General features: G+C 46.7%; 52 protein-coding genes, 1 other RNA gene and 1 pseudogene. 34 read left to right on the top strand and 20 right to left on the bottom strand.

What is annotated here, in order from left to right; translation table 11 throughout:
• The 3 genes and pseudogenes from L976_RS22930 to L976_RS17680 all read right to left on the bottom strand — a co-directional run.
• Positions 1-108, bottom strand: a pseudogene (locus L976_RS22930) (transposase); the annotation flags it as partial.
• 171 nt (positions 109-279) lie between these two features.
• Positions 280-627 (bottom strand): thioredoxin family protein, encoded by a 348-nt coding sequence (locus tag L976_RS17685; RefSeq protein ID WP_047538868.1) that lies wholly within the window; start codon positions 625-627, stop codon positions 280-282.
• 207 nt (positions 628-834) lie between these two features.
• On the bottom strand, positions 835-1446 hold the full coding sequence (locus L976_RS17680; protein WP_047538865.1) for an excalibur calcium-binding domain-containing protein: 612 nt from the start codon (positions 1444-1446) through the stop codon (positions 835-837).
• Between the two features lie 306 nt (positions 1447-1752).
• Here L976_RS17680 and L976_RS17675 point away from each other — a divergent pair, with 306 nt between their 5' ends.
• A complete protein-coding gene (locus L976_RS17675; protein WP_039978743.1) occupies positions 1753-2109 on the top strand; it encodes a PadR family transcriptional regulator in 357 nt (118 codons plus the stop codon).
• Position 2110: 1 nt separating this feature from the next.
• Positions 2111-3061 (top strand): HAAS signaling domain-containing protein, encoded by a 951-nt coding sequence (locus L976_RS17670; protein ID WP_047538856.1) that lies wholly within the window; start codon positions 2111-2113, stop codon positions 3059-3061.
• Between the two features lie 34 nt (positions 3062-3095).
• Here L976_RS17670 and L976_RS17665 read toward each other — a convergent pair whose 3' ends face one another.
• On the bottom strand, positions 3096-3896 hold the full coding sequence (locus tag L976_RS17665; RefSeq protein ID WP_047538853.1) for a hypothetical protein: 801 nt from the start codon (positions 3894-3896) through the stop codon (positions 3096-3098).
• Positions 3897-4338: 442 nt separating this feature from the next.
• On the opposite strand from L976_RS17665, the gene L976_RS17660 reads away from it, so the two are divergent.
• The 6 genes from L976_RS17660 to L976_RS17635 all read left to right on the top strand — a co-directional run bounded on the left by L976_RS17660 (position 4339) and on the right by L976_RS17635 (position 10717).
• Positions 4339-6420 carry a TonB-dependent receptor gene (locus L976_RS17660; protein WP_052184019.1) on the top strand — a complete coding sequence of 694 codons (2082 nt, stop codon included), beginning with the start codon at positions 4339-4341 and terminating at the stop codon, positions 6418-6420.
• Between the two features lie 268 nt (positions 6421-6688).
• Complete coding sequence (locus L976_RS23375; RefSeq protein ID WP_156143201.1) at positions 6689-6841, top strand: hypothetical protein; 153 nt, start codon at positions 6689-6691, stop codon at positions 6839-6841.
• 446 nt (positions 6842-7287) lie between these two features.
• On the top strand, positions 7288-8118 hold the full coding sequence (locus tag L976_RS17650; RefSeq protein ID WP_047538846.1) for a helix-turn-helix transcriptional regulator: 831 nt from the start codon (positions 7288-7290) through the stop codon (positions 8116-8118).
• A gap of 102 nt (positions 8119-8220) precedes the next feature.
• Positions 8221-8925 (top strand): LysE family translocator, encoded by a 705-nt coding sequence (locus tag L976_RS17645; RefSeq protein ID WP_047538843.1) that lies wholly within the window; start codon positions 8221-8223, stop codon positions 8923-8925.
• Between the two features lie 150 nt (positions 8926-9075).
• Positions 9076-9885 carry a hypothetical protein gene (locus tag L976_RS17640; RefSeq protein WP_047538840.1) on the top strand — a complete coding sequence of 270 codons (810 nt, stop codon included), beginning with the start codon at positions 9076-9078 and terminating at the stop codon, positions 9883-9885.
• A 97-nt stretch (positions 9886-9982) separates the two neighbouring features.
• Positions 9983-10717: a DUF1566 domain-containing protein gene (locus L976_RS17635; protein ID WP_047538837.1), complete on the top strand. Its 735-nt coding sequence runs from the start codon at positions 9983-9985 to the stop codon at positions 10715-10717.
• Positions 10718-10754: 37 nt separating this feature from the next.
• On the opposite strand, the gene L976_RS17630 is transcribed toward L976_RS17635, so the two are convergent.
• Positions 10755-11297: a hydrolase gene (locus L976_RS17630; RefSeq protein ID WP_047538833.1), complete on the bottom strand. Its 543-nt coding sequence runs from the start codon at positions 11295-11297 to the stop codon at positions 10755-10757.
• Between the two features lie 324 nt (positions 11298-11621).
• Between L976_RS17630 and L976_RS17625 the strand changes: the two genes are divergently transcribed.
• From L976_RS17625 to aroG, 5 genes are all read left to right on the top strand, one after another.
• Positions 11622-11960, top strand: a complete 339-nt coding sequence (locus tag L976_RS17625; RefSeq protein WP_011071066.1) for a P-II family nitrogen regulator — start codon at positions 11622-11624, stop codon at positions 11958-11960.
• A 10-nt stretch (positions 11961-11970) separates the two neighbouring features.
• Entirely contained in the window at positions 11971-13221 is a 1251-nt protein-coding gene (locus L976_RS17620) for an ammonium transporter (RefSeq protein WP_037414289.1), read from the top strand.
• Between the two features lie 114 nt (positions 13222-13335).
• The gene (locus tag L976_RS17615) at positions 13336-13683 is read left to right on the top strand and encodes a hypothetical protein (RefSeq protein WP_047538829.1); all 348 of its coding nucleotides are present in this window, start codon (positions 13336-13338) and stop codon (positions 13681-13683) included.
• 118 nt (positions 13684-13801) lie between these two features.
• The gene (locus L976_RS17610) at positions 13802-14989 is read left to right on the top strand and encodes a tetratricopeptide repeat protein (protein WP_047538825.1); all 1188 of its coding nucleotides are present in this window, start codon (positions 13802-13804) and stop codon (positions 14987-14989) included.
• Positions 14990-15297: 308 nt separating this feature from the next.
• Positions 15298-16356, top strand: coding sequence for a 3-deoxy-7-phosphoheptulonate synthase AroG (aroG, locus tag L976_RS17605; protein WP_047538823.1), 1059 nt, complete (start codon positions 15298-15300; stop codon positions 16354-16356).
• A 50-nt stretch (positions 16357-16406) separates the two neighbouring features.
• Here aroG and L976_RS23370 read toward each other — a convergent pair whose 3' ends face one another.
• Positions 16407-16583: a hypothetical protein gene (locus L976_RS23370; RefSeq protein WP_011624090.1), complete on the bottom strand. Its 177-nt coding sequence runs from the start codon at positions 16581-16583 to the stop codon at positions 16407-16409.
• A gap of 503 nt (positions 16584-17086) precedes the next feature.
• Here L976_RS23370 and L976_RS17600 point away from each other — a divergent pair.
• On the top strand, positions 17087-18877 hold the full coding sequence (locus L976_RS17600; RefSeq protein WP_047538821.1) for an ABCB family ABC transporter ATP-binding protein/permease: 1791 nt from the start codon (positions 17087-17089) through the stop codon (positions 18875-18877).
• Positions 18878-18987: 110 nt separating this feature from the next.
• Positions 18988-19245, top strand: coding sequence for a hypothetical protein (locus L976_RS17595; RefSeq protein WP_037414299.1), 258 nt, complete (start codon positions 18988-18990; stop codon positions 19243-19245).
• Between the two features lie 23 nt (positions 19246-19268).
• Here the strand turns inward: L976_RS17595 and L976_RS17590 are convergent, their stop codons facing one another.
• From L976_RS17590 to L976_RS17580, 3 genes are all read right to left on the bottom strand, one after another.
• The gene (locus L976_RS17590; RefSeq protein ID WP_037414301.1) at positions 19269-19475 is read right to left on the bottom strand and encodes a hypothetical protein; all 207 of its coding nucleotides are present in this window, start codon (positions 19473-19475) and stop codon (positions 19269-19271) included.
• Positions 19476-19620: 145 nt separating this feature from the next.
• Entirely contained in the window at positions 19621-21111 is a 1491-nt protein-coding gene (locus L976_RS17585) for an FMN-binding glutamate synthase family protein (RefSeq protein WP_047538818.1), read from the bottom strand.
• 11 nt (positions 21112-21122) lie between these two features.
• Complete coding sequence (locus L976_RS17580; RefSeq protein ID WP_047538815.1) at positions 21123-21716, bottom strand: histidine phosphatase family protein; 594 nt, start codon at positions 21714-21716, stop codon at positions 21123-21125.
• Positions 21717-21899: 183 nt separating this feature from the next.
• On the opposite strand from L976_RS17580, the gene L976_RS17575 reads away from it, so the two are divergent.
• From L976_RS17575 to L976_RS17565, 3 genes are all read left to right on the top strand, one after another.
• Positions 21900-22505, top strand: a complete 606-nt coding sequence (locus tag L976_RS17575) for a DUF5610 domain-containing protein (RefSeq protein WP_037414307.1) — start codon at positions 21900-21902, stop codon at positions 22503-22505.
• Positions 22506-22614: 109 nt separating this feature from the next.
• Positions 22615-23364: a ferredoxin--NADP reductase gene (locus L976_RS17570; RefSeq protein WP_047538812.1), complete on the top strand. Its 750-nt coding sequence runs from the start codon at positions 22615-22617 to the stop codon at positions 23362-23364.
• Between the two features lie 71 nt (positions 23365-23435).
• Positions 23436-24032, top strand: a complete 597-nt coding sequence (locus L976_RS17565; RefSeq protein WP_037414311.1) for a glutathione S-transferase N-terminal domain-containing protein — start codon at positions 23436-23438, stop codon at positions 24030-24032.
• Positions 24033-24038: 6 nt separating this feature from the next.
• Here L976_RS17565 and L976_RS17560 read toward each other — a convergent pair whose 3' ends face one another.
• Positions 24039-24458 (bottom strand): hypothetical protein, encoded by a 420-nt coding sequence (locus L976_RS17560; protein ID WP_047538809.1) that lies wholly within the window; start codon positions 24456-24458, stop codon positions 24039-24041.
• A gap of 215 nt (positions 24459-24673) precedes the next feature.
• Between L976_RS17560 and L976_RS17555 the strand changes: the two genes are divergently transcribed.
• The 5 genes from L976_RS17555 to L976_RS17535 all read left to right on the top strand — a co-directional run bounded on the left by L976_RS17555 (position 24674) and on the right by L976_RS17535 (position 31420).
• Positions 24674-25681 carry a Fe(3+) ABC transporter substrate-binding protein gene (locus tag L976_RS17555; RefSeq protein ID WP_037414315.1) on the top strand — a complete coding sequence of 336 codons (1008 nt, stop codon included), beginning with the start codon at positions 24674-24676 and terminating at the stop codon, positions 25679-25681.
• Positions 25682-25739: 58 nt separating this feature from the next.
• Entirely contained in the window at positions 25740-27374 is a 1635-nt protein-coding gene (locus L976_RS17550) for an ABC transporter permease (protein ID WP_047538806.1), read from the top strand.
• Positions 27371-28420, top strand: a complete 1050-nt coding sequence (locus tag L976_RS17545; protein WP_047538803.1) for an ABC transporter ATP-binding protein — start codon at positions 27371-27373, stop codon at positions 28418-28420. The genes L976_RS17550 and L976_RS17545 overlap by 4 nt, the downstream gene beginning before the upstream one ends.
• 142 nt (positions 28421-28562) lie before the next feature.
• Positions 28563-30275: a gamma-glutamyltransferase gene (gene ggt / locus L976_RS17540; RefSeq protein ID WP_047538800.1), complete on the top strand. Its 1713-nt coding sequence runs from the start codon at positions 28563-28565 to the stop codon at positions 30273-30275.
• A gap of 203 nt (positions 30276-30478) precedes the next feature.
• The gene (locus L976_RS17535) at positions 30479-31420 is read left to right on the top strand and encodes a Dyp-type peroxidase (protein WP_037414323.1); all 942 of its coding nucleotides are present in this window, start codon (positions 30479-30481) and stop codon (positions 31418-31420) included.
• 64 nt (positions 31421-31484) lie between these two features.
• On the opposite strand, the gene L976_RS17530 is transcribed toward L976_RS17535, so the two are convergent.
• The gene (locus tag L976_RS17530) at positions 31485-32387 is read right to left on the bottom strand and encodes a LysR family transcriptional regulator (RefSeq protein ID WP_037414325.1); all 903 of its coding nucleotides are present in this window, start codon (positions 32385-32387) and stop codon (positions 31485-31487) included.
• 119 nt (positions 32388-32506) lie between these two features.
• Here L976_RS17530 and L976_RS17525 point away from each other — a divergent pair, with 119 nt between their 5' ends.
• On the top strand, positions 32507-33139 hold the full coding sequence (locus tag L976_RS17525) for an NAD(P)-dependent oxidoreductase (RefSeq protein ID WP_037428474.1): 633 nt from the start codon (positions 32507-32509) through the stop codon (positions 33137-33139).
• A 121-nt stretch (positions 33140-33260) separates the two neighbouring features.
• On the opposite strand, the gene argR is transcribed toward L976_RS17525, so the two are convergent.
• Complete coding sequence (gene argR / locus L976_RS17520; protein ID WP_011071072.1) at positions 33261-33731, bottom strand: transcriptional regulator ArgR; 471 nt, start codon at positions 33729-33731, stop codon at positions 33261-33263.
• A gap of 290 nt (positions 33732-34021) precedes the next feature.
• On the opposite strand from argR, the gene mdh reads away from it, so the two are divergent.
• On the top strand, positions 34022-34957 hold the full coding sequence (gene mdh, locus L976_RS17515; protein ID WP_037414331.1) for a malate dehydrogenase: 936 nt from the start codon (positions 34022-34024) through the stop codon (positions 34955-34957).
• 95 nt (positions 34958-35052) lie between these two features.
• Here mdh and L976_RS17510 read toward each other — a convergent pair whose 3' ends face one another.
• The gene (locus tag L976_RS17510; RefSeq protein ID WP_047538797.1) at positions 35053-35442 is read right to left on the bottom strand and encodes a thiol-disulfide oxidoreductase DCC family protein; all 390 of its coding nucleotides are present in this window, start codon (positions 35440-35442) and stop codon (positions 35053-35055) included.
• Between the two features lie 211 nt (positions 35443-35653).
• Here L976_RS17510 and folM point away from each other — a divergent pair, with 211 nt between their 5' ends.
• Positions 35654-36373, top strand: coding sequence for a dihydromonapterin reductase (folM, locus tag L976_RS17505; protein ID WP_047540670.1), 720 nt, complete (start codon positions 35654-35656; stop codon positions 36371-36373).
• 81 nt (positions 36374-36454) lie between these two features.
• On the opposite strand, the gene L976_RS17500 is transcribed toward folM, so the two are convergent.
• The 3 genes from L976_RS17500 to L976_RS17495 form a co-directional block, all read right to left on the bottom strand.
• The gene (locus L976_RS17500; RefSeq protein ID WP_047540667.1) at positions 36455-37141 is read right to left on the bottom strand and encodes a 5-formyltetrahydrofolate cyclo-ligase; all 687 of its coding nucleotides are present in this window, start codon (positions 37139-37141) and stop codon (positions 36455-36457) included.
• Positions 37142-37148: 7 nt separating this feature from the next.
• Positions 37149-37329: non-coding RNA, 6S RNA (gene ssrS, locus L976_RS22925), on the bottom strand.
• Positions 37330-37443: 114 nt separating this feature from the next.
• Positions 37444-37746: a cell division protein ZapA gene (locus tag L976_RS17495; RefSeq protein WP_037414335.1), complete on the bottom strand. Its 303-nt coding sequence runs from the start codon at positions 37744-37746 to the stop codon at positions 37444-37446.
• Positions 37747-37971: 225 nt separating this feature from the next.
• On the opposite strand from L976_RS17495, the gene L976_RS17490 reads away from it, so the two are divergent.
• From L976_RS17490 to gcvP, 6 genes are all read left to right on the top strand, one after another.
• A complete protein-coding gene (locus L976_RS17490) occupies positions 37972-38547 on the top strand; it encodes a UPF0149 family protein (RefSeq protein WP_047538794.1) in 576 nt (191 codons plus the stop codon).
• Between the two features lie 106 nt (positions 38548-38653).
• Positions 38654-39877, top strand: coding sequence for a 2-octaprenyl-6-methoxyphenyl hydroxylase (gene ubiH, locus L976_RS17485; RefSeq protein ID WP_047538790.1), 1224 nt, complete (start codon positions 38654-38656; stop codon positions 39875-39877).
• A gap of 36 nt (positions 39878-39913) precedes the next feature.
• The gene (locus L976_RS17480) at positions 39914-41131 is read left to right on the top strand and encodes an FAD-dependent monooxygenase (protein ID WP_047538787.1); all 1218 of its coding nucleotides are present in this window, start codon (positions 39914-39916) and stop codon (positions 41129-41131) included.
• Positions 41132-41529: 398 nt separating this feature from the next.
• Positions 41530-42624 carry a glycine cleavage system aminomethyltransferase GcvT gene (gene gcvT, locus L976_RS17475; RefSeq protein ID WP_047538785.1) on the top strand — a complete coding sequence of 365 codons (1095 nt, stop codon included), beginning with the start codon at positions 41530-41532 and terminating at the stop codon, positions 42622-42624.
• A 25-nt stretch (positions 42625-42649) separates the two neighbouring features.
• Positions 42650-43039: a glycine cleavage system protein GcvH gene (gene gcvH / locus L976_RS17470; RefSeq protein WP_011071083.1), complete on the top strand. Its 390-nt coding sequence runs from the start codon at positions 42650-42652 to the stop codon at positions 43037-43039.
• A gap of 122 nt (positions 43040-43161) precedes the next feature.
• Positions 43162-46050: an aminomethyl-transferring glycine dehydrogenase gene (gene gcvP / locus L976_RS17465; RefSeq protein ID WP_047538779.1), complete on the top strand. Its 2889-nt coding sequence runs from the start codon at positions 43162-43164 to the stop codon at positions 46048-46050.
• Between the two features lie 350 nt (positions 46051-46400).
• Here the strand turns inward: gcvP and L976_RS17460 are convergent, their stop codons facing one another.
• The 3 genes from L976_RS17460 to L976_RS17450 all read right to left on the bottom strand — a co-directional run bounded on the left by L976_RS17460 (position 46401) and on the right by L976_RS17450 (position 50388).
• On the bottom strand, positions 46401-48722 hold the full coding sequence (locus L976_RS17460) for an NB-ARC domain-containing protein (protein WP_047538776.1): 2322 nt from the start codon (positions 48720-48722) through the stop codon (positions 46401-46403).
• A gap of 135 nt (positions 48723-48857) precedes the next feature.
• Positions 48858-49784, bottom strand: coding sequence for a nuclease-related domain-containing protein (locus tag L976_RS23545; protein ID WP_047538774.1), 927 nt, complete (start codon positions 49782-49784; stop codon positions 48858-48860).
• 358 nt (positions 49785-50142) lie between these two features.
• Positions 50143-50388: a DUF3297 family protein gene (locus L976_RS17450; RefSeq protein WP_037414354.1), complete on the bottom strand. Its 246-nt coding sequence runs from the start codon at positions 50386-50388 to the stop codon at positions 50143-50145.
• A gap of 289 nt (positions 50389-50677) precedes the next feature.
• Between L976_RS17450 and L976_RS17445 the strand changes: the two genes are divergently transcribed.
• Complete coding sequence (locus tag L976_RS17445) at positions 50678-51067, top strand: ribosome recycling factor family protein (RefSeq protein WP_047538769.1); 390 nt, start codon at positions 50678-50680, stop codon at positions 51065-51067.
• A 158-nt stretch (positions 51068-51225) separates the two neighbouring features.
• Here L976_RS17445 and L976_RS17440 read toward each other — a convergent pair whose 3' ends face one another.
• Positions 51226-52890: a methyl-accepting chemotaxis protein gene (locus L976_RS17440; protein WP_047538765.1), complete on the bottom strand. Its 1665-nt coding sequence runs from the start codon at positions 52888-52890 to the stop codon at positions 51226-51228.
• Between the two features lie 333 nt (positions 52891-53223).
• Here L976_RS17440 and L976_RS17435 point away from each other — a divergent pair, with 333 nt between their 5' ends.
• Positions 53224-53466, top strand: coding sequence for a hypothetical protein (locus tag L976_RS17435; protein WP_047538762.1), 243 nt, complete (start codon positions 53224-53226; stop codon positions 53464-53466).
• The last annotated feature ends 256 nt before the right edge of the window (positions 53467-53722 follow it).

The raw sequence follows: 53722 nt of genomic DNA, 5'->3' as shown, positions 1-53722 counted from the left end.
CGAGTAACTATCATCGCCACATAAAAAAGCCCGCCGAACAACGCGGCTACAGCAATGGTAATAGGGAGTGTCTTCAAGGCTTATCTGGGTTCGGCGAGGGCGCGGCATACAAACCTCCTTGTTCAATGCTTAAACAAAGCATAGTCGGAGGTTAGCTACCTCGCTATTAAGGTTGGGTGTCCATGTTTTGATGTTTTGGGGGCATAAATGTTTTAGAAAAGGCTGTACACCGATGTGTTAGCTGCCTTTTAAGTATGATTCTTTATTATTTGGTGACAGTTATTCTGCATTCAGTAATTTATAGGGGCGGGCAATCGCTCCTTTGAGATCGCCGAGGGAAAACACCTTCGAAAAGCGCGCAAAGCTTTTGCCATAAAATATTGTTTCTACCACGGGCAGACTAAAGACATTGTATCTCGCGGCAAGCTCTAGGTGAGTTTCACAGTCGATATAGACTAGCTGCATTTGGGGACAATCCTTGGCTAGCATAGCGGCGATTTGCGGTTTTAGTACCTGACACACGCCACAACTTGGTGCACCAAATAGCAGTAATACCGCTGGATATTGCTTTAGTATGGCATCCAGTTGCTCAGGTGTTTCAAGGGGGTGGGTAACGGCAGTCGGCATGGACAATCCTATCGAATTTGGGGTTTTACAGGCAGAGTATCACGGAATTAATCCCCATTTTACGGCACTGCTGCTGATAAATGAGCCTACGAAAAATAGACCCACCGTCAGTATGATAATGCCGAATACTATTAGTCCTGCTATTTGTGTTCCGCTGAGCTTATCGATCCAATGTGAAAGCTTATTTATCATTTTTGTTTTACCTCGTTACAACATGGATGAGCTGCACCATTGGCTTTCACAGGGAATACCATCGCCATCACCATCCATTTGCGTGTTGGGACAATTTTGAATGTAAAAGGTCGCTTCAGCACAGGAGCGCATATGGCTGCAATGCGTTTTACCTGCTTCACAGTGAAATTGAGGTTCGACTGTTCTTGGAGATTGTACTTCGGAATAAGCGGCTGGTTTTTCCTCAATAATAGTCTCTTGCCTTTGTTGAAATGCCTTATAGCCAAATCCCGCTAGGGCAACGAACAATAATATTGAAATCAAACGGTTGAGTGATGACTGGGTTTTCTTGGTATTGGCGCTTTTGTTGCCTCGATTGACCTGCGGCGTTCGGCTTGCGGCTGTTGATGTGGGGGTTGCTGCCAGTACCGCAACGCCCTCTATTGAAGCGATTACAGCTTTAATTTTGCCGTCATTCTGGACTTCTGTTTGGTATAAAATGCTATCGCCGACTTTCGGTTTTCGCGCCATCTTCTTAAGTACTGAGATATGGATAAACACATCGCGATCACCACTTTTATCTGGCTGAATAAAACCAAATCCCTTTTGATCGTTCCAGCGTACTAGTACGCCTCTCTCCATGAGCATTGATAGTTTCCTTATGAGTTGATTCTGCGCCTAATTGGATTTACTTGCATAAAAGGCTGCCAGCTAAGTTACTCAAGTTACAGCCTTTTGGCAATTTGTATCTGGGTGGCATCGCGATTGATGCTCTTTGCTTTGTGCGCGGCGATGGCCTCAGTACCTTGTGGTTTATGTGATTTGAAAAACAAGTCACCAAACCGTCTTGACTAAATTTTGTGCTAAAAACTTGCCATGTTACTGTGTGTCACATAGTATTTGCTGTGTGCCACATAGTATGTACAGCACAGTGTTAATCAATAGGAATTGAGTATGACAAGTTCACAGCTAGTCAAAATGCGACTCGAGTTACGCCGTGGCGTATTAGTGTTGGCGGTATTGGGATTGTTAAAACAACCCCATTATGGTTATTCGCTTCGCAAACAGTTGCAGGACGGCGGTATCGATATCGACGAGGGAACGCTGTATCCCTTAGTGCGCCGTTTAGCCGAGCAGGGATTGTTAGACAGTGAGTGGCGACAGGCGGAAGGACGAGAACGCCGTTACTATCAATTGTCATCATCGGGGGCTGAGCTACTTAGCCAACTAACCGAGGAATGGCAGCAACTTAATGGTGCCTTGGCATTTTTGCTAGGGCAGGTTACCGATGAGAATACAGAGGAAAACTGATATGGAATTAGTTGACCGTTATATTGCCGCTGTGCAACGGGAATTGCCCGAAGATAAACGTCAGGAAATTAGTCGTGAACTCAAAGCCAATATCTGTGATCAATTGGATGCCCTTGCTGAACAAGGTGAGCTGTCGGAATCACAAATCGCCGCAGTGTTAAAGCAAATGGGACATCCGGCACAGGTCGCCTGGCAATTTGTGCCACCAAGCCCCATAGTGGCTAATGAAGATATCTCTTTGTTTAAGTACACCTTGTATATGGTGCTGGGCGTCTTATTTGTATTGCAGGTGATTGGTGGGGCGACCCAATGGCTTGGTGCGAGTGAAGGGAGTTTATTAGGATTTCTGCTGCATATTGTCCACGGCTTTATCGGTGATGCTTGCTTTGCATTTACCGTAATTGTGTTGTCATTTTGGAGTTTTTCAATTCAGGGAAAATCAATTTCCGCTGGCTGTAGCAAAGACTGGCAACCGCAACAACTGCCCAAAGTGGTGCCTTCTTGGCAGCAAATCCGCTTTAGTGATGTGTTTTTCGATCTAGCGACTTATCTTTTTTTACTCTTGGTAATTTGGAATAGTGTCTGGATGAGTGCCGAGCAACTAGCGGCACGTTCAGTTATCTTCAGTGTTAATGTACAGCAATTGCTGCAATGGTTTAGCCCCATTATCTTGCTGTCTATTTTCAATAGTCTTTGGCAACTGCGCCGTCAGGTGTGGACGGCAACATTATTGCTAACGAATATGGGGATGAATCTAGCCTATGCGTTATTGCTTGTTTTTCTGGCGTTTAACTCGCCATTGTTACAGGTTCAAGGATCTGACTTAAATGGTCTTTTTACAGTGGAACAGTTAGATAAATGGTTAAGTCATGTCCTGTTGATTACCGCATTATTCCCCAGTTATGAATGTATCCGTGATCTGTTGAGGTGGCGAAAGTTAACTGCAAGCTAGAGGCTTAAATCGTGGCGTGATTCGTGGTGAGGGATTATTTGTTTAGCTTACTGCTAATACTTGCTTGCGCTTGTTGCTTGTACAGTTCAAATAAACCCTGCTGCTTCATTTTTTTGAGTTGTGCAGCAAGGTTTATAGCCAGTTGGCTATGGCGCTCGTTTAAATACCCATAGCTTGTGATTGCCTCTAATGTCGCTATCGGTTTTATTAGGCCGTCTTTAAACTCAGGAGTTTGCTGAAGGAGTTGTGAACTTATTTCTGAATCGATGTAGATATCTATCCGGCCGTGAAGTAATTTTCGAAATGAGTTAATGGGTGAAGATGATTCACTAAGCCGCGCTTCTGGTATAAGCGCTGTAAGGATTTGTTCAACCCGCAATATGCCTCGATAATATTCAACCTTATAGTCTGCTGTGGTTAGTGATTGCCAATCAGCAAGCTTGATATTCGGATTATTACTAAAGGCGATTAAATGTGTTTCGATAATGGGTTCTTCAACCCTAATCACATGTTGTACTTTATCGCCATAGTTGAACACTCTACCGGGTTCGCCATCGACTTTACTTGACTCCAGCATTTTGCTGGCTCGAATTGCGGGTACGAGTTCATAACTAAATTGATAACCCAGTTGGTCTAAGGCATGGCTGTAAATGAGTTCGGCCCATTTAAAGTAAAAGCTATGTTCAGGATCCTCATAAAACGCCATAGTAAATATGGGCTTATCCGTTACAGTCGCCGCTGTTGGCGAAGGTGTGGTTTCACTCGCTTGGGCGCTTAAGCAAAAGACGATTCCAATTAATATATTGGATATACCCGCAAGGTTCCTAAACGGCATACTCACTCCCTTTAATATGGAATATATAACACGCCCTAGTGTCGAAAAATCTAAATTTAACAATCTAAATCAATGCTATAGATAATTTTTTGGAAATAAAAAATTTTCTGACTGATGCGCAGAGTTTTGCGCAATCAAGGCACTCTGTCGTACGCATAGTGAGCTCTGGTTATATAGAGTATAGCCATCCTAATTCACTGGCTTAGCTTTATTCTCCCTTGTTCTTCGAACGGTGAAAAACCTCAATATCGGCAACAAAATGTGATCTGGTGGCGGACAAATTGTCCTTTTGTTGATAAAAATGTGCGACTCAGCACATAAATTTGACAGATAAATGTCGTTGGCGATTTTTCTCTCACTGGAGTTTGAGCTAGATCCGCTTTTGTGCTGTGAAGACAGTGTTAAATCCGCGTCATCAACTCGTTGACTCGGGAAACACTCAATGAAACTAAAACAACACGTTTTAAAAACACGGCCAGCTAAAGTCTATTTAACTGGCCTATGTTTATTGCCACTTAGCGGCTTATCGGCCACAGCTCTTGCTGATGATCTGGATAAAATCGAGCGTTTAGAAGTGCGTGGCAGGCAAATTAATACCTTAGGCCATAGTACTTCGGCGTCTGAAGGGATAGTGGGTGCGGCGGAGATCGAGAGTCGCCCGCTGCTGCGCACGGGGGAGGTCCTTGAGTTTGTCCCCGGGATGATCGTCACTCAGCACAGTGGTTCGGGTAAGGCGAATCAGTATTTTCTACGCGGTTTTAACTTAGACCATGGCACAGATTTTAATACTCGCGTCGAAGGTATGCCGGTCAATATGCGGACTCACGGGCATGGGCAAGGGTATACGGATCTTAACTTTTTAATCCCCGAGCTGTTAGGGGAAATACGTTATGCCAAAGGAGCTTATTATCCTGAAGTGGCGGACTTTTCCGGCGCGGGTGCTGCGCAAATTCTGCTCGCCGATGAACTCGCTTATCGCCAAGTTGGGGTGACCTTAGGGGAATACGGTTATCAACGGCTGGTGGCGACTCAGGATATGAAAACCGAGGCCGGCCGATTTATTTTAGGAACAGAATTACAGGCTTACGATGGTCCTTGGAGTGATATTAAGGAAGATGTCAGCAAGGTCAATGTGGTTGGTCGCTATCTTACCAAGCTTAATGGCGGGGACTTTAGCCTCACTATGATGGCCTACGACAATAGCTGGAATTCGGCGGATCAAATTCCGGCGCGGGCGGTGGAGTCTGGGCTGATTGATTTTTACGGTTCACTCGACACCGATGTGGGCGGTGAGGCCAGTCGTTACAGCATTTCGGCGAATTATGACGCTGGCAACTGGCAGGCCAATGCCTATGCGATACGCTCGACCATGGATCTGTTTTCAAACTTTACCTACTTCTTAAACGATCCCATCAATGGCGATGAATTTGAGCAGGTCGATGAGCGCACCATTTGGGGCGGCGATATTAAACGCGACTGGCAAATGAGTCTGGCGGGGACACAAATCAATTACAGTCTAGGTGCCGATGTACGTTACGACGATATTGGTGCCGTGGGTTTATATAACACCAAAGCACGGGAACGCCTCAGCACTGTGAGACTCGATGAAGTGCAGGAACTCTCTACGGGATTGTTTGGCAAGCTGGAGTGGTTGCCTGCGGACCAATGGCGTTTGAATTTAGGCTTGAGATACGACTATTTCGATGTGCAGGTCGATAGTGATAATCCCCTCAACAGCGGTGATGCTTCCGATGGTATGTTGAGCTTAAAGGCGGGCGCTTCCTACCTAGTGAACGATAATCTGGAACTCTATATGAATGCGGGGCAAGGATTGCATTCTAACGATGCCCGCGGCGCAACCATTAAGGTCGACCCAGTCACGGGCGATCCGGTTGAAAAGGTCGATTTGTTAGTGCGCTCCAATGGTGGCGAGTTTGGCGTCAAATACTATGATCGCGACTTTATTAACTTCTCCGCCGCGCTTTGGTATTTGGAACTCGACTCTGAACTACTCTTCGTTGGCGATGCGGGCAATACCGAACCAAGCCGCGCCTCTGAGCGTTACGGCGCTGAAATCACGGCCTATTATTGGCTTAACGATGATGTGAGCTTAGATATGGAACTGGCCTGGACCCGTGCCCGTTTTACCGAAAATGAACTCGATGAAGGCAAATATGTCGATGGTGCCGTGCCCTTTGTTGGCAGTGCGGGCATTACCTATCGTCCCGATGGCGATGGTTGGTATACCAGTGTCAGGCTGAGATATTTAGGTGAGCGGATCCTCGATAGTTTTGATGAGCATAAAGCCGATGACACGACTTTAGTGAACCTTGCCCTTGGTTATCAGTTATCGGGCTTCGATACTAAGCTGGAGCTATTGAATATATTTGATAGCAAAGACCACGATATCGATTATTTCTACGAGTCTCGTCTAGCGGGTGAGCCAGCTGAAGGTGTGGAAGACTTGCATTATCATCCCGTTGAGCCGCGTATGGTGCGGGTGAGTGTCAGTTATCGTTTCTAACTTGAGTGACCATTCTTGAGTGACCATTGCTAGCGCCAACCGATACGCTAAGTTTGTTCCGCACCTAGGATAAACTTAGCGTTTCTATTCTGTTTAACATCATCATTTCGATATTTAGCTCAAATAAAATATTTTTAAATCAAGATATTTAGTCATGTTAGGCATTGAGGCTGTCGGTGCCTCTTAAGGGAATACCCTCAAACACTCAATACTAAAATTGGTGATGAATATTAAACGGATCGCTGCCGTTATCTCCTGAAGTTTAATCATGGCATTAGCCACTCCCGTTACCGCTTCTTCTACCAACGAGGTGAATGCCCAATGTGCAACCTTTAAGGCAAGCCACTTAACAGCCCAATACCAAGTGAACAATGCTAATAAGGGGCAACGTTGGCAGATGACGCGACTCAGAGTTATTTAAAGGGATAACACCACCTTTGAACAATAGGCTCCCAATGGCGAGTATTTGCATTATTTCTCCGTTGAAAGTGCTCTGTCACTTAGCGCAAGGGTGACTTTCGGGCGTTAAACATCAAGCACGATCGTGAACCCTTATACCATGTGATCTCACTGGCATTGCCCGCTGATATAACTAACATTGGCCTAAAACAACTACTTTATTGAACTAACACAATTACTTTGCTTTGTGGTTTAAAGCGTTATCGAACACGGTCGCAGTGGCTTCTATAAATAGCGAAGACCATGCCATTGAGGCGTAAGACGGCCACGGCAGTCATTCGCACTCATCCGCCATTTGGCATTTTTTGGGGAGGGCGCTGCAATAATTTACTATTCCGACCAAGAGCTCGGCGGCTAGAATGAGTAGTATCTAAAGTTATGTTTGCCCTGTGAGATTAAGCTTGCCCTATGAGCCGTGTGACTCCCGTTGAAAATATCAATTACTGGCGCCATCCCAGTCTCTCGGGCATTGAACTGAGTCAGGCGGAATTTACCCATTTCAGTTTTGATAAACACGTGCATCTGGATTATCACTTAGGTGTGGTGACTCAAGGGGCACAGCAATTTATCAATAAGGGCTGTCATTATCAGCTAGGACAACATGGGCTATCGACCCTCAATCCCGATGAAACCCATGATGGACAAAGCCGTGACGCCGAAGGTTATCGGGTTAAGGTGATGTCGATCCCCGTGGAATATATGAATGGTATCAGCCTAGAGTTAGGGCTGAAGGCCCATTTTTTTAATGCACCTATGGTGGATGACTCCGCGTTATATCAGTACTTTATCCAGTTGCATGATTTGCTTATCCAAGGCCAATGCTCTGAGCTTGCGGCCGAGTCGCACCTGCTGAACTTTATGCAGCTGTTATTAACGCGCCATCCGGCAGGAGTGCTTAAACTTGAGCAGGATAGTAGGCTATCATGGCAGCAGTTAAATCGAATCAAACAGAAAATCCACGATGAACCTTGGCAAAACACTCAGCTTGAAGGTCTAGCCAATGAGGTCAACCTGAGTAAGTTTCAATTTTTAAGGCAGTTTAAACAGGCAACGGGTATGACGCCCCATGCCTACGTTAAGCGGGTGCGATTAGAGTTAGCGAAAAAGTCCTTAACCGATGGCACCTTAGTGGCAGATGTGGCCCAGCAGTTAGGCTTTTTCGACCAGAGTCATCTAAATAAGGCGTTTAAGCAGGCTTTTTTACTCTCTCCCGTCCAATTCCAGCGACGCATGCTTTAATTTGCCTCGGTAAATTAGCGGCGTGCAATTTATTACAATGCAAGCTCTGGCGATTTAGTCATACTGGACTTTCTGTTTTTCTTGTTTTGCGGAGCCGTATTGATGGATGTATCCCTGTTAGTCACTTTAGCCGTTATTCATTGTGTTGCCTTAGTGAGCCCCGGGCCGGATTTTGCCATTATGGTGAAGATTGCCACCTCACAGCCGCGAAACACCGCAATCGCCACGGCAGCCGGGATATCGGCGGCGATTTTAGCCCATACCATTTTGAGTTTAACCGGCGTTAGTTTAGTGATTAAAAGCTCCCATACCTTGTATCTGTTAGTGCAATTGCTGGGTGCTTCATACTTGGCGTGGATGGGATTTGGCGCGCTTAAGGCTGCGGTGGCTTTTTTCAGTAAACCCAAAACCGTATTACACGGCAAGGGCGCAGATCCCTCTGGGTTTGCAACAACCTCAGAACACAGCCTTGATATGCCCACGGCGGGTGCGGTCAACGCTTTGTCAGCTAAACAGGGGTTTATGAGAGGGCTTTATACCAATTTATTGAATCCTAAAGCTTTAGTGTTTTTCTTAACCTTATTCTCTGCCCTGATCACCCCCAGCGTGACGTCCGTGACTAAATTCGCCGCAGCGCTGTTGTTATTTGTCTTGTCACTGCTCTGGTTTGGCTTTCTGGCGCTGATGCTCTCTAAGGCCAAGGTGCAGCAAAAGCTGCAACGACTGACGCCTATCATCGATGGGGTGATTGGGGTGATCTTTATGTCGGTCGCGGTGGCGATAGCGTCTAGTTTGCTGTTGGCTTAAGGAGCTGTTAGCTTAAGGAGCTGCGAGCGAGGCTGTGATTCGGCTTTTAACACATAGGCTTGGATGGGATTGTTTATGTTTATCCCACCTTAGCTATGCTATCCTTGCGAAGTCTTAATTTGGATGTTTTTGACTTTAAAGGAATAAGCCATGCCTCATGCTCTGTCTTCTCGAACATATTCAGCTATTCATCGACTTTCGCGCTTAGGGCTTTTTGCAGGCTTGCTGCTGGGGAGTCTAAGCCTTGCGCCACAGGCTTTGGCCGCACTAGAAGCGGAATATGTGCCGCAGGTGCAAGCTTTGATTGATGCGGCCAAGGCGGGTGATCGTCAGGCGATTGCCAAGCAGATTGCTTATCCTCTCAAGCGTGAATATCCGCTCCCCGATATACAAAATCCACAGCAAATGCTGACGAGATTCCAGCAAGTCTTTGATAGCAAGTTGTTGAGTCAAATCGCCAATTCGACCACAGAGAACAACTGGGAGACTATGGGCTGGCGCGGCATTATGCTCGATCACGGCAGTGTCTGGTTGGACTTTGATGGCAAAATCTCGGGCATTAATTATCAAAGCCCAGAGGAAGCCAAATTAAGAGACGAGCTAATCGCGCAGCAAAAATTGATGCTACACGAGAGTGTGCGCGAATTTGCTAGCCCAGTACTCGCGTGGGAAACCGCGCGATTTACCATACGTGTCGATGCCATCGATAATAACCAATATCGTTATGCCGCTTGGGCAAAGGGTAAATCCCTGAGCGAGAAACCTGATTTAGTCCTCAAAAAGGGTCAATTGGTGCGCGAGGGTACTGGCGGTAATCATTCCTTCCAGTTTAAAAGTGGTCCCTATCGCTATGTTTGCGATGTGATAGTGCTCAGCGCCGAAGAGAGTCCAGTGGGTAGACTTTATGTTTACAAAAACGATCAATTGCTAGTGCAGGAGCCTGTGATTAAGGCGTTATAGCTTAATTGGTCATTCGCTTAAGGCAATTCCCTGATGCGAATGCCATCGAGGTTGCCTGTAGCTGTCTTTTATCAACACCGGATTTAGGTTTGTTGTGATGATTAATCCCGCCAAAATCGCCGTTTTCGGCACTGCCATAGTGCTGTTGTTTTTACTAACTGAATGTCGCCAAAAAGAGCAAATTCCCCTGTGCGGCCATGTCGAAGGTACGCCAATCGATACTAGCTTTGATGGCGGTCTCGATAATAACGACCGCACTCTGGCATCAACTAACTGCTTAAAAATAAAAGCACTTTACGATAAAAGTGATCGCCAAACTAAATGGTTTAGCAGTTCGCCTTCTATCGCGGTGATGAACGCCTTGGGTTACTTAAAACAAGATGATGCCGACAACAGTGGCGATTCCTATGCGATGACATTTAATGTACAGGAGGAATTTGTGTTTGGCCCAAGCCGAGGAGAATATGCGCAGTTTCGTCAGGACGGTAAGGGCGTTATCTTACCCGGCACCGAAGCGGCCAAGGGCAATGAGGCCAAGGTTGGTGTTAACGGTCAGTTTGACCGCTGGTGCCAAAAATTGGCCTCAATCGAGTTTGCTGGTAAAGACAATTGGCGCAGGCCAACGGAGCAGGAGTTAAATACCCTCTATGGGGATGGCGAGAGTCGTGCAGCCTATCAACGTGCGCAGTGGAGCTCGACAATCCCTTCTTGGTCTCGCACAGTGTATGAGACCGAATTCGAGGTCGGCATTATCTCGGTCGCCTCCAGCGGTTATAGCTTTCGCAGTTATGCCAATAGTGCCAAATTTGCTGTTTGTGTCGCCGCGTTTTGACCCGCTAAAGAGAGCTTGAACAAGCTCTCTTTTCGCCTTATTTAATCAACTTAATCAGCGCTTTAAATCGATCGCCTTGGGCATCGTGTTGCAGTTCAAATAACAGTGACTCCACATTGGTCAGCGTGGCTCCCTTGGCGGTCATCATTTGAATGCCCAGTTGTTTATTGTCAACGCTGCGGGAAGAAACGGCATCGGCGACGACATGCACTGAGTAGTGCTGATCGAGCAGATCACGGCAAGTCTGGTATACGCAAACATGGGTTTCTATCCCCGCGAGCAACACCTGTTTCCGCCGAGTTTGGGTTAACGCATTAGCAAATTCATCACAATACCAACCACTAAAGTGTTGCTTGGCAATGGGCGAGCCCGTTTTTTCGAGTAAGGTTTTTAACTCTTCAGTGGTCGAGCCTAGTTTGGCGGGTAATTGTTCGAGCCAAAGGATAGGAATTTCAAACAGCTGCGCGCCTTGGATGAGTGTACTCAACTGCTGATGAAGCTTGGCTGAGTTGTCCATGATCTGAGCGAGCTTTCCCTGCACATCGACGATAACGAGTACACATTCTTCGGGTTTTAACATCGGGTATTCCTTCTGCGCGGGTGGAATAAAGGCATCGTTTAGCGATTGCTCTGCTTATTTTGTGAATTGTGTGTTTTTTACACTGTTAGTAAACCCTAATTGAGCAGCCTCACCAATAGGGCAAAAGTCGAATATGCCGTGCACTTAAATTGCTCACTAAAAGAGTGCGCAGCCTCAACGCTTGCACAAGTCTGGTGCATTTTTAATCGGTTAACTCAAGTGTATTCTTTATTATTTCTTTTAAATCAATAAATTAAAATTCTGGCCTAATGATTGAATTATCTTGGATACAAGTTAATAACAATCGCGTTTTTGGAGGTCAGGATGAAACTAGTCAGCGCTATCATCAAGCCATTTAAATTGGATGATGTCCGTGAAGCTATCGCCGGAATTGGTATTGAGGGGATGACGGTGACCGAGGTTAAAGGTTTTGGCCGTCAAAAGGGGCACACAGAGTTGTACCGTGGCGCTGAGTATCAGGTGGATTTTTTACCAAAAGTAAAACTAGAAATTGCCACTAAAGCAGAAAATCTCGACATGCTGATTGAGGCGATTACCACCGCGGCTCATACGGGAAAAATTGGTGACGGCAAGATTTTCGTTATCGACTTAGAACATGCCATCCGTATTCGTACGGGTGAACTCGACACTGAAGCGCTATAGGGGGCGGAAGATGGAAGAACTAACAAAATTAGGCGTGACAGTCTCTGAACTGCGCTTTGCACTCGACACCTTTTATTTTTTGATTTCTGGCGCCTTAGTTATGTGGATGGCAGCGGGTTTTGCCATGCTCGAAGCCGGCCTAGTACGCTCTAAAAATACCACCGAAATTTTAACTAAAAACGTGGTGTTATATGCGATTGCCTGTGTGATGTACCTATTGGTTGGCTACAACATTATGTATGTCGACAATGCTGAAGGTGGCTGGTTGCCTTCACTCGGTACGCTAATTGGCTCACAAGCTAGCGATGCTAACCATGCCTTGGAATCTGACTTCTTCTTCCAAGTAGTGTTTGTAGCAACGGCGATGTCGATTGTCTCTGGCGCCGTCGCTGAACGGATGAAGTTATGGGCTTTCCTGTTCTTCTCCGTGGTGATGACAGGCATTATCTACCCCGTTGAAGGCTACTGGACTTGGGGTAAAGGCTTTATCTCTAGCTTGGGCTTTGTGGACTTTGCGGGTAGCGGGATTGTGCACATGACAGGTGCTGCGGCGGCTATCGCTGGGGTGTTACTGCTCGGTGCTCGTAAGGGCAAATATGGCCCTAACGGCCAAGTCAACCCAATCCCAGGCTCTAACCTGCCAATGGCGACCTTAGGGATGTTTATTCTATGGATGGGCTGGTTTGGTTTCAACGGTGGCTCACAATTAATGGTCTCAGATGCGGCTAACGCTAGCTCTGTCGCTAAAGTCTTTGTGAACACCAACACCGCGGCCGCTTTTGGTGCTATTTCTGCCCTCGTTGTGTGCAAAATGATTTGGGGTAAAGCAGATTTGACCATGATCCTCAACGGTATTCTGGCGGGCTTAGTGGCAATTACCGCCGATCCGCTGTCGCCTTCACTGCTGATGGCGGGTGTGATTGGCCTAGTTGCTGGTGGCTTAGTGGTGTTCTCTATCGTGGGTTTGGACAGAATTAAGATTGATGACCCAGTCGGTGCAATCTCTGTACACGGCGTAGCGGGTTTCCTCGGTTTAATGTGTGTGCCGTTATCAAATGCCGACGCCACTATCACGGCGCAATTAACGGGTGCAGCGATTATCTTCGCATGGGTATTTAGCGCGTCGTTTGCGGTGTGGTTTGTGCTGAAGATGACCATGGGTATCCGTGTTTCTGAGGAAGAAGAATATAACGGTATGGATGCATCTGACTGTGGTATCGATGCTTACCCAGAGTTTGTAACTGTAAAAAGTGCCGGCTAACTCGCGCTGATACACTTGATGCCTCTAAGGGATAAGAGGATAGTAAAGCAGAGCCAAGGCTCTGCTTTTTTTATGGGTCTTCGATTCTACTTGCACCGCAACAAGGAGCTAACGATGCGCTTAATCTCGGATCTCACCGCACCACTTAGACGTACCTGTTTGCTCGGGAGTATGCTGAGTGTTCTCTTAGCCTTGCCCACTTTTGCGGGGCAAGTTGTGGTGACTCGCTCGGATAAGCCTTTCGATGCTTTTGCTGTTCGCGACCAAGTGCTGAAAGATTATGAATGGCAGGAGTCTTTGAGAAGACAGGAGCAAATTCAAATTCTGCAAGCCTTGCCCCTCGGTTGTATCGCGCAGATAAAGCCTTACCGCTATTTTACTTGCGGTCAGGATAACTACCGCCCCTATCGTTATCAGCAGCAGGATGTGTATATCAAGGTTGACCCTCCGGCGCAGCGTTAACTCTCAAACTGCCGCAATCCTATGCGACAGGTCGTTATTTTTTGTAACCATTTAATGACGTTTTTTTGGCCAAGTGTAATAAGCTCAAATAGGAGCCTTATGGTCTGGGGGACGTATCATGATACAACTGCGCACCATCTCTAACAGCATTCTTTGCTCATTATTACTTTTACTATTATGGGGTTGCAGCTCGACATCCCCTAAACCTAGTGATAATGAGATAGATGCTTTGTTTGCCGATTCGTTGTTTACACCAGTTAATAATATTCCTCGCGTCGAGGATATTTTTAGTCTTCCGCCCTCTGTGATAGCCGATGTCCGGCGTGCCTACGATCGCTATAGCTTCTCGACGAAAAATCCCCTTGCGGTGCACGAATGGTTAGCCAGTTATATCAATGCTAACCAAGATGGTGGCCACAGCGACTTTCACTATCAAGATAATCTGACTCAAACAGCCAGCGAAACCTTCGCCCAGCGTGCGGGGAATTGTATGTCGTTGGTGGTCATGACATCGGCGCTAGCGGATATTTTTAAGATTGGCACTGAGTTTCAGGATATTGCGATTGAACCCGTTTGGGATAAACAGGGCGAGTTTTATCTGATTAACGGCCATGTCAATCTGCGCTTGCTACCCGCTTCAAGCGTGCATGCGGTTTATATGTCGACCCATGCCATTTTGGTCGACTTTATGCCCGAGCGAGCCCTGCGAGGCTACAACAAAGTGCAAATCAATCGCCAGACCTTAACTGCTATGTTTTACAACAATATGGCCGCCGAGTCTTTAGTCGAAGGCGATTTAGACCGAGCCTACGCTTTGGTTAAAGCGGGTTTAAAATCTGGACACTTTATCCCTGCACTCAACACCTTAGCCGTGATTTATCGCCACAAGGGCGATGAGCAACGTGCAGAGCAAGTTTATCGCTACGCCCTTAAGTTTGATGCTAGCGATATGACGACCCTCTATAACTTAGCGGTGATCTTAGGTGAACAGGGGCGTTTAGATGAGTGGGCACAGATCCATAAAGTGCTTGAATTAGCGCGCATTCGTAACCCTTATTACTACTATGATATGGGCGAGCAGGCCTACGATGAGCATCAATACCGTGAGGCGCTCGCTTGGTATCAAAGGGCGGTCGATAAGGCCGATTATCGCCATGAGTTTTTCTTTGGTCTGTCACGCACCTATTGGGCGCTGGGTGATGAAAAACGCGCTAAACAGAATATGGAAAAGGCGGTGGCACTTAGCCGCGAAGCCACAGATAAGCATCGTTATCAGGCCAAGTTACAGGCCATGCAGCAACACTAAATTCTTAACTCGACCTCCTTTGTTTGTGCTTAATACCTGATAAAGGAGGTTTTTAATTTTCCGCTTTCATCACCGCTTGCTTCCAACCCCAACACTTGCTTGGCTTTAGTTTGCATATCACATTGAAATATTTGAATTTGTATTTTTTAAAAATATGTTAAAACAAGACCTTATAGCTGATTTGTTGAAATGGAGACAACTTGGTTGCATTAGCGGCGCATACTGGATAAATTGAATTCAGTATTGCAGTCGAGATCCCTATTGCAGCGATAAAAATAGCCTAAACACGAGAGTTGGAGCAGTAAATTATGTATTACCAAAATGATGACGTTCGCATTAATGAAGTCAAAGAGTTACTTCCACCGATTGCGATTCTTGAACGATTTCCTGCTTCCGAAAACGCTGCTGCAACTGTGTTTAACGCCCGCCAAAGCATCCATAACATTCTTGCCCGCCGAGATGATCGTTTGTTAGTCGTTATTGGCCCTTGCTCTATTCATGATCCTAAAGCCGCATTGGAATATGGCCAGCGACTGGTTGCGCTAAGAGAACGTTATCAAGATCAGCTCGAAGTGGTGATGCGTGTGTATTTTGAAAAACCGCGTACCACAGTGGGTTGGAAGGGGCTCATCAACGATCCTTATATGGATAACAGCTTCAAACTGAACGATGGTTTGCGTACTGCGCGTAAACTTTTAGTCGATTTGAATGACTCTGGCATGCCGACCGCGGGTGAGTTTCTCGATATGATTACCCCGCAGTATGTGGCGGATATGATGTGTTGGGGCGCTATTGGTGCTCGCACTACGGAATCACAAGTACATCGCGAGTTGGCCTCGGGGTTATCTTGTCCAGTAGGCTTTAAAAATGGTACCGACGGCACGATTAAGGTGGCGATTGATGCCATTGGCGCCGCGAATGCGCCGCACCACTTTTTATCGGTCACTAAATTTGGCCATTCGGCGATTGTGTCGACCAAAGGTAATCCTGATTGTCATATCATTTTGCGTGGCGGCCGTGAGCCAAATTATAGCGCAGGCCATGTGGCGCAAATCAGCGAGCAGTTGAAAAAGGCTAAGCTAGTCGACAATATCATGATCGACTTTAGCCACGCCAACAGCAGTAAACAATATCAACGTCAAATGCAGGTTGCGAACGAGGTTGCTGAGCAAATAGCGGCGGGTAATAAGGCAATTTTCGGTGTGATGGTTGAAAGTCACTTAGTCGAGGGACGCCAAGATCTGATCGAAGGTCAAGCCTTATGTTATGGTCAGAGTGTCACCGATGCTTGTATTGGCTGGGAAGATACGGAACGTTTGTTAGCGGTGTTAAATCAGAGTGTAATTGAGCGTCGTCAGCGCGATTAATACGCTTAAAGATCAAAAACAAAGGCGCTATCCCAGCGCCTTTATTTTTATTATTTTTTGCTCATTTCGGCTAAATATTCGTTCGCTTTGGCTAAGCTACCAAAAGCGGCAATCAGGTTATTTCGGCCTTTGTCCTGAATTTCTGGATTCCCTGACTCGATCATCATCCACACCCAAGTTTGGATCAGTGGTAACGGCGGGTATTGAACTTTGGCTGAATCCAACATAAAGCATCCTTCGATCTTGATTTATTTGAGTTATCTTAGTGTTATCGCAAAACGAGTACAGAGCATATTGCTTCGCTCGCTGCTGCGGCCAGAGGTTTGCAAATCCTGCTGCTAGTGAACTTAAGTCCATGGGGCATTTTGGGTAAAACCGACAAAATAATCAACACTCCAATCCATGTTATCGCAGCCTATTTTAGCGTTCATTATTCGGATAAAACCTTGCAACTATGGCATTTCTTATCGTTAATAAGCCCTTAGTGATTTCTCCTAGGGTAAGTCGTTAGTGTGACATTTTTATATCGAGGCACTTCTATGCGGATATCTAATTAAAGACGTCTCATTACTTCAGTACCGGCAGCTGGTATAAGTGGTAATTGTGCCAAGTGATAAGTGGTTTGTCTGTCAGAAAAATCTGATTGATTTTATTAAAACTTTATCCTTTGATTCACTTTATTATTCGCCATGCTGTTACAATTGACCGACTTAGGCAAAGGTTTAGATATATGCGTCCAACACTGTACTTTGAAGGTCCCATCGATAAGCTCAATTGGCATGTGATTAAATTGCTCTGGCCCTATTTGCTTGAATATAAGGGGCGGGTGGCATTGGCTATGTCTTGCCTTATTGTTGCTAAGCTTGCTAGTGTCGGTTTGCCGTTTATTCTCAAAGATATAGTCGATACTTTAGATGTTAATAAAACAGCGCAGGCCTTGAGTGTGCCTATCGGCTTAGTATTGGCCTATGGCGCAGTACGACTGTTAACTGCCATTACGGGGGAAATTCGCGATACCTTATTTGGTCGAGTAACAGAGCGGGCTATTCGGCGTTTAGGCCTTGCGGTGTTTGATCACCTACATCGCCTCGATTTGGATTTTCACTTAGAGCGACGCACGGGCGGTTTATCGCGAGACATTGAACGTGGCACCAGTGGCGTGAGCTTTTTGATGCGTTTTATGGTGTTTAACATAGTGCCGACGCTGTTAGAAATTGCCATGGTCATTGGCATTTTCTTTTTTAATTATGGACTTGCCTTTGCTGCGATCACTTTTACCTCCGTGATGGCCTACATTTGGTTTTCGGTCATTGCTACCGAGTGGCGTACCGAATATGTGCGCGATGCCGCCAAGGCCGACTCCCTCTCGAATACCCGCGCTATCGACAGCCTGCTGAATTATGAAACCGTGAAGTATTTTAATAACGAGAAATATGAATCGGATAGATACGATCAGGCCCTAGAACAATGGGAAGTCGCTAAGCGTAAGAATCGTTTATCGCTTTTTGCCCTCAACGGCGGGCAGGCGCTGATTATTGCCTTAGCGATGACGGCGATGATGGTGTTAGCGGCTTATAAAGTGACCAACAATGAAATGACCATAGGTGACTTTGTGTTGATCAATGCTTTTATGATGCAGCTCTTTATGCCGCTAAACTTCTTGGGATTTGTCTACCGTGAAATCCGTGGCGCTTTAGCCAATATCGAGCGGATGTTCAGTTTGCTGGATAAACACCCTAGTATTATAGATAAACCCGATGCATTAGATTTTCACCCTTCCCGTGGCGAGCTCAGTTTTGAGCAGGTCAGTTTTAACTATGATGACAGACCCATACTGCGTAATGTTAGTTTTAAGGTTGCAGCGGGTAAAAAGGTCGCTGTGGTTGGGGATAGCGGTGCGGGAAAATCCACATTAATCAAACTATTGTTCCGCTTTTACGATGTAGAGCAAGGACGTATTTTGATTGATGGACACGACATTCGCCAGTTAACACAAGATGCGCTTCGCAGAGCGATTGCGATAGTGCCACAAGATACAGTGTTATTTAATGATTCTTTAGTTGAGAACATTCGTTATGGTCGCCCTGATGCGAGTGATGACGAAGTGCGCGATGCTATTAAACTCGCTCATTTAGAAGATTTTATTGCTTCACTTTCACAGGGTTGGGATACCAAAGTGGGTGAGCGGGGATTAAAGCTCTCGGGTGGCGAGAAACAACGAGTTGCGATTGCTCGCGCGATCTTAAAAGGATCGCCAGTGTTAGTATTTGATGAGGCGACTTCATCCCTCGATAGTCGCTCCGAGCAGGCTATTTTAACGGCCCTTCGCGAGGTGGCCAAAGGACACACCAGCTTAGTGGTTGCACATCGATTATCGACTATTGTTGATGCTGATCAGATTGTTGTTTTAAGCAAAGGCGAAATTGTTGAGCAGGGACATCATACAGCATTATTAGCCCAGGACGGCCTTTACGCTAAGTTGTGGCGGATACAAAATGAACAACAACAGCTCTTGGTGTAATTATCAAAAGCGTTTGCTGTAAGTCTAATAGCGTTGCGACAATTCAGTTTTTATTCAGCTAAGGCTCTCTATACTCGAATCCAAGCAAATAATCATAAGAGGTGCTTGGCATGGAAAATATGGCATTAAGAGTCAATATTGAAGGCAGAGAAGAGAAAGTCAGCACAGACTGGTTTGCGATTATGGCAACGCTTCAAAAGCGCGGTGTAGATTATGATTCGCTACAACGAATTCATGCTGAGCTCAATGCAGGTCTGAAAGTGACAACAAGACGGTTAACGCTGGCCAAACTGAATCTAGATATGGGACTGGCTGGGATTATTCGTGGAACGAATGAATATAACGCTGATATTCATGGTGTTTGTTAAGCAGAATAATAGGATATATAAAATTATATCCCCTTGGGTTTTCCAGCCTTCCAACCTTCACACAGCAGATTGAATTTATTGGTCGAGTCGTCAATTCGTTTCAGACGAATGACTTGACCTTCACGAAAACACAACAGCTCGCCTTCGATCTCTGTTAAGCGATTACAGCTCTTACAGCTTGTGCTGGCAGTTTTGCTGTCAGACATTTGGCTTACAAAGCTAGATTTCACAGTGTTTCCTTAACAATAAATATGAAATGGTTTAATTCAATGCGTGTATCACGGATTTTACTCCTTTTGTGATACACATTCAAATTAGTTATTGCTGAATTAACTTTAGATGAAAGCCGTTTGTTATGCACTGGAAATTTATTAATTATTGATTGATATGGGAATAATATTTATCCAGTGAAACCGACAAGCCACTTTCAAGTACAATCCGTACATGGGAAGGTTTGAGCTGCCTTGGTTCTGTTACCCCACATGCATGGGCTATTAGCGCCAAGTCGTGGTGTAGATTATGGTTATAATTGGCAACTCGGTTAGATTTGTCTTTTGGATCAAGTCCTTGCTGAAGTTTTTTATTGTGTGTGGTAATTCCAGTGGGACAAGTATCCTTGTTGCATTGCAATGCTTGAATACAGCCTAAGGCGAACATATTCCCACGGGCTGAGGCGATAAAGTCAGCGCCTAAGGCGAGCGCCCAAGCGACCCGTGAAGGGACGATGAGTTTACCAGAGGCGATCACTTTGATACGTTTACGCAATCCACGTTGAATCAATACATTAACCAAAATAGGTAGACTTTCTTTTAGCGGTAGGCCAACACAATCCATTAAAGGTTGCGGCGCGGCACCTGTTCCACCATCGGCGCTATCTAAGGTGAAAAAGTCTGGAGCAGATGCTTCTCCACGACGTTCAATTTCATCGCAAAAATCTTCAAGCCATGTTACGTCGCCGAGTACGGCTTTTATTCCTGTGGGTTTACCCGTTACTTCGCGCACTCTGGCAATCATATCCAGAATATCGCCAACATTTTTAAACTCGATATGACCGTTGGGACTGATGGAATCTTGTCCCTGTGGAATACCGCGAATATGGGCGATTTCCTCTGTCACTTTTACGCCAGGTAGGATGCCACCTTTACCGGGTTTTGCACCTTGACTCATTTTGATTTCAAACATTTTGACTTGAGGGTGCGCTGCAATTGTTTTGAGTTTGTTATCGTCTAAATGGCCGTGCTCGTTACGAACGCCATATTTGGCGGTGCCGATTTGAAAGACTAAATCACAGCCGCCCTTTAAATGATAAGGGCTTAAACCGCCTTCACCTGTATTTAACCAACAACCTGCCTGCGCCGCACCATGGGATAAGGCGGTGATAGCGGGGCGGGACAGAGCGCCAAAGCTCATGGCAGAGATGTGGCAAATGGTATTTGTGGTGTAAGGTTCGCGGCAATCGGCGCCAATAGTCAGCGGATGAATGGGTGTAATGTCCTCATCTTGGGTCGGAAAGGCGGTATTCATAAACATAATCGTGCCAGTCGTGTCCAAGGGCCGGGTCGAGCCAAATGCTATCGTTCTATCTACATTTTTAGCCGCTCTATATACCCAGCTTCGTTCTGCGCGGTTAAAGGGGAGTTCTTCCCTGTCCTGGGCAAAAAAGTATTGTCTGAAAAATTCACCTTGTTTCTCAAATAAATATCTAAAACGACCAATCACAGGATAGTTATGGCGTACTGCCTGTTTGGTTTGCAATTTGTCAGCAAAGTACATGTAGACAATGGCTAGAGCGCCAAATCCGATAATGATTAAAAACAGCCCAGATAAGAGATCTAGTCCCCACATAAACCAATTCAATTCGTGCATCTTGTTATCCTCTATTCATTGCCGTAGCGGGTGGAGATCAAGCTGGCAGCTTGTCCATCATTAATAGAAAGTAAAAACAACTGGCTGTAATCATCTTCACTGATGTTGGGAATGTCTGGTCCACCGAGAGCCTTGATGATAAGTGGCACGGTGTTGGAGTGCCCTGCAATTAAGCTGTTACCTTTAATCGCATGTACTTGTTCAACAATATGTTGGATATGGGGTTCGAGAGGTTTTTTTGCCTCGAGCACAGTAATCGGTAAATGCCGTTCCGTTGAAATCGGTAATAAGGTTTGCTGAGTTCTTTGATATTGAGTCGCGATTAGCTGTGAAATGGGGGTACGTTTTAAGGCGCTGATAAGCGCCTGAGCACGTATATTGCCACTGGCTGAAAGGGGAGGATCGCCTGCGGGCTCATCGGCTTTTTCTGCATGTCTTACGAGAATGATTAATCGATTATCGGCAATAGCTTGATTGATCGGACTAAGTCCAATGCTGGCGAAGAATAGTAGACTTATCAGTAATGATTGTATTAGCGTTCCTGAATTGAAACCGATTCTTCGATTATGCCGCAAAAAACCATGTAAATATTGGGCGATTGCCATGCCTTATATCCTTATTTTATGGGCGAGTATTAAGAGGGGGTTAGGATGGTATTGAACAAACAAACCTATTCTCTATTTGTATCATCGCATTAAGTATGAATGGTACTGCAATTTATAAAATTGCTAAAGTTGCTCAAATTTTGGTCGATAATTAAGTCTCCCCAAGTTGAGTGGACTAGCATCATGGAAATCAATAACCCTGCACAGGTACAGAGCACTTCTTCGACCCACAGTAAATATGCTGAAAACGCGGCAAATAGTGATAAGACGAAAAATGTGGATGCCACCTCTAAACAGACGGCGCAGCAAACTAGTAAGCAGTTAATGAATCAAGCAATTCTATCGGCGCAGGAAGATGTAAGCCTAAAGTCGGGTGATCAATCTATGACCTTGCTTTATCGCGCAGCAATCGAAGCGATAAACAAAGAGTTAGCTCCTTCTATGGGCGAGAACGCGATTCAAACCGCCTATGATAACGGTGTCGATACATCCCCCGAGGCCACTGCCGATCGTATTGTGAGTTTCGCGACGCAATTTTTTAGTGTTCATCAGCAGCAAAATTCGAATATGAGTTTTGACGAACAGCTCGACAGCTTTATGACCATCATTGGTGGCGCTATCGATAATGGCTTTAAAGAGGCGAGGGATATTTTATCTGGTCTTAAAGTGCTGCAGGGCGATATTGCCGATGGTGTGGATAAAACCTATGGGCTCGTTCAAGAAGGATTACAGGCCTTTAGGGACAGTTTTAATAAAAAATCAAATGAGACTCAAGCGACTAACACTTAATTTAATCCTGCATATCTTAACTCTTAAGCCCCTTACAATAAGGGGTTTTTGTTGTGTGAATAACCGTCTATGCTAGGAGCCTATTTAACGTTTTGCTTGAGGGCGAGTTATGTGGACTAGGGGACGCGTTATTGAACGTATTGATTGGAACGACAAGTTATTTTCACTGCGGATAGCGGCCGAGTTAGCTCCCTTTATTCCCGGTCAATTTATTAAACTCAGTCAACTTCAAGATGATAAGCGTATCGCTAGAGCTTATTCCCTGGTTAATTCTCCCGATAAACCCTATGCCGAGATTTTGGCTGTTGCTGTAGAGGATGGCCAGTTATCCCCACAATTACAGAATCTTACCATCGGTGATGAAATAGACATCACTCCAACGGCAACGGGTTTTATGACCTTAGATGAGATCCCAAAGGGAGAATTACAAGGTCGGCATTTATGGTTTTTAGCCACAGGTACGGCCATCGGGCCATTCTTATCCATGCTGGATACCGCCGAACCTTGGCAGCGTTTTGAGAAGATCGTACTTGTCTATGGTGTGCGCGAAGCTAAAGATTTAGCCTACCTCGATAAACTAAAGGCTTATTCGATGCAATATCCAGATCAGTTTATCCTGTGTTTAACTGTGACCCGTGAAAAGCTTGATGACGCATTGCAATGCCGTATCCCCGATGGCTTAGTCTCGGGTGAAATCGAGCGGAAAGTCGGATTAACCTTAAGTGCGGCGGATTCCCAGGTGATGATTTGCGGTAATCCTGGGATGATTAGCGGCGCCCAAGCGGCATTGCTTGATAAGGGGCTCTCGAAAAATTTACGCCGTGCTCCAGGGCAAATTACCGTAGAAAAATATTGGTAATAATGCGAATGTTTAGCATCCGTTACCAAAGTATTCGTTGCTTTATAGTTGTCGTTTAGAAGGATTTTTTGATGAAGTTGCTCTGCTCCCTTGCGTCACCCTATGCTCGCTGTGTTCGTAGCTTAATCCGTTATTTAGGGATTAAAGATATTGAAGAAGTCCTCGTTAATCCAATGGAAAATACGGCACAGTTGCTTGATGTTAATCCGTTAGGTCAAATTCCTTGCCTGATCACGAATGATGGCGTGCCTATTTTCGATAGCGAAGTGATTATGCGTTATCTGGACGCAGAATTAGGTTCACAGGAAATGTTTGGCGGTCAACCTTATAACTGGGTATTGCAGTGCCAGTACTCGATGATCAAGGGATTAATTGATAGCGCGGTGAAGTTGCGCCAAGAGCAAATGCGTGAAGATGAGGGGGTGAGATCAGCTTTTTGGACATCACGTTTTGAGCAGGCTCTGCTGCGTGGGTTGATGCAGATGGAGCATCAGAGCGTGATTACTCAAGCAACCATACAAGCGCCACAGTTAGCGTTAATCTGTTTGTTGGATTATGTGGATTTCAGACACCCTGAACTCGATTGGCGTAAAGTTGCTCCAGCGACTGCGATCTGGTTTAGCGAAATGCGTGATTTACCTGCGTTTGTAGATACTCGCCCACAATAAATATTGTCAATGGTCGGTTAAGCGCCGGCCTTTAGGCTTATCTCGGCGATTATGTTCACCAAATGCGCCGAAGAGCTCTTTAGTCATGCCGTAGTCAACTCGGCGATCGTTACCAGCTTGGCGCCTATCGTCATAGTGTTTATAGTGGCACTGACATTGGCTTTGGGTGCAGCCTTTCATTGGAATTTCAGGCGCTTCTTTTGACAGGAAGCGTTTTCCTTTAATTGCATCGACCTGTTTGCAGCAATTAGCTTCGTTTTCAATACTCACGCAGTGGAAGGCATTCAATATCGTCGTTCCGTGCTTTGCTCGTTTTGCCAAACTCGTGGTTTTGGCAAACGACTTGTGCTGCTTTTGACTATTTTGGTAGGTCATAAATATCGCTAGTCCAAGAATAGTAATGAAGAGTAGTAGCATGCTAAACATAATACCTCCCAACTATTTTTAAAAATTAAGATTCAGTTTAGTTTGGTTTGAGATAATTCGCCTTTTTATATCTTAATTTCATTAAAAACAAAAAGTTATACTAACTATTGCTCTCCTTAAGTCGATCAATTACTCTTGCGAAACTGATAACTATTATCATTTTTAATCTAAGAACGACTCACGTTTGACGTCATCATTTTGAGGAGAAATCGCGAATGAAATGGGTAACTTGTGCCGCTTTAATTGGGTTGATATCGGTTGCACAGTCTGCACATGCGGATGAAAAATTAACGGTTTATTCCTATCGTCAAGCGTTTTTGATTGAGCCCATCTTGAAGCGCTTTACTGAAGAAACAGGCATTGGCGTGAATGTGGTGTTTGCCAAAGACGGGATTGCCGAACGTATCGCCCGTGAAGGTCGCTTATCACCTGCGGATTTAGTGTTAACTTCAGATTTTTCTCGTTTGGTCGAATTAGTCGAAAAAGATCTGACTTCTCCCGTGAAAAGTGAGCAGCTCAATAGCAATATTCCCGCGCAATACCGCGATCCGGATGGGCAATGGTATGCCTTGACGATGCGTGTTCGAAACCTCTATACGGCAAAAGATCGCTTAGGCCCACAAGCGATTAGTTATGAAGAACTCGCCGATCCTAAATACAAAGGTAAGATTTGCACTCGCAGCGGTAAGCATCCTTACAATATCGCCTTGGTGGCTTCGATGATTGCTCATCACGGTGAGGCGGACACGAAAACGTGGCTACAGGGTGTTAAAACCAATTTAGCCCGCAAGCCTCAAGGTAACGATCGCGGACAGGTTCAAGCGGTAAAAGAAGGCCTATGTGATATCGCGATTGGTAACAGCTACTACTATGGCAATATGCTGCAAGATCCGGAGCAAAAGAGCTGGGCTGAAGCCGTGGTGATTAATTTCCCGAATCAGGCTGACCGCGGTGCCCATGTCAACGTTTCAGGTATGGTGCTCACTCGCCACGCGCCGAATAAAGACAATGCTATCAAGTTGATGGAATTCCTCTCTGGCGATGTGGCGCAAAAAGCCTATGCCGAAGTGAATATGGAATATCCAGTAAAAGCCGATGTTGCACCTTCAACCTTAGTGGCCTCTTGGGGCGAGTTTAAATCTGATAAGTTGCCGATTTTCAAGCTGGCGGAATACCACCAAGCGGCGGTGAAATTGTTAGATGAAGTGCAGTTTGACCTCTAGTTAGGCAGTTAAATCGATAAGTGCGCCATTAATTGGCGCACTTGTTTAAAGGAGCCACATGATTTTAGGATTAGCCAGAAGCTGGTCGCTTACTGGTTATGCCATAGCTGTGCTACTGGTGTTACCCCTCGTTGCGTTACTTCTTCAAGCGGCTCAGCCCGATGAGGCCGTTTTTGGTCATCTACTTTCTACTGTATTACCGACATACATCACTAATAGCTTATGGTTGATTCTGTGGGTGAGTATTGGCTCACTCTTGCTGGCGTTGCCCTGCGCTTGGTTAATGGCGCGCTGTGAATTTGTCGGTAGACGGTATTTGCAATGGGCTTTGTTATTGCCCTTGGCCATGCCAGCCTACATTGTTGCCTACGTGTATACGGATTTATTTGATTACGCCGGCCCAGTACAAAGGAGTTTGCGCGCGCTCTTTGGTTGGAGCTCACCGCAGGATTACTTTTTCCCTGATATTCGCACCTTAGGTGGTGCAGCGTGTGTGTTATCGCTGGTGTTATTTCCCTATATTTATCTGTTAGCGCGTACCGCGTTTATGGAGCAATCCTTAAGTTTGGCGTATGCATCAAGGATCATGGGCTGCTCGCCTTGGCAGAGTTTTTGGCGTTTATCTTTGCCAATGGCAAGGCCCGCCTTGGCCGTGGGTGTGGCATTAGTGGCGATGGAAACCGCAGCGGATTTTGCCACAGTTAACTACTTTGCCGTGCCAACCTTAACGACAGCCGTATATGACACTTGGTTGGGCTATGGCAATTTAACCGCCGCGGTAAAGCTCTCGGCCATTATCCTGCTGGTGGTGTTTAGCTTGATTGGCGTTGAGCGTTTTGCCCGCCGTAAGCAGCAGTTATTCCAAAAACAGTCCCGCATTCAAGCGAGCGATTTATATCGGCTCTCACCAATGCAAACCCTGTTTGCCCTCGGTTATTGCATCACCTTGTTACTGCTGGCCTTTGTGCTGCCAAGCGGAATTTTACTCTCCTACGCTATCGGTTATTTTGAGCAGAGCTGGGATTCGATTTTCTGGCAATTGAGCGTGAATAGCTTGAGCCTCGCGCTCATTACTAGCCTAGTGTGCTGCGCGATTGCATTGATATTGATGTTTATTCGCCGTGTGAGCCCAAGGACGAGTGATGCATTGCCATCGCGCTTGGCTTCAACTGGCTATGCTTTACCCGGAACGGTACTTGCCATTGGTGTATTGGTGCCATTAACCCTGCTCGATTTTGCGATTAACGACGTCGCCGATTGGTTGGGGATGGCAGGCCCTGGGCTCTTGCTCACTGGCAGTACGGCTGCGCTGGTTTTTGCTTTTTGTGTGCGTTTTGTGGCCATTGCGATTGGCAGTGTTGAGACTAGCTATAAACGCATCTCGCCCTCATTAGACATGGTGAGTCTAACACTTGGGCAAAGCCCTCGACGTTTGCTCCAAAGAGTGCATCTGCCGCTGCTCACTAAGGGATTATTTGCCGGGGCGCTGCTGGTGTTTATCGAAAGTATGAAAGAATTACCGGCGGCATTGTTGCTGCGTCCCATAGGTTTTGAGAATCTTGCGACCTATGTCTTCCAGTTTGTCTCAGACGAAAAGCTTGAATATGGCGCCTTGCCCGCCATTGTGATTGTGCTCGTGGGTTTAGTCCCGCTGATTTATTTAAACCGTTCTTTGGAGCAAGATAGCCGATGACCAGTACGCTCAATCTTCATCAAGTCCATAGTGATTATCAGGGCCAACAGATACTCAAAGGCTTAGATTTGACGCTGGCACAGGGGGAAATTCTTGCTCTGCTCGGCCCAAGTGGCTGCGGCAAAACCACCTTGCTGAGGGCGGTTGCAGGATTGCAGGCCATCAGCCAAGGTGAAATTCAAATTAATGGCAAGATTGTAAGCGGCGTCGGGCAGTTTGTGCCGAGTGAGCAACGGGGCATAGGGATGATTTTTCAAGACTATGCTTTATTTCCCCATTTGACTGTCGCCGAGAATATTCTCTTTGGTGTGGCAAAATTAACGCCAGCGCAGCGCAAGGCGCGGTTAGATGACATGCTCGCCCTAGTGAAACTTGAAGGCTTAGCCAAGCGTTATCCCCATGAGTTGTCGGGTGGTCAGCAGCAGCGGGTGTCGATTGCCCGCGCATTAGCCTATGAGCCGCAATTACTGTTACTCGACGAGCCTTTTTCGAATATCGATGCACAGGTGCGCCACAGTATGATGGCGGAGATCCGCAGCATTCTAAAGCAGCGTAATGTTAGTGCGGTTTTTGTTACCCATAGCAAAGATGAGGCCTTTGTGTTTGCCGATACCTTGGCCATTTTTAATCAAGGTGTGATAGTACAACATGGCCGAGCGGAAGACTTATATGCCGCACCAAATAGCCGTTATGTGGCTGATTTTCTGGGAAGTGGCAACTATTTACCCGCCGAGGTTGTTGATGGCCACCGTGTTGTCACTCCCATTGGTGAGCTGCGCAGCCTCACGCCCTTGTCAAAGTCTAATGCATTTAATGGCCAAGTGTTTTTGCGGCCACAGCAATTGGCGCTCAGTGCCGATGATGCGGGCGTAGGGACAATTACCGAGCGGCGCTTCCTCGGCGCATTTTGTCATTATTGGGTAAAAGTCGAGGCGGCATCCCACGCCCATTATGTCGAAGTACGTAGCCAAATTATGCAGTTCAATGTTGGTCAGCGAGTGGGCTTAAATACTGAGCCACATTCCCTAGTGCTATTTGAGTCTTAATGCCTAGGCCGCACTCGATATGCCAGTGTCTCAGCAGAAAGCATGACATTTTTGCTTACGTTTAACTTGGGTAAAAAACACCTAGATTGCTGATATTTTCAGCCTTCCTTGTTACCTTAATTCCTCCAGAGTGGGAGGAATTATGATAAAAACAATAAAATCAATTTGTACCTTAGTCACAGTGGCGACAGCAATGTCGTCATCGGGAGTGTTAGCCATGGATAGGATCACGGGTAAAGCCTTTGCGACGCGCTCAGAAGTGTATGCCACCCACGGAATGGCGGCGACCAGTCAACCGCTGGCGACACAGGTCGCGATTGATGTATTAAAACAGGGCGGCAGCGCTGTGGATGCAGCCATTGCAGCGAATGCCATGCTGGGCTTAGTCGAGCCGACTGGCTCGGGTGTTGGTGGTGATTTATTTGCCATTGTCTGGAGTGCTAAAGATAAAAAGCTCTATGGCCTTAATGCCTCCGGTCGCAGCCCCAAATCCTTAACGCTAGAGAAGCTAAAATCCCTCGGATTAGACTACTTGCCCCCTTTGGGGCCGCTACCCGTATCGGTTCCTGGTGCGGTGGATGGATGGTTCGAACTGCACGATAAGTTCGGCAAGTTACCAATGGCCGATAATTTAGCGCCAGCGATTCGTTATGCCCGCGAAGGTTTCCCTGTCTCCGAGTTGATTGCCTATTACCTTGAGGGCAGCGGTAAAAAGCTCGCTCAATTCCCCGGTTTTAAAGAAACCTATATGCCCAATGGCAAAATGCCTGCGGTAGGGGAGATCTTTAAAAATCCTGCATTAGCAAACACCTACGAGAAAATTGCCAAGGGCGGTCGCGACGCATTCTATAAGGGCGACATTGCCAAGAGCATAGATAAATACATTAAGGCTCAAGGTGGCTATTTAAGTTATGAAGACCTAGCCAGCCATACTAGCGACTGGGTTGAACCCGTATCGGCGAACTACCGTGGCTACGATGTGTGGGAATTGCCGCCCAACGGGCAGGGGATTGCTGCACTACAGATCTTAAAAACCATGGAGCCCTTCGATGTCGCCGCCATGGGCTTTAATAGTCCCGAATATGTGCACTTATTTGTAGAGGCGAAAAAACTCGCCTTTGCCGATCGCGCGAAATTTTATGCCGATATGGCCTTTAACAAAGTGCCTGTAAAAGAGTTGATCTCGCAGCAATATAATTACGATCGCGCCAAGTTAATTGATTTAAACAAGGCGGCTAAGAGTGTCGATGCGGGCAATCCTGCGCTGCAACATGGGGATACTGTGTATCTCACTACCGCGGATAAAGACGGCAACATGGTGTCGCTGATCCAGAGTAACTACCGCGGCATGGGCTCAGGTATGACGCCGCCGGATCTCGGCTTTGTGCTGCAAGATCGCGGGCAGATGTTCGATCTCACCGAAGGTCGATTTAACACCTATGCGCCGGGTAAGCGGCCCTTCCATACCATTATTCCCGCCTTTGTGACCAAAGACGGTAAACCTTGGCTCAGTTTTGGGGTGATGGGCGGTGCAACACAGCCGCAAATGCATGCGCAGATTATTATCAATCTGATTGATTTTAAAATGAACTTGCAAGAAGCGGGTGATGCCCCCAGAATTTTACACTCAGGTTCGACTGAGCCTACGGGGGAGATAATGAATGACGGTGGCTATGTGAGCCTTGAATCAGGCTTCCCCGTCGAAACTCGCCGTGAGCTGATGAAGAAAGGCCATGTGCTTCGCGATGTTCTCGGTGATTTCGGTGGTTATCAAGCCATTGGCTTTAATGCTGAAACGGGCGTTTACCGCGGTGCATCAGAAAGCCGAAAGGATGGTTATGCCGCAGGATATTAACGCATCACTCGTTTTGCTCTACTGAAGCGAATGCAGAATAGACAAAATTGACGAGGCGTAATGGCCTCGTCAATTTTTATATTTCAGCCTCAAAAGGCCTTTACATCACAAAGACGGACAAACTGTGCGTTACTTAATGTCATTTTCAGGTAAAGTTGCGGATAATATTGCCGAAAATGAATCGACAACAGGGTGATAACCAGATGGATATTCAAAATATGCCGCGTGAACAGTTAGGTGTGTGTGCAGAGGGAAACTTACATAGCGTCTATTTGATGTTTAATGCGAGCGACAACGATAACGTTGAATCGCAATTGCGTCCCTGTATTGCCAACGTTGCGCAGTATATTTATGAGTTGACGGATCAGTATTCCGACAGTGCATTCAATGGTTTTGTGGCCATAGGCGCCAACTATTGGGACAGTCTCTATCCCGATGCTCGCCCCGAAATGCTTAAGCCTTTCCCGGCGATGCAGGCGGGTAACCGCGAGGCGCCTGCTATCGAATACGATCTGTTTGTGCATCTTCGTTGCGATCGTTACGACATTTTGCATTTAGTCGCCAACGAAATCAGCCAAATGTTCGAAGACTTAGTCGAGCTAGTGGAAGAAGAGCGCGGCTTTAGATTTATGGATAGTCGCGACTTAACGGGCTTTGTCGATGGCACCGAAAACCCGAAAGGGCGTCATCGCCAAGAGGTCGCCTTGGTTGGGGATGAAGACCCTGAATTTAAGGGCGGCAGCTATATTCACGTACAAAAGTACGCCCACAACTTGAGTAAGTGGCATAGATTACCGCTTAAAAAGCAAGAAGATATTATCGGTCGTACCAAGCAAGACAACATCGAATACGAGTCGGAAGATAAGCCATTAACCAGCCATATCAAGCGGGTAAACCTCAAGGATGAAAACGGCAAGTCCATCGAGATTTTGCGCCAGAGCATGCCTTACGGCTCGCTCAAAGAACAAGGCCTGATGTTTATTTCAACCTGCCGCACGCCGGATCACTTCGAGAAGATGCTCCATAGCATGGTGTTTGGTGATGGTGCGGGTAATCACGATCACTTGATGCACTTCACCAGTGCGTTAACTGGCTCGTCGTTTTTCGCCCCAAGCTTAGATTTTTTGATGCAATTCGATAATTAACCCTTAGCAAATCACGACTAAACGCACTGAGCCTTAAAGCCTCAGTGCGTTTTTGTTTGTGGGCTTAACTCGCCGCTGTCCACTTATTGATATCGAGCTGCCATTGCTGAGCGGTAAAATCGATAAAGGCGCGCACTAGCGCTTGTTGGTAGCTGCGAGATAAGTACACGGCCCAGAGGGTTTGGCCTGGTGCCGTGTATTCGGGGAGCACTTCTTGCAGTTGACCGCTGGCCAGATATTGATTAGCTAAGTCACAGGGCAAGTAGGCAATGCCATGCCCGCGCAACGCGGCGCTGACCAGCACTCCCATTTCATTGGCCATCAGATTCCCCATAGGTTTTATCAGCTCACTCTGTTGCTCCTTGAGTAGCTGCCAATGTTGCTGCGAACTATGGATAAGGCAATTATGGCTGAGCAGATCGTTAGGGACGGTTAACGGCTCGGCTTGAGCCAAGTAACTGGGCGCGGCGCACAGCACAGCATCTATGCTCATCAATTTACGGGCAATTAAATTCTCATCGGGCTGCTCGGTATAGCGCAGTGCCACGTCCACCCGCTCATCCACTAATTGAGCAAAACTGTCCGACATTAACAGCTGAATATTGACCTTAGGATGCAATTTTATAAAGCGATCGACCACATCAAACAGACTGTGCTGCCCAAGTCCGACAGGCGTGGCAATACGAATACTGCCGACTAATTCAGTGTTATGACTATGGGCGCGGCTTTCCATTGCGGCGACTTCGCTCAGCACCCGCTGACAATATTGCAGGGCTTCTTCACCCTGTAAGGTCAGGCTAACGCTGCGGGTGGTGCGGTGTAGCAGGCGTAAACTGAGCCACTGCTCAATTTCTTGAATATGGCGAGAAACCTGTAAACGACTGAGGTCGAGGTGTTCTGCGGCCTTAGTAAAGCTGCCACAGTTGGCCACTTCGATAAAGCTACGCATGGCGGCGATTTTATCCATATATAATTACACCCATTAGTATCTCAATCTGAAACAATCCTGCTCATTTATCGATATTTATCACGCTAAGTATCGCAAGTAAACTGGTCTCAATTTAAATCAGCAGTGAGACTTATCAAATGAAAATTGCAGTATTAGGTGCATCAGGTTGGATTGGCGGAACCATTTTAAATGAAGCCTTAAGCCGTGGTCATGACGTCGTTGCCTTAGTGCGTGACCCAAGCAAGCTTGGTGAAACGGCGGCAGAAGTGCGTAGTGTTGACCTGACTCAGCCATTAACCGCTGAAACCTTTGCAGGCGTGGATGTGTTAATTGCTTCAGTGGGCGGCCGCGCCGAGCAGAATCACGGCTTAGTGGCGAAAACCGTTAATAATCTATTAGCCGTATTGCCACAGGCTAAAGTGCCACGTTTATTGTGGGTCGGTGGGGCTGGTAGTCTAGAAGTGGCACCGGGAGTAACCTTGGTTTCAAGCCCAGATTTCCCGCCCGCTTATAAGGATGAAGCTCTGGCTCAAGGTGAAGCATTAAAGGCATTTCGCGCCGCCAACACCACTGTTAACTGGACTTTTGTCAGCCCAGCGGCAGAGATCTACCCTGGTGCAAGCGAAGGCTCTTACCGTTTAGGTGGCGATAGCTTCTTTACCGATGCAAATGGCCGTAGCCGGATTTCGGTGAGTGATTACGCCAAAGCCATGCTCGATGAAGCAGAAAAAGCGGCGCATCCCAATCAAAGGATCAGTGTGGCTTACTAAGGCTGAGGAGTTTCGGCTAAATACTGTAACGTAAGCGGGACACAAGCCCTGAAATTAGGGTAATCCTGGACTGAAAAGCGTACAGTGGAAATAGAACAGGTCAGCAAGCTGACCTGTTTTTTTATTCTGCGTAGTTGAATAAAGATTTGATGGTTTCCAAGGTATCGGCGATATCTTGAATGCTAGATGGACAAATAAAGATCGTATCGTCACCCGCAATGGTTCCCAAAATCCCTTCAGGTTTACCGATGGAGTCTAACAAACGAGCAATTAATTGTGCGGCGCCTGGGCTAGTGCGGACAACAATCATCGCTTGGTTATGGTCAACATCGAGTACTAAATTCTTTAACGGGCTGCCCGCAGTGGGCACGCCTAATTCGGCAGGTAAGCAATAAACCATCTCTTGCTTAGCGTTGCGAGTGCGCACTGCACCGAACTTGCTGAGCATACGAGACACTTTAGATTGGTTTATATTAGTAAAGCCTTCTGCTTGCAAGGCGGTGACGATTTCACTCTGGGAGCCAAAGCGCTCCTCTTTTAAAATCGCCTTAAAAATTCTAACAAGGTCATCCTGATTCTTGGTCGTTTGCATAGTCTTATTCTTTATTCAAAAAAACAGGCTTATTCTGAATAGTTTTGGTTAAACTGTCAACAAATAACCATAATGACTGAATAAAAATGCAATTAACTCAATTTATGCTAATTCATTTATAAATGTATTTGTTGAACTAGAGTAAATATTCAACATTGCAACGCGCTGTTTTAGTAAATCTTTGAATCAACGACTAAGGGATAATTGAAATTAGCGTGACATTCCAGTAATGTGACGCCAACGCAAATTAGATCCATGTCACACATATCCGAGAAATAACGGAGATAACTATGAAAGTTGCTGTACTTGGTGCTGCTGGTGGTATCGGCCAGGCTCTTGCCCTACTGTTAAAAACTCAATTACCTGCGGGTTCTCAACTGTCTCTATACGATATCGCACCGGTAACTCCGGGTGTTGCGGTTGACTTGAGCCATATCCCAACTGCGGTTGAAATCAAAGGTTTTGCTGGTGAAGATCCAACGCCTGCCCTCGTGGGTGCTGACGTTGTGCTTATCTCTGCTGGTGTTGCACGTAAGCCTGGTATGGATCGTTCAGATCTGTTCAATATCAACGCAGGTATCGTTCGCAACCTGATCGAGAAAGTGGCTGTTACTTGCCCTAAAGCGCTCGTGGGTATTATCACTAACCCAGTAAACACTACAGTTGCTATTGCTGCTGAAGTGCTGAAAAAAGCAGGTGTTTACGATAAGAACCGTTTATTCGGCGTGACCACTCTGGACGTTATCCGTTCTGAGACTTTCATCGCTGAATTAAAAGGCTTAAACGTTGCTGACGTTAAAATCAACGTGATCGGCGGCCACAGTGGCGTGACTATTCTGCCATTACTGTCTCAAGTTGAAGGCGTGACTTTCTCTGATGAAGAAGTCGCTTCTTTAACTAAACGTATCCAAAACGCGGGTACTGAAGTGGTTGAAGCTAAAGCCGGTGGCGGCAGCGCGACGCTGTCTATGGGTCAAGCGGCATGCCGTTTCGGTATGTCTCTGGTTCGTGGTCTGCAAGGCGAAGCTAACATCGTTGAATGTGCTTACGTTGACGGCGGCAGCGAGCACGCTGAATTCTTCGCTCAACCAGTATTGTTAGGCAAAAACGGTATCGAAAAAGTACTGCCTTACGGTGAAGTGAGCGCATTCGAAGCTAACGCCCGTGATTCTATGTTAGATACGCTGAAAGGCGATATCAAACTAGGCGTTGATTTCGTTAAGTAATTCTTCTGAATTATGAGAAAACGGAGCCGAATGGCTCCGTTTTTTTATGCTTTAAACTTTGTTCTCTAAACAGGGGTTCTTAATCTTGAGTCTCGCTATTTAGGCAGTTGGCATTGGCTGTCACAGCGAGCTTTACCCGTCAGTAGATAGGAAATACGGTATCTGTGCTTGGCGAATCTCAGGTAGCACCAATCCGCAATAGGTTTGATAAGCGGTAAGCGTAGCACTTGTACCCAAGGGCGAGTGCCTGTGAGCGCCCATGCTTTGCAAGTGACATCGAGCCCGAGCAGCACTTGGCCGGAGGCGGTTTCGCCATGGAGAATGGTATTGGCGTAGTCTTTATCGATATAGCTGAATCTTGAGCTGAAATTGTCAGCATTAAGATCCACCAGTTCAATTCTGTCATCGGGATCGCGCGCTTTGAGTTGACGCATTTCGGCGCTACATAATGGGCAATTGCCATCGAAAAAAATCCGCAGTTCCATTAGGTCTACCTCTTACTGTGTGTCCCTGAGTATACGCAGTTGTCAGGCATTTAGATCGACATGTTTTCGGTTTTAATTGTTATACACTCTTGGCTAGAGGCATTAAGCTATTGCGATGAGTGACGTGATTGTGTGATTACGTGATTGTGCGATTAACAATCTGCCAAATGCGTTTGCTTTTAATCAGTGCTTGGCAAATAACAGGATGGATATGACAGCTCCCATTATTATCACTGGCGTGGGTAAACGTATTGGTTACGCCCTCGCGAAACACTTGCTCGCCCAAGGGCACAAGGTGATTGGCACCTATCGCAGCCATTATCCCAGCATCGATGAGTTGCAGTCTTTGGGCGCGACCTTAATCCAATGCGACTTTTACGATAATGCGCAGCTCCAAACCCTGATTGAGCAATTGAGCCAATACCCCAAAATCCGCGCCATTATCCATAATGCCTCTGACTGGCTGCCAGACAACAGCCCAAGCCTTGCCCCCCATGAGGTGATGCAGCGCATGATGCAGGTGCATGTGAGCGTACCCTATCAAATGAACTTGGCGTTAGCCCCGCAGCTACAAGCGGGAGCCGAGGGCGAGATTGGCGCCAGCGATATTATCCATTTCACTGACTATGTGGCCGAAAAGGGCAGTGCCAAGCACATGGCTTATGCGGCCAGTAAAGCAGCGCTAGATAATTTAACCTTATCTTTTGCGGCTAAATTAGCGCCCGAGGTCAAAGTGAATGCGATTGCTCCGGCGATGATCCTTTTTAATCCAAGTGATGATGAAGCCTATCGGCAAAAGACCTTAGCCAAGGCCATTTTGCCCAAAGAAGCTGGAAATCAAGAGATTATCGCCTTGGTGGATTATCTATTGGCGAGCCGCTATGTCACTGGGCGTAGCCACAATGTCGATGGTGGGCGGCATTTAAGGTAAAAAAGAATCTAGATTTTAGGTTCTAGGTCCTAGGTCCTAGGTCCTAGAATCTAGTTATCTAGCACCTAGCACCTTCTTTATTCAAAACTCCCATACTCGACTTGGGGTGATGATAGCGGGCAAGGGCACATCCCAATGTTCGCATGGCAGGCTCGGTACTTGTTGGCAATCATGGGCATACCCCATGGGCAGTGGTTTGCCTTTGCTGTGCCAATTAGCTAGCGTTCTGTCGTAATAGCCGCCGCCCATGCCCATACGATTACCTTGGATATCAAAGGCAACGAGCGGGGTGATCACCACATCGAGTCGCTCAATCGGCATAACGTTACGCACATCTAGCCGTGGCTCTAAAATACCGAATTGATTCGGTAGCATTACCGAGTCGGCGTGGTAATGCAAAAACAATAATTGCCCAGCATTAAAGGGGTGCAGCCGTGGCAGATAGGTTTGAATCCGCTGTTGCCAAAGCGCTTCGATAAGCGGAGCTGTTGCCAGTTCGCCATCGTGGGTGAGGTAAAGCGCGACATGCTGGGCCTTCAGCGCGCTGAGCTTTTCGAGCATTCGCTGACATGCGGCAAGGCTTGCCTCGGTTTGCACCTCTGTCGAAAGCGAGCGGCGGGCTAAACGGATTTGTTTGCGTAATTCGGCTCGGCTGAGAGTTGGGCTTAGATTTAGACTTAGCGACTTGGCGTCAATTTCAGGCTGAGTGCCGTGTGGCCCCTTGACTGTTGGGGCCGAAGAGTTCGATACAGGTGAAGTGATAGACATAAATAAGATGCTCCCCAGAATGCCGCTACCGGTGTAGCCCTTGAACCGTAGGTTCAAGGCGGGTAAATGATTACCTCCTAAGGCTTCTCGGTACGAGCCGAGCATGCTCAATGTCAGTAAAGCATTCACCCTGAGATCAAAATTATCGGCACAGGGACATTACCAGTTAGCCTGCATCCCAGGGAGCAAAAACGGTATTGAATCGCTAATCGTTTGGCTTAAAAAAGTATAGGCCAGTTAGCCATTCACTGTGCAACTCTTCTCAGATAGATGGTGCTTGGCACCGAGTGCACAGTCTAAAACTATTTGGTTGAACGCTCAACTAAGGCGTTTTCCAAGGTTGACTGCAACAGGCTGATGCGGTCATCCATTTGTTTCATATAATGCTTATTCTTTTGCTTTTCTTGGTACAACTCGTGGCCAATATTCAGCGCCGCCATAATGGCAATTTCTTCGCGGCTTAAGCTATTAGTGCGATTTTTTAGGGTGGTGAGTTGCTGCTCAACCCCTTGAGCCACAATGCGTAGGGCATCTTCCTGACCTTTCGGACAGGCGATAGAGTAGGTGCGCCCCAGCAGGGTGATTTCAACTGCACTGTTACTCATTCGAAGATGATCCTTTCGTTGGCATCGATAGGGCGGACTATATAGGGCTGATATTAAAAGTGCAAGGTAAGCCGCTGATGGATTGCACATTCGCCGTTTTGTTTGCTGCTTGTGTGAGCAGTTGCCGGAATTTTTATCTTCAACCCTAAGAATGCCGGATCAGAGTTGGTTCAAGTCTTTAACTCTGCTAGCATTGCTGCTGGAAAATTCTGATTGGAATCTGATATGGCGACCCCTCCTTCGTTACGTATCGAAAGCTTAAAAATAGCCCTCGATGCGGCTGAAATTGGTCAGCATCCCGTGGAAGTTCACGGTGCTCTTGTGGGTTTAATCTGCGGTGGTGTAGATCAAACCGGTGATTTGTGGATTAAACCGTTATTTGACCTGATGAACGATGGTCAGCCTTTGCCCGCACCTTTACATCAATTGGTGTGTGAGTTGTTCCAAGACTCGGTTGCTCGTTTGAGTGACTTTGATTTTGGTTTTATGCCATTGCTTCCCGAAGAGGAAGAATCCCTCAGTCACCGAGTTGAGGCGCTATCGCTTTGGACGCAAAGCTTTTTAACAGGCATTGCGATTATCCAGCCTAAGCTCAATAAAGCCTCCGCTGAAGTGCGTGAAGTGATTAAAGATCTGGCCGATATCGCTCAAGTGGAATTCGATGTGACCGACGATGAAGAGTCGGAAACCGCCTATATTGAATTGTTGGAATTTGTGCGTATCGCTGCGATTTTGTGTTACTCCGAGTTTGGCCCTGAGCCGAGCGATGAAGAGAGTGACGATCCTGCGGTGATCCATTAATTCCTAAAAGAGAAAGGCGGAGCGACTCCGCCTTTTAGTGTTTTTCAAATCTAACATCCTGATGGCGAAACGCTTTTAGCCATGCCATAGCTTGAATGAGAACCCCATGACGGTAGCAGAGCACATGGATAATTCAGTTCAAAACGTCGATATTGCCATTGTCGGTGGCGCCATGGCGGGTGCGACCCTAGCGTTAGCTTTGGCGCGTTTGTCTGGTACTGAAAAACCGTTGTCAATTGCCTTAATCGAGGCGCATCTTCCCGATAACAATCACCCCGGTTTTGACGCCCGTTCTATCGCCATTGCCCATGGTTCCATCTTCGAGTTATCCCGTTTAGGTTTATGGCCAAAATTGGCGCATTTAGGCACGGCAATTAAAGATATCCACGTGTCCGATCGCGGCCATTTTGGCATGACGGAACTCAACGCTAGTCAGTTCCATTTAGATGCGCTTGGGCAAGTCGTCGAGCTTGAAAGGGTCGGCCAAGTGCTGTTTAGCGAGCTTAACAAAACTCAGGTTAAGCGCTATTGTCCTGCCAAACTGTCAGTGTTAATTCCCGATATCGACAGCAACACGCTGGTGCTGGATTCCGGCGAGCGGATTTGCGCCAAGCTGGTGGTCGCCGCCGATGGCTTGCAGTCTAAAGTGCGCAGCAGTTTTAATCTGCCCATTACCCAAGTGGCGTTTGAACAAACCGCGATTATCGCCAATCTACAAACCGATAAGCCTCATCAGCACTGGGCCTATGAACGATTTACCGAGACTGGCCCACTGGCGTTATTGCCGATGGCAGATAGCCAAGGCCAGCCGCGTTTATCCCTCGTCTGGGCACTCGATAATCACCGCGCCCAAGCGATGCTCACCGCGCCTAAAGCTGAGTTTTTAGCTGCGTTGCAGCAAGCCTTTGGTTATCGCGCCGGCCAGTTTATCGATGTCAGCGAGCGCCATGCTTATCCGTTAAATCTGTCCTACATGCCAAGGCCAATTCACCATAGATGTGTGTTTATCGGCAATGCGGCGCAGACGCTACACCCGATTGCGGGGCAGGGATTTAACTTAGGCCTTCGGGATGTGGTGAGCTTGCTTGAAGTGCTCAACACTGCGCGAGAGCAGGGTGAGGATATCGGCGGTGTCGCCGTTACCCATGGCTATTTGCAGGCCCGTGAGGCGGATAGAAACAGCACTATTCGCAATATTGAATTTTTAGTCCGTGGCTTCTCTAACCAATATTGGCCCTTGGCCCTTGGGCGTAATCTGGGATTACGGCTGTTATCTTGGTTCCCGCCACTGAAAACCCCCGTCGCTCAAAAAGCGATGGGCTGGAAATAATCATTACTGGTATCGCAACGCGAAAAGGATGTACCCATGTTAAGTTCACAAGCCTATGACATTGCCATTGTGGGTGGCGGCATGGTGGGACTCGCCACCGCGATAGGATTGGCGCAGGCCGATCTTAATGTTGTCGTTATCGATGCGGGCCACACAGAGGCCGTGAGCGGTGAGCCAAGGCTTAGGGTTAGCGCCATCAACAAGGCGAGCCAACGTTTGCTGGAGCACCTCGGCGCTTGGCACTATGTCGATGCCAGCCGCGCGACGCCCTATCAAAAAATGGCGGTATGGGATAAAGACGGTTTTGGCAAAATCGCCTTCGATGCCAGTAGCATCAGTGAACCTAGCCTTGGCGCGATTATCGAAAACGACGCCATCAGCTATGCCCTCGCCAAGCGTGCCAGCGAATTTGACAATATCACCCATATCGAAAACCAACGCTTAGAGCGTATCGCCTTTGGTGAGCGTGAAGCTTGGTTGACCCTCGCCAATGGTGCTGAAATAGAGAGTGTCAGCGCCGCACTCGTGATTGCCGCCGATGGCGCTAATTCTTGGGTGCGTGAACAATGTAAGATCCCGTTAACCTTCTGGGATTATGGTCACCATGCGATCGTGGCGACCATTCGTAGCGAGATGCCACACCTCGCCACCGCCCGCCAAGTGTTTTTGCAGGATGGCCCGCTGGCCTTCTTGCCATTATATGAAGAAAACCTCTGCTCCATCGTCTGGTCTGTGCCGCCCGAGCGCGCCACTGAATTACTGGCAATGGACAAAGTGCAATTTGAGCGCAATCTCACCGCCGCCTTCGATGGTCGCCTTGGCATTTGCAAGCTCGAGAGTGAACGCCAAGCCTTCCCACTGCGGATGCGCTACGCCCGCCATTTTGCCCGCCACCGTTTATTGCTCGCGGGGGACGCAGCCCACACCATTCATCCATTAGCGGGCCAAGGGGTAAACCTTGGCTTCCTCGATGCCGCTAGCATTATCGAAGTGGTTAGCGAATTGCAGCAAGCGGGTAAGGATATCGGTGATTATGCCGAGCTGCGCGCGTTAGAGCGTTGGCGCAAGGCCGATGCGATGGAGATGATTGCGGCGATGGAAGGCTTTAAGCGCCTGTTCGAGGGTTCAAACCCAGTTAAAAAAGCCATTCGCGATCTGGGACTCAACCTCGTCGATAATGTCGCTGGGCTGAAAACAGTGTTCATGCAACAGGCCATGGGTAATAAGTCGTCGCTACCCAAGTTATGTCGCTAGCCTCGGTTGCGCTAATGTGATCAGAATTGCCGCAATTATCAGCGATTTGATTGCAAGCTGCGCAAATCTCGCTTTCGCATGTAAAAAAATTACATGTTGAAGATGAGAAAATCTAATGACACTGGCTTCGGATTAGAAAAATCTCCTGTATACAAATTTGTGACGCAAGGTATAATTTCGCCGCATTTTAGACCCTAGTACTTATACCAATCACGATAAATATCTGATTAATTCAGAGCGAATCAGGCGTTGCAGTGACAGACGCATTGAGACCGAAAGAACCCCTTTCAAATTGATGCATCGTGGAAGTGAAATGCCGATTAGCCAGATATTTAGCCGGATTTGTATCACCCTACGCTAGGCAGAGACCTGAAGAAGGCCGTAAAAAAGGGATAACAATGGCTAATAAAACTGTTCTGTTTAACAAGCACTTAGAATCAAACGCTAAGATGGTCGACTTCCACGGTTGGGATATGCCCCTCAACTATGGTTCACAAATCGAAGAACACCACGCCGTGCGTCAAGACGCAGGTATGTTCGACGTGTCCCACATGACTGTGGTTGATGTGACCGGAACCGACGCTTGTGCATTCCTCCGTAAGTTGCTCGCCAACGATGTGGCCAAACTTAAAGTGCCTGGTAAAGCCTTATACGGCGGCATGTTAGATGACAATGCCGGCATCATCGACGACCTAATCACTTACTACCTCACCGACATTTTCTACCGTGTTGTTGTTAACAGCGCGACCCGCGAAAAAGACTTAGCCTGGATCGCCAAACAATCCCAAGGTTTTGATGTCACAGTGACCGAGCGTCCTGAGCTGGCGATGATCGCCGTTCAAGGGCCTAACGCTAAGGCCAAAGCCGCCGCCGTATTCAGTAGCGAGCAAAATGCCGCAATCGAAGGTATGAAGCCTTTCTTCGGTAAGCAAGCGGGTTCTCTGTTTATTGCGACCACAGGTTACACAGGTGAAGCGGGCTACGAGATCATCGTGCCAGAAGCGGAAGCGGAAGCCCTGTGGCAAGCTCTGTTAGATCAAGGCGTTAAACCATGTGGTTTAGGCGCTCGCGATACATTACGTCTCGAAGCCGGTATGAACCTCTACGGCTTAGATATGGACGAAACCATCAATCCGCTGGCCGCCAACATGGGCTGGACCATTGCATGGGAGCCAACCGACCGTGACTTTATCGGTCGTAAGGCGCTTGAAGCCCTGCGCGATGCGGGAACCGACAAATTAGTCGGTCTAGTGATGGAAGAAAAAGGCGTGTTACGCCATGATATGCCAGTATTTTTCACCGATGCAGCGGGTGTTGAGCAGCAAGGCGTGATCACTAGCGGTACTTTCTCACCTACATTGGGCTATTCTATTGCGATGGCGCGTGTTCCTAGTTCAATTGGGGATACGGCGGAAGTCGAGATGCGTAAAAAGCGCGTGGCTGTTAGAGTAGTAGCGCCAAACTTTGTGCGCAACGGTAAACAAGCATTTTAAAAAAACGGAACAAGGAACAAGAACAATGAGCAATATTCCGACAGAACTGAAATACGCCTCTTCACACGAATGGATCCGCAAGGAAGAAGACGGTAGCTACACTGTGGGTATCACTGAGCATGCTCAAGAGCTGTTAGGTGACATGGTTTTCGTTGAGCTGCCAGAAGTGGGCGACACTGTGACTGCAGGCGACGACTGTGCAGTGGCAGAATCAGTGAAAGCGGCTTCTGACATCTACGCGCCAATCTCTGGTGAAGTGATTGCCGTGAACGAAGCACTGGAAGATTCTCCAGAGCTGGTAAACAGCGACGCTTACGGCGAAGGCTGGTTCTTCCGCGTTATGCCTTCTGATGAATCAGAAGTTGACGCTCTGCTCGATGCAGAAGGTTACCAAGCTGTCATCGACGAAGAATAATCGTCGACGCTAACGAAGCCCCAAGGGGCTTCGTTTGTTTTAGCGCAAGTTTGACATAACAATAGCCCGTTTATCAGTACCCTACAGTCCTGAGCGACGGCAAATCTGGAACAAGGTTTATCATGACCAAGCAAACCCTCACTCAGTTAGAACAGCACGATTTATTCTTACGTCGCCATATCGGCCCGGATAGCATCCAACAACAAGAAATGTTGAACTACGTTGGTGCAGAGTCTCTGGACGATCTGACTGCGCAAATCGTGCCTGAGTCGATCCGTTTAAGCCAAGAGTTGAGCATTGGTGATTCCTGCGGCGAAGCCGAAGGTTTGGCCTACATTCGTGGTTTAGCCAAACAAAACCAAGTCTTCAAAAGCTACATTGGTATGGGTTACTACGGTACCCAAGTGCCTAATGTGATTTTACGTAACGTCTTAGAAAATCCAGGTTGGTACACGGCCTATACGCCCTATCAACCAGAAATCGCCCAAGGCCGTTTAGAAGCCATTCTAAACTTCCAACAAGTGTCGATGGATTTAACCGGTTTAGATTTAGCCTCTGCTTCACTGCTGGACGAAGCGACTGCCGCCGCCGAAGCGATGGCGCTGGCTAAGCGTGTGTCTAAAGCCAAAAAAGCGAACATTTTCTTCGTAGCCGATGACGTATTCCCACAAACCTTAGACGTCGTAAAAACCCGCGCTGAGTGTTTTGGTTTTGAAGTGGTGGTCGGTCCTGCCCATGAAGCAGTAAACCACGAACTGTTTGGTGCTTTGTTCCAATATTCAAACCGTTTTGGTCAAATCACTGACTTCACTGACTTATTCGCCGAATTACGCGCGAAAAACGTGATTGTGACTGTTGCTGCCGACATCATGGCATTAGTGTTACTCAAGTCACCGGGTGCCATGGGCGCCGACGTGGTCTTCGGTAGCGCGCAGCGTTTCGGTGTGCCGATGGGCTTTGGTGGTCCACACGCAGCCTTCTTCGTGGCCCGTGACGAGCACAAACGCTCTATGCCAGGCCGTATCATCGGTGTGTCAAAGGACACCCGTGGTAACCGCGCACTGCGTATGGCGATGCAAACTCGCGAGCAGCATATCCGCCGCGAAAAAGCCAACTCAAACATTTGTACCGCGCAAATTCTGTTAGCGAACATGGCGTCTTTCTACGCCGTATTCCACGGCCCACAAGGCCTGAAAACCATCGCATCACGCATCAACCGCTTTGCTGATATCTTAGCCGCGGGCTTACAAGCTAAAGGCGTGAGCTTAGTGAACAATACTTGGTTCGATACCATCAGCATCAAAGGCTTAGACGTTGCAGCAGTCAATGCGCGCGCGCTGGCCGCTGAAATGAACCTGCGTTTCGATGCTGACGGCATCGTCGGGGTGAGCTTAGATGAAACCACTATCCGCAGCGATATCGAAGCGCTGTTCGATGTGATTTTAGGTGCTGGCCATGGCTTAGACGTTGCCGCATTAGATGCGCAAATCGTGGCGCAAGGTAGCCAATCGATTCCTGCCTCTTTAGTGCGTCAAGATGCCATCCTGAGCCACCCAACCTTCAATCGCTACCAAAGCGAAACCGAGATGATGCGTTATATCAAGCGTCTCGAAAGCAAAGACTTAGCACTGAACTACTCAATGATTTCATTGGGTTCATGCACCATGAAGTTAAACGCTGCGGTTGAAATGATCCCAGTCAGCTGGCCAGAATTTGCCAACATGCACCCATTCTGCCCACTGGATCAAGCCAAGGGTTACACCCAACTGATTGAAGAACTGTCTTCATGGTTAGTGAATGTCACAGGTTACGATGCCGTGTGTATCCAACCTAACTCTGGCGCACAGGGTGAATACGCGGGTCTGCTGGCGATTCGTAAATACCACGAGTCTCGCGGCGAAGCCCACAGAAACATCTGCTTAATCCCACAATCTGCCCACGGTACTAACCCTGCATCGGCGCAATTAGCCGGTATGCAAGTGGTTGTGACTGCCTGTGATAAGCAAGGTAACGTGGATTTAGAAGATCTGAAGGCCAAAGCGGCTGAAGTGGCAGAAAACCTGTCATGTATCATGATCACTTACCCATCGACCCACGGTGTGTACGAAGAATCTATCCGCGAAATCTGCAACATAGTGCACCAGCACGGTGGTCAAGTGTACTTGGACGGCGCCAACATGAACGCCCAAGTTGGCTTAACCTCACCAGGCTTTATCGGTGCCGACGTATCGCACCTTAACCTGCACAAAACCTTCGCGATTCCGCACGGCGGCGGTGGTCCAGGTATGGGCCCTATCGGCGTGAAAGCGCACTTAGCGCCGTTCGTCGCGGGTCACGTTGTAGTGAAACCAGGCCGCGAAAGCGATAACAACGGTGCAGTTTCAGCAGCGCCATACGGCAGTGCTGGCATTCTGCCAATCAGCTGGATGTACATTAAGCTGCTCGGTTCAAACGGCCTGAAAAAGTCGACTCAAACCGCGCTGTTAAACGCTAACTACGTGATGAAGAAGCTGTCTGAACACTACCCAGTACTGTTCCGCGGCCGTAACGATCGCGTCGCGCACGAATGTATTATCGACCTGCGCCCCATCAAAGAAGCCTCTGGCGTGACCGAAATGGATATCGCTAAGCGTCTGAACGACTACGGTTTCCACGCGCCAACCATGAGCTTCCCTGTAGCGGGCACGCTGATGATTGAGCCAACCGAATCTGAGTCTAAGGTTGAACTGGACCGCTTTATCGACGCTATGGTGTCAATCCGCGCCGAAATCGCTAAGGTTGAAGCTGGCGAGTGGCCAGCGGACAACAACCCGCTGCACAACGCGCCACACACTATGGCCGATATTATGGACCCAGCGTTCGATTCACGCCCATACAGCCGTGAAGTGGCCGTGTTCCCAAGTGCTGCAGTGCGTACTAACAAGTTCTGGCCAACTGTGAACCGTATTGATGATGTTTACGGCGACCGTAATTTGTTCTGTGCATGTGTGCCGTTATCAGACTATGAATAAGGGCTGAATAGTACGTTATTCAGATCTAACGTTTGATGAAAAGCGAACCCTTAGCGGTTCGCTTTTTTTATTGGTTAGTTTTAACTCTGCGGAGTTCAGTGCTGCGAATGGGCTATTTTGTGGCTTCTGGCAACTGTACTTCCCAATTGCCTGCCGCAGGCTCTCGCACTGTTACACCAGTGACACGCCGTGGATACGTCCCTGTAGGCTCTACTAAAACATCCATGTTTTAGAAGGTCACTGGTGCAACAATGCCTGTTCTGGTGTAACCATTGAGTGGCGAGTTATGTCTGTCCTGCTTTTCATTACTTTCAATTTTACATTCAAAGCGAATGATAAATTTATTCCGTCTAACAGAAACACTCTATTTCGATCCAGCTAGATAGGTCTGCAGCCCTCATTTTTAGATCTTCTCTCTCAGATTTTAGTATTTTACTTAATGTATAATTGCATTTTTTCAACTTTTGACGGATGTGCCTATCCTTATATTTATCCCTTAGATCTTCAAATTTTGATTTCATTTTTTCCAAGTAGTCTATCGAGCTATCAAAATCTCCATATTTTGAAAAATCATCAGCCCTTCTGTATAAGACTTGAATTTCAGTATCAAGGTACATTTTAAATAGGTGTTCGTCAGCGTTATCTATACTTTCAGAAAGTTGCGTTATGATATCTTGAGTTTTATCAAATTCATGCTGAAATAGATATCCTCTAGCCAAAGATAAAGATATTTCAGCAGAACCCATATCCAAGTCATGAGCCATTTTGAATTGTTCTACAGCTTCATCTACATTCTCTTCAATGTGAAGTAAGAATTTACCAAACCAATAATGTAATTGAGGTGTATTAGGAGAAAGAACAATGGCAAGTTCATATTGCTCTCTTGCATCACTAATATTCCCACTATTCTGATGAAAGTAAGCCATAAAACGTGCCACTTCAAAGTAATCAGGAGCTAATCTTTGTGCTTCCTGTAAAATTTCAAAGGCTAGGTCATGCTCAGCATTTTTAATATGATTTTGTGCGTCATAGAGTTTCCTAGCGATTACTCTATCTGACTTATCTCTAAACTGTATATTCCTTGGAGAATACTTATTCCCAGTTCTTCGACTCATTTGATCTTCAAAAATTGAATTAAGTTTATTCCTCTTATCTCTAATTTCTTTCTGGAATGCTTGTGATGGTTTATGATGTTTTCCTAGATAAGCACGAGCAAGCTCTGATAGCTGATAAGTTGTCTTTACGCTTGCACCTTTTACTATAGATGATTGTAATAGCATGTTTGTAGCCATTAGCTCTTGGATAGCTTTTTGAGCTTCCAACGCCTCGAAATCATTTAAATATGTTAGTTCAGGTATATCTTTTAAACCTTGTGCACATTGCATAGATTTTGTTAATTTCTGTGCATTTGGAGATAGATATTCATAAACATTGGACATACAGAAATCTAAGAAATTATCAGAATTCTGGAGAACTGCTTCAGGACTTAGCCCTGTCTGAACGGAGCTTACAAACCACTTTATATAACTTGGATTCCGATGCATTCTATTGACATAACCGCGAAGCACATTTTCATGCAACTTTGATAAAGCATCAACATTTCGAATTTGTGCAACTGTTCTTAATAATTGGGACGCATAAGACTCTCCAATTCCTTGGAGTTTAATTGGATATTCATAAGCGCCTAAACCTATCCTTGATGTTATTATAATTTTACTACCTTGAGGAAGAGCACCGACAAACTGTCTAATATTTTCATCTAAGATTGTTTCAAGATTATCTATGAATAAAGCAATTTTGAATGTAGCCAAATATTCAATGACCTCTTCAAGATTGTTGTTGTTAAATTCATCGCCAACAACTTGTTTCCCGATCTCTTGGATAACACCTATAGAACTATTAATAGCGCCTTTGATTTCTTTTATTTCATTTAAAGTTATTTGCGTTGTTTTTGACGTTACCCAAACAACTGCATCAAATGGCGAATCTTTTTCTATCAGTTCATATGCTACTTTTAGAGCTAGGGCTGATTTCCCTACACCTCCTTCACCCACTATCGAGATTACTGGAAAACCGCCTAAGCATAGTTTTTTTACTTGTTCAACTTCTTTATCTCGACCTATTAAACCAGTTTCATCAAAATCGGGTATAGGTAGGTTATGATTTATGGATTCATCATCATCATAGTTGAGAATATCTAAGCTAAGTACAAAACTTGGATCTTCTTTAAGCTTGTTTAGAGTTTCATCTATATTTTGCCAAATAAGCGCGTTTTCTGAGTCTAAGAGATTTTTACAAAATTCGCTTACTATAGGTAAATCATCAAAATTCAGTGGCCTAATGTGCATTACTCTATTTCTAATAGAGACAATGGTTTCAAAATTTTTAGTTAGGTTTTTGATCAATTTTGATACGTGTTCAGGAAAATAAGCGCGATTTGTATTTATTGTTGTGAATGTATCACCAAGATCAAAATAGTCGATAATGTCTTGTAACTCTATTTCCCCAAAGAGACTGCCGATATCTTTTTTTATTCGGTCTTTAGATCTAGCTATCAATTGAGTATCTATAATTTTCTCATCGACAATATGTGCTTTGATCAATAAGCGTAAATCCTCTTCTATGGCTGCAATTAGTGCATAAATAGTCATTCTAGTTAGATTAAAAGACACTTTAATTTTCCTTTATAAAAATCGCTAATTTATTGTTAGTACGAGTACATAATTTCATAAAAAACTAGTTGAGTCACAATCACATATCATGCCCTATTTAAATATTAATAATTAGTCTGCCAATGTTATCTCTCATCATTTCCCGACCTCGCTTTTACTTAGGCATCTTTGGGCGACTTGGTAGATGATGGTGTCGACTTGTTGCTGAGTAAGATCTTGGGTTTTCAGTTTCGGGATCGTTCCGACTAATTGTTTGTGGTTTAGGATCGGGAACGGTGGTTTCGATTGACTTGTGACATACCAGCCGGGGAATACTAGCGCTGGGGTGGCGGCGACGGGGGAGCCTGTGGCTTTGGTTAACCATTGGCTGACCCACTTGGCCTGACGCTCGGCTTGTTCTATGGGTTTGGTTTCTGTCCACGAGGGGAAGTTTAAGCGCCCGTCTTTGTAAAATACTTCATAGCCTTTCTTACCAGAACTAGAGCCAGAGCCTCCGCCATTGCCATTGGTTTGGCGTAGGTCTTTATTGCGCTTATGGCGGCCTTTGGTTTCAATCGCGAATACGCCATTTTTGCCGATAACGAGGTGGTCGATATTAAAGCCGTCGGCTTGCACATCGTGAAACACTTGATAGCCCAAGGCTTGTAGGCCGATAAGTTCATTGGCGGTGGCGATTTCTGCCGTATGTCCTAGGCGTAGTTTGGTAAGTTTGGAAAAGTTTTTCCAAGTTTTAATACCGCAATAAGTTAATCCCATTAAACCTGTTAGGGCGTAAACCCAAGGGAATTTCCCGACGGCAATATGTGCTTGAATACTGTTTATTGCAAAGGGGAAACACACTATCATCAGCCCCATCATCATGCTGCCAATTAAATCTAATTGCAGATCTTGGATTTGCTTTTGTAAGCCATAGGCGGGAATACGGCTGAGTTGCTCACGATCAACGGGCAGAGTGACAGTAGCATCGCGGTATTTGAGCAGCGCGTACATTACTCCAATTGTGACGAACATGCTCGAGAGGATGATCACTATCGATAAAAGATTGTTTGTAAAATCTGCCATTTACATCCTTGAAGTAAAAAGGTTTTTCTTTATTCCATAACGCACATATAACGAATGTGCTTTATACCTTGGTGACAGAGGTGGCTTTAAGAGGGGGGAGGCGGATAACTGAGTTGCTGCTTCATCCCTAAATAGCGTGCTCGATATGGGTGTTCGAGTGTGGCTCTGCATTTCCCTAAGTGGCCACACTTTAACCTGCGTTATGTGGTGTAATCAATGCGTTTTATCACAAAAGCTTATTTTAAATAACAACTTGTGAATATTGGGGGTGATGAATTGGTGGGCGTTTGGGTTATGCAGGGCAAATAAAAACGGCCAATCGAATTGGCCGTTATTATTTTCCGTTAGCTGTGGTTGCTTAACGGTAAAATGCTTCTACTGTGCCTTTGATGGTTAACAGTAGCGGTTGACCGCGACGGTCTAAAGATTTGCTTGGTACTTTAACCCAGCCTTCGCTGATGCAGTATTCTTCAACATCGAAACGTTCTTTACCGTTCACACGGATACCCACATCGTATTGGAAGACTTCAGCTACATGGTGGCGGCTGCGTGGGTTAACCGAAAGACGATCGGGTAATGCGGGTTGTGCTGTTGTGTCAGTCATGGTCGTTATCTGTAGTGAACAAAAAGTGCGTTATTGTAGGCAATCCCGCCGCCTTGCTCAAGGACTGTTGTTGTCAGTCTGTGACGCCTGAGCCGCTATCTTGGGCGAGCGGCGCTTAGCGTGAGTTGTTGCATGAGGCTGTATCGTCTTTTGTTCGCACGCCCAGCAGGGTAAACTCTGGCGGCGTTGGCTTAAGGCATCGCGCATAAGGCTTCGCGCTTAACGTTTACGACTTAGTTCGACCCGTTATTCACCCATATTAGACCCAAGGCACAATAGTTAACTTGCCATGCATGAAGATATCAGTATTCCCTTGCCATCACTTATCCATCGCATCGGCCGCGAGGCGGCAAAGCGGGCGCAGGCAATGGCGCTAAAGCACGGCTGCGAGCTTAAGCGGGTGCGCCGCTCCCGTAATTGGAGTATCACGGGGCAAGCTATCGCCATTCAAAGCTACTGCGCCGAGTTAACTGCCCAGAGTGATGCTGCCGAATTTGCCTTTCTGATCAAAAAGATCGATACCGCTTTATTACAACACGCCGATAAGCTTGAACCACTCAGCGCAAAATTGGTTCGCCTGATCAACCAAAACCCCGCCATCACCTTGGGCGAACTGATGCAGCAAACCCAATGCAGCATCAGCGAGGCGCGCCTTGCCCGCTTCGATGCCGAGCTCTGAGCTTGGGCGTGGTCTTTAGCGGGCAGCCACTAAGAAAAAGGCCTCAATTGCTTGAGGCCTTAGGTGGTTAAGGATAGCTATTTATGCCGAATCGACTAACACTGAATCGATTAACACTTAATCGACTAACGCCGATCGCCGACATGAAGTCTTAGGCGTTAAATCTTAAATTGACCCACAAGTTTACCCAGATTCGTCCCTTCCTGTGACACGGTTTGGCTCACTCTTGCTGCATCTTCGCTGGAGTGCAGTAGCTCATTCACAATCTCTTGAATAGCAAACACATTGCGATTGATCTCTTCGGTCACTGAGCTTTGCTCGGTCGCTGCCGTGGCAATTTGGGTGCTCATATCATTGATGGCGGTTACTGCCGAAGTCACCGAGCCTAAGCTTTCGGAGATGGCGCGGGACGAATCCACCGAGCGGATACAACTCTGCTGACTCTCTTCCATGGTTTTAACCGCTAAGCTCACCAGCTTGTGTAGCTCAGATAGCATCTCGTTGATTTCTAATGTGCTTGATTGAGTGCGGCTGGCTAAGCTACGCACCTCATCGGCCACCACGGCAAAGCCGCGTCCCTGTTCACCAGCGCGGGCGGCTTCAATCGCGGCGTTTAATGCCAACAGGTTGGTTTGCTCGGCAATGCCGCCGATGACCGAGAGTACGCTGTTGATTTTTTTGGATTGTTCACTCAAGGATTGAATATTGCTGGCGGCATTATTGATTTGCGCCATCAGTGCCGAAATCTCCTCTAGCGAGGCATCGACACAACGCTGGGCATTGGCCACATCGCCCGTGGCGGCATGGGTAGCCTCGGCCACTTGGGTGGTATTTTGCGCTACTTCACTCGCGGTTGCAGACATCTCTGTAATGGCGGTAACCACTTGATCCGTCTCATTGTTATGGCTGATAAGCTGGCTCGACATCACCTTGGTTTGGTCGTGAATCGCGTTGGCCGCGCTTTTGACTTTGGCGGTCGCGTTTGCGACATCACCAATGATGGTTTGCAGTTTATCGACAAACAGGTTGAAGGAGCGGCCTAATTGGGCGATTTCATCCTCACCCGTCACTGTAAGGCGTTTAGTTAAATCACCTTCGCCTTTGGCAATATCGTTTAAGTTATCGGCCATATTCTTAATCGGCGTCACCATGCGATGAGCTGTCAAAAGGATTACTGCGGCAGTAATTGCCGCCAGTAGCAGGGCAATTAATAACACCCCAAGGGATTTACTCATCATTTGTTCATAGGCGGTTGCACGGTAATCCTCAACCACGGCATCGATATCATCAACATAGACCCCAGTGCCGAGCATCCAATCAGTACCAGGGATCATCATGGAGTAGCCGATTTTTTCGATTTGCTCGTTGGTATTTGGCTTTTGGAAATAAAACGAGAAGTTACCGTCACCGTTTTTCGCGGCATTGAGTAAACCGACAATGATTTTGGTGCCGCGGGGGTCGGTCATATCGATTTTATTTTGCCCTTCGAGATTGGGCATGACCGCATGGAACAGGTTTTTACCTTGGGAATCGTAAATAAAGAAGTAGCCCGAACTACCAAAGCGGATATCACGTAGGGCTTGATTGACATTGCCCTGTTCTTTTAACGATAACTGATATTGCACTATGCCTGCGGCGATTTGGGTGGCTTCTTTGATTTGGGCTTTACGCTCGCCAATCAGCTTTTCTCTAAATGCGGTGACCTCATCGGCAAGAGATTCTTGTTCTACATGGTAGGAAACTGTCATCAGTATGACGAGGGTTAAGAGTAACGGGAACAGCGCTAACAGGAGCAATTTGTTACGTAAACTGAGATTAGACATGCTTAACAACTCCGAAATAAGCCTCTATATTTGCAGGGCAGTATAACTAATCCCCATTCTTCTTAAGTGCTTAAGTTAACAAAAATCTAATGTAACCGACAAAAAAACTTAATGATATTTGACTTAAGGATGAGGGCGGCTCGCAGTACTTCGTTGATCTTAATCAAAGCCTCAATAAGCCAATGCGCTCATTATATTAGTTATTCTTGATGAAATGCGACAGGGCGTTTGTTCGCTTAAGTAGGCAAGAGTCGCAGCTCAAGCTTAATCAAAGTGAGGTGGACAAGGCGAGATGGACACATACCAAATGCGCACACTAAAAGGGGCAGGACTGTGACCAACCAACGGCTGATCACCCTCTTAAAAATCTGTATTAGCATCGGGTTGTGCCTGATTGTGCTTGGCATTTATCTGCATAACTTTAATGTGACCGTTGAAGCCATGGGCGTAAAAGGCATTATTATCAGCGCCGTTTGCGTTGCCGTTGGCATGGCGTTATCCCTGCCGACCAAGATGTATCTCACCTTTTTACTGGTTAAGCGCGAGGCGGATAAGCAAGGCGACGCTGAGCATTAACCCTTAGCCAAACCGCAGTCAATGCCGCAATAAATCCCACTGTTCTTCTTGCTGCTCACGGCATAAAACTCCCGCTGGTGTTTTTTTAACATAATTAACCCAAGACTAATGGTCGAAAAACACCGATAATTCCCCCCAGACGATAGCGCCCAAGGGCAATGCTGTGCGGTAACGGATACGATTACCGCGTTTGAGCATATTGAGTGGAAAAATTCTAATGGAAATCAAAGTTAATTTTCTCGACAACCTGAGACTC

The sequence above is a fragment of the Shewanella sp. ZOR0012 genome (genome assembly GCF_000798835.1).
GTDB lineage: Bacteria > Pseudomonadota > Gammaproteobacteria > Enterobacterales > Shewanellaceae > Shewanella > Shewanella xiamenensis.
The sequence above is the reverse complement of the archived record's forward strand: the minus strand, read 5'-3'. Positions and strand labels throughout refer to the sequence as shown.

Coding starts and splice junctions, on each gene's coding strand:
- L976_RS17615 (WP_047538829.1), top strand. CDS start 13,336: ATGCGCTTAATCTCGGATCTCACCGCACCACTTAGACGTACCTGTTTG.
- L976_RS17610 (WP_047538825.1), top strand. CDS start 13,802: ATGATACAACTGCGCACCATCTCTAACAGCATTCTTTGCTCATTATTA.
- L976_RS17600 (WP_047538821.1), top strand. CDS start 17,087: ATGCGTCCAACACTGTACTTTGAAGGTCCCATCGATAAGCTCAATTGG.
- gcvP (WP_047538779.1), top strand. CDS start 43,162: ATGACCAAGCAAACCCTCACTCAGTTAGAACAGCACGATTTATTCTTA.
- L976_RS17620 (WP_037414289.1), top strand. CDS start 11,971: ATGGAAGAACTAACAAAATTAGGCGTGACAGTCTCTGAACTGCGCTTT.
- L976_RS17510 (WP_047538797.1), bottom strand. CDS start 35,442: ATGGAACTGCGGATTTTTTTCGATGGCAATTGCCCATTATGTAGCGCC.
- ggt (WP_047538800.1), top strand. CDS start 28,563: ATGATAAAAACAATAAAATCAATTTGTACCTTAGTCACAGTGGCGACA.
- L976_RS17495 (WP_037414335.1), bottom strand. CDS start 37,746: ATGAGTAACAGTGCAGTTGAAATCACCCTGCTGGGGCGCACCTACTCT.
- L976_RS17550 (WP_047538806.1), top strand. CDS start 25,740: ATGATTTTAGGATTAGCCAGAAGCTGGTCGCTTACTGGTTATGCCATA.
- gcvT (WP_047538785.1), top strand. CDS start 41,530: ATGGCTAATAAAACTGTTCTGTTTAACAAGCACTTAGAATCAAACGCT.
- L976_RS17555 (WP_037414315.1), top strand. CDS start 24,674: ATGAAATGGGTAACTTGTGCCGCTTTAATTGGGTTGATATCGGTTGCA.
- L976_RS17665 (WP_047538853.1), bottom strand. CDS start 3,896: ATGCCGTTTAGGAACCTTGCGGGTATATCCAATATATTAATTGGAATC.
- L976_RS17645 (WP_047538843.1), top strand. CDS start 8,221: ATGGATGTATCCCTGTTAGTCACTTTAGCCGTTATTCATTGTGTTGCC.
- L976_RS17530 (WP_037414325.1), bottom strand. CDS start 32,387: ATGGATAAAATCGCCGCCATGCGTAGCTTTATCGAAGTGGCCAACTGT.
- L976_RS17680 (WP_047538865.1), bottom strand. CDS start 1,446: ATGCTCATGGAGAGAGGCGTACTAGTACGCTGGAACGATCAAAAGGGA.
- folM (WP_047540670.1), top strand. CDS start 35,654: ATGACAGCTCCCATTATTATCACTGGCGTGGGTAAACGTATTGGTTAC.
- L976_RS17685 (WP_047538868.1), bottom strand. CDS start 627: ATGCCGACTGCCGTTACCCACCCCCTTGAAACACCTGAGCAACTGGAT.
- L976_RS17545 (WP_047538803.1), top strand. CDS start 27,371: ATGACCAGTACGCTCAATCTTCATCAAGTCCATAGTGATTATCAGGGC.
- L976_RS17675 (WP_039978743.1), top strand. CDS start 1,753: ATGACAAGTTCACAGCTAGTCAAAATGCGACTCGAGTTACGCCGTGGC.
- L976_RS17630 (WP_047538833.1), bottom strand. CDS start 11,297: ATGTTAAAACCCGAAGAATGTGTACTCGTTATCGTCGATGTGCAGGGA.
- L976_RS23545 (WP_047538774.1), bottom strand. CDS start 49,784: ATGGCAGATTTTACAAACAATCTTTTATCGATAGTGATCATCCTCTCG.
- L976_RS17500 (WP_047540667.1), bottom strand. CDS start 37,141: ATGTCTATCACTTCACCTGTATCGAACTCTTCGGCCCCAACAGTCAAG.
- L976_RS17660 (WP_052184019.1), top strand. CDS start 4,339: ATGAAACTAAAACAACACGTTTTAAAAACACGGCCAGCTAAAGTCTAT.
- aroG (WP_047538823.1), top strand. CDS start 15,298: ATGTATTACCAAAATGATGACGTTCGCATTAATGAAGTCAAAGAGTTA.
- L976_RS17625 (WP_011071066.1), top strand. CDS start 11,622: ATGAAACTAGTCAGCGCTATCATCAAGCCATTTAAATTGGATGATGTC.
- L976_RS17480 (WP_047538787.1), top strand. CDS start 39,914: ATGTTAAGTTCACAAGCCTATGACATTGCCATTGTGGGTGGCGGCATG.
- L976_RS17440 (WP_047538765.1), bottom strand. CDS start 52,890: ATGTCTAATCTCAGTTTACGTAACAAATTGCTCCTGTTAGCGCTGTTC.
- L976_RS17525 (WP_037428474.1), top strand. CDS start 32,507: ATGAAAATTGCAGTATTAGGTGCATCAGGTTGGATTGGCGGAACCATT.
- L976_RS17635 (WP_047538837.1), top strand. CDS start 9,983: ATGATTAATCCCGCCAAAATCGCCGTTTTCGGCACTGCCATAGTGCTG.
- L976_RS17450 (WP_037414354.1), bottom strand. CDS start 50,388: ATGACTGACACAACAGCACAACCCGCATTACCCGATCGTCTTTCGGTT.
- L976_RS17650 (WP_047538846.1), top strand. CDS start 7,288: ATGAGCCGTGTGACTCCCGTTGAAAATATCAATTACTGGCGCCATCCC.
- L976_RS17640 (WP_047538840.1), top strand. CDS start 9,076: ATGCCTCATGCTCTGTCTTCTCGAACATATTCAGCTATTCATCGACTT.
- L976_RS17670 (WP_047538856.1), top strand. CDS start 2,111: ATGGAATTAGTTGACCGTTATATTGCCGCTGTGCAACGGGAATTGCCC.
- L976_RS17570 (WP_047538812.1), top strand. CDS start 22,615: ATGTGGACTAGGGGACGCGTTATTGAACGTATTGATTGGAACGACAAG.
- L976_RS17445 (WP_047538769.1), top strand. CDS start 50,678: ATGCATGAAGATATCAGTATTCCCTTGCCATCACTTATCCATCGCATC.
- argR (WP_011071072.1), bottom strand. CDS start 33,731: ATGCAAACGACCAAGAATCAGGATGACCTTGTTAGAATTTTTAAGGCG.
- L976_RS23370 (WP_011624090.1), bottom strand. CDS start 16,583: ATGTTGGATTCAGCCAAAGTTCAATACCCGCCGTTACCACTGATCCAA.
- L976_RS17585 (WP_047538818.1), bottom strand. CDS start 21,111: ATGCACGAATTGAATTGGTTTATGTGGGGACTAGATCTCTTATCTGGG.
- L976_RS17580 (WP_047538815.1), bottom strand. CDS start 21,716: ATGGCAATCGCCCAATATTTACATGGTTTTTTGCGGCATAATCGAAGA.
- L976_RS17565 (WP_037414311.1), top strand. CDS start 23,436: ATGAAGTTGCTCTGCTCCCTTGCGTCACCCTATGCTCGCTGTGTTCGT.
- L976_RS17575 (WP_037414307.1), top strand. CDS start 21,900: ATGGAAATCAATAACCCTGCACAGGTACAGAGCACTTCTTCGACCCAC.
- L976_RS23375 (WP_156143201.1), top strand. CDS start 6,689: ATGGCATTAGCCACTCCCGTTACCGCTTCTTCTACCAACGAGGTGAAT.
- L976_RS17595 (WP_037414299.1), top strand. CDS start 18,988: ATGGAAAATATGGCATTAAGAGTCAATATTGAAGGCAGAGAAGAGAAA.
- gcvH (WP_011071083.1), top strand. CDS start 42,650: ATGAGCAATATTCCGACAGAACTGAAATACGCCTCTTCACACGAATGG.
- ubiH (WP_047538790.1), top strand. CDS start 38,654: ATGACGGTAGCAGAGCACATGGATAATTCAGTTCAAAACGTCGATATT.
- L976_RS17560 (WP_047538809.1), bottom strand. CDS start 24,458: ATGTTTAGCATGCTACTACTCTTCATTACTATTCTTGGACTAGCGATA.
- L976_RS17490 (WP_047538794.1), top strand. CDS start 37,972: ATGGCGACCCCTCCTTCGTTACGTATCGAAAGCTTAAAAATAGCCCTC.
- L976_RS17535 (WP_037414323.1), top strand. CDS start 30,479: ATGGATATTCAAAATATGCCGCGTGAACAGTTAGGTGTGTGTGCAGAG.
- mdh (WP_037414331.1), top strand. CDS start 34,022: ATGAAAGTTGCTGTACTTGGTGCTGCTGGTGGTATCGGCCAGGCTCTT.